Source organism: Thermostichus sp. OS-CIW-33, from assembly GCF_054059615.1.
Genome location: NZ_JBSSCH010000003.1, coordinates 1 through 56552, shown reverse-complemented (window position 1 = coordinate 56552; position 56552 = coordinate 1). Strand labels below are relative to the sequence as shown.

Annotated in this window: 51 protein-coding genes, 1 tRNA gene and 1 riboswitch; of the genes, 29 read left to right on the top strand and 23 right to left on the bottom strand. The window is 59.7% G+C overall.

Annotation, left to right across the window (positions count from 1 at the left end; translation table 11 throughout):
• The first annotated feature begins 176 nt into the window (after positions 1-176).
• Complete coding sequence (locus tag ACVWZG_RS02885; RefSeq protein ID WP_414329773.1) at positions 177-434, top strand: DUF3146 family protein; 258 nt, start codon at positions 177-179, stop codon at positions 432-434.
• A 181-nt stretch (positions 435-615) separates the two neighbouring features.
• Here the strand turns inward: ACVWZG_RS02885 and ACVWZG_RS02880 are convergent, their stop codons facing one another.
• On the bottom strand, positions 616-2616 hold the full coding sequence (locus ACVWZG_RS02880; RefSeq protein ID WP_457405139.1) for a primary-amine oxidase: 2001 nt from the start codon (positions 2614-2616) through the stop codon (positions 616-618).
• A gap of 909 nt (positions 2617-3525) precedes the next feature.
• Here ACVWZG_RS02880 and ACVWZG_RS02875 point away from each other — a divergent pair.
• Positions 3526-6225, top strand: coding sequence for a sensor histidine kinase (locus ACVWZG_RS02875; RefSeq protein WP_457405180.1), 2700 nt, complete (start codon positions 3526-3528; stop codon positions 6223-6225).
• On the opposite strand, the gene ACVWZG_RS02870 is transcribed toward ACVWZG_RS02875, so the two are convergent.
• Positions 6187-6259, bottom strand: a tRNA-Arg gene (locus ACVWZG_RS02870). The two genes, ACVWZG_RS02875 and ACVWZG_RS02870, sit on opposite strands and share 39 nt — an antisense overlap.
• A 485-nt stretch (positions 6260-6744) precedes the next feature.
• On the opposite strand from ACVWZG_RS02870, the gene ACVWZG_RS02865 reads away from it, so the two are divergent.
• Entirely contained in the window at positions 6745-7182 is a 438-nt protein-coding gene (locus ACVWZG_RS02865; protein WP_414341644.1) for a hypothetical protein, read from the top strand.
• A gap of 102 nt (positions 7183-7284) precedes the next feature.
• Here ACVWZG_RS02865 and rpsT read toward each other — a convergent pair whose 3' ends face one another.
• Positions 7285-7614, bottom strand: coding sequence for a 30S ribosomal protein S20 (rpsT, locus tag ACVWZG_RS02860; protein ID WP_414331315.1), 330 nt, complete (start codon positions 7612-7614; stop codon positions 7285-7287).
• Positions 7615-7701: 87 nt separating this feature from the next.
• Between rpsT and ACVWZG_RS02855 the strand changes: the two genes are divergently transcribed.
• Positions 7702-9066 carry a CRTAC1 family protein gene (locus ACVWZG_RS02855; RefSeq protein ID WP_457394930.1) on the top strand — a complete coding sequence of 455 codons (1365 nt, stop codon included), beginning with the start codon at positions 7702-7704 and terminating at the stop codon, positions 9064-9066.
• Here ACVWZG_RS02855 and moaA read toward each other — a convergent pair.
• Both moaA and ACVWZG_RS02845 read right to left on the bottom strand, forming a co-directional pair.
• Positions 9063-10040 carry a GTP 3',8-cyclase MoaA gene (gene moaA, locus ACVWZG_RS02850; protein WP_414522731.1) on the bottom strand — a complete coding sequence of 326 codons (978 nt, stop codon included), beginning with the start codon at positions 10038-10040 and terminating at the stop codon, positions 9063-9065. The two genes, ACVWZG_RS02855 and moaA, sit on opposite strands and share 4 nt — an antisense overlap.
• 198 nt (positions 10041-10238) lie before the next feature.
• Positions 10239-12146, bottom strand: coding sequence for a cation:proton antiporter (locus ACVWZG_RS02845; protein WP_457405140.1), 1908 nt, complete (start codon positions 12144-12146; stop codon positions 10239-10241).
• Between the two features lie 265 nt (positions 12147-12411).
• A riboswitch (Glutamine riboswitch) is annotated at positions 12412-12507 on the top strand.
• A gap of 86 nt (positions 12508-12593) precedes the next feature.
• Between ACVWZG_RS02845 and ACVWZG_RS02840 the strand changes: the two genes are divergently transcribed.
• Complete coding sequence (locus ACVWZG_RS02840; RefSeq protein WP_457405142.1) at positions 12594-13046, top strand: DUF4278 domain-containing protein; 453 nt, start codon at positions 12594-12596, stop codon at positions 13044-13046.
• Between the two features lie 248 nt (positions 13047-13294).
• Here the strand turns inward: ACVWZG_RS02840 and glnA are convergent, their stop codons facing one another.
• The gene (glnA, locus tag ACVWZG_RS02835) at positions 13295-14719 is read right to left on the bottom strand and encodes a type I glutamate--ammonia ligase (RefSeq protein WP_414342228.1); all 1425 of its coding nucleotides are present in this window, start codon (positions 14717-14719) and stop codon (positions 13295-13297) included.
• 467 nt (positions 14720-15186) lie between these two features.
• Here glnA and trxB point away from each other — a divergent pair, with 467 nt between their 5' ends.
• Positions 15187-16617 (top strand): thioredoxin-disulfide reductase, encoded by a 1431-nt coding sequence (gene trxB, locus ACVWZG_RS02830; protein ID WP_457405144.1) that lies wholly within the window; start codon positions 15187-15189, stop codon positions 16615-16617.
• A gap of 86 nt (positions 16618-16703) precedes the next feature.
• Here the strand turns inward: trxB and purL are convergent, their stop codons facing one another.
• From purL to psaM, 3 genes are all read right to left on the bottom strand, one after another.
• Complete coding sequence (gene purL / locus ACVWZG_RS02825) at positions 16704-19010, bottom strand: phosphoribosylformylglycinamidine synthase subunit PurL (protein ID WP_457405147.1); 2307 nt, start codon at positions 19008-19010, stop codon at positions 16704-16706.
• 21 nt (positions 19011-19031) lie between these two features.
• Positions 19032-21545, bottom strand: coding sequence for an ATP-dependent DNA helicase RecG (gene recG, locus ACVWZG_RS02820; protein WP_457405182.1), 2514 nt, complete (start codon positions 21543-21545; stop codon positions 19032-19034).
• A gap of 206 nt (positions 21546-21751) precedes the next feature.
• The gene (psaM, locus tag ACVWZG_RS02815) at positions 21752-21844 is read right to left on the bottom strand and encodes a photosystem I reaction center subunit XII (RefSeq protein WP_011434349.1); all 93 of its coding nucleotides are present in this window, start codon (positions 21842-21844) and stop codon (positions 21752-21754) included.
• A gap of 347 nt (positions 21845-22191) precedes the next feature.
• Between psaM and glyA the strand changes: the two genes are divergently transcribed.
• The 3 genes from glyA to ACVWZG_RS02800 all read left to right on the top strand — a co-directional run bounded on the left by glyA (position 22192) and on the right by ACVWZG_RS02800 (position 25316).
• Positions 22192-23517, top strand: coding sequence for a serine hydroxymethyltransferase (gene glyA, locus ACVWZG_RS02810; protein WP_457405185.1), 1326 nt, complete (start codon positions 22192-22194; stop codon positions 23515-23517).
• A 24-nt stretch (positions 23518-23541) separates the two neighbouring features.
• Positions 23542-24651: a glycosyltransferase family 4 protein gene (locus tag ACVWZG_RS02805; protein ID WP_457405149.1), complete on the top strand. Its 1110-nt coding sequence runs from the start codon at positions 23542-23544 to the stop codon at positions 24649-24651.
• Positions 24652-24749: 98 nt separating this feature from the next.
• Complete coding sequence (locus ACVWZG_RS02800) at positions 24750-25316, top strand: hypothetical protein (RefSeq protein ID WP_148202776.1); 567 nt, start codon at positions 24750-24752, stop codon at positions 25314-25316.
• Positions 25317-25321: 5 nt separating this feature from the next.
• On the opposite strand, the gene ACVWZG_RS02795 is transcribed toward ACVWZG_RS02800, so the two are convergent.
• On the bottom strand, positions 25322-25849 hold the full coding sequence (locus ACVWZG_RS02795; RefSeq protein WP_011434353.1) for an adenine phosphoribosyltransferase: 528 nt from the start codon (positions 25847-25849) through the stop codon (positions 25322-25324).
• 210 nt (positions 25850-26059) lie between these two features.
• Here ACVWZG_RS02795 and ACVWZG_RS02790 point away from each other — a divergent pair, with 210 nt between their 5' ends.
• The gene (locus ACVWZG_RS02790; RefSeq protein ID WP_011434354.1) at positions 26060-26497 is read left to right on the top strand and encodes a hypothetical protein; all 438 of its coding nucleotides are present in this window, start codon (positions 26060-26062) and stop codon (positions 26495-26497) included.
• 45 nt (positions 26498-26542) lie between these two features.
• Here the strand turns inward: ACVWZG_RS02790 and ACVWZG_RS02785 are convergent, their stop codons facing one another.
• From ACVWZG_RS02785 to thrC, 6 genes are all read right to left on the bottom strand, one after another.
• On the bottom strand, positions 26543-28492 hold the full coding sequence (locus tag ACVWZG_RS02785) for an NHL repeat-containing protein (protein WP_457394915.1): 1950 nt from the start codon (positions 28490-28492) through the stop codon (positions 26543-26545).
• A 322-nt stretch (positions 28493-28814) separates the two neighbouring features.
• Positions 28815-30119, bottom strand: a complete 1305-nt coding sequence (locus ACVWZG_RS02780; RefSeq protein WP_457405150.1) for a peptidase C39 family protein — start codon at positions 30117-30119, stop codon at positions 28815-28817.
• Positions 30120-30151: 32 nt separating this feature from the next.
• Positions 30152-30730 (bottom strand): DNA-3-methyladenine glycosylase, encoded by a 579-nt coding sequence (locus tag ACVWZG_RS02775; protein ID WP_414349943.1) that lies wholly within the window; start codon positions 30728-30730, stop codon positions 30152-30154.
• 26 nt (positions 30731-30756) lie between these two features.
• A complete protein-coding gene (locus tag ACVWZG_RS02770; RefSeq protein WP_011434358.1) occupies positions 30757-31032 on the bottom strand; it encodes a ubiquitin-like small modifier protein 1 in 276 nt (91 codons plus the stop codon).
• Between the two features lie 36 nt (positions 31033-31068).
• Positions 31069-31590 carry a fasciclin domain-containing protein gene (locus ACVWZG_RS02765; RefSeq protein WP_011434359.1) on the bottom strand — a complete coding sequence of 174 codons (522 nt, stop codon included), beginning with the start codon at positions 31588-31590 and terminating at the stop codon, positions 31069-31071.
• Positions 31591-31694: 104 nt separating this feature from the next.
• The gene (gene thrC, locus ACVWZG_RS02760) at positions 31695-33035 is read right to left on the bottom strand and encodes a threonine synthase (RefSeq protein ID WP_457405152.1); all 1341 of its coding nucleotides are present in this window, start codon (positions 33033-33035) and stop codon (positions 31695-31697) included.
• A 497-nt stretch (positions 33036-33532) separates the two neighbouring features.
• On the opposite strand from thrC, the gene mnmG reads away from it, so the two are divergent.
• A complete protein-coding gene (mnmG, locus tag ACVWZG_RS02755) occupies positions 33533-35464 on the top strand; it encodes a tRNA uridine-5-carboxymethylaminomethyl(34) synthesis enzyme MnmG (protein WP_011434362.1) in 1932 nt (643 codons plus the stop codon).
• On the opposite strand, the gene tsaD is transcribed toward mnmG, so the two are convergent.
• The gene (tsaD, locus tag ACVWZG_RS02750; protein ID WP_457405154.1) at positions 35428-36522 is read right to left on the bottom strand and encodes a tRNA (adenosine(37)-N6)-threonylcarbamoyltransferase complex transferase subunit TsaD; all 1095 of its coding nucleotides are present in this window, start codon (positions 36520-36522) and stop codon (positions 35428-35430) included. The genes mnmG and tsaD overlap by 37 nt on opposite strands.
• 205 nt (positions 36523-36727) lie before the next feature.
• Here tsaD and ACVWZG_RS02745 point away from each other — a divergent pair, with 205 nt between their 5' ends.
• From ACVWZG_RS02745 to ACVWZG_RS02735, 3 genes are all read left to right on the top strand, one after another.
• Entirely contained in the window at positions 36728-37273 is a 546-nt protein-coding gene (locus tag ACVWZG_RS02745) for a Photosystem I reaction center subunit III (RefSeq protein WP_414342216.1), read from the top strand.
• 52 nt (positions 37274-37325) lie between these two features.
• Positions 37326-37445 carry a photosystem I reaction center subunit IX gene (locus ACVWZG_RS02740; RefSeq protein WP_011434365.1) on the top strand — a complete coding sequence of 40 codons (120 nt, stop codon included), beginning with the start codon at positions 37326-37328 and terminating at the stop codon, positions 37443-37445.
• A 100-nt stretch (positions 37446-37545) separates the two neighbouring features.
• Positions 37546-38034 carry a photosystem I reaction center protein subunit XI gene (locus ACVWZG_RS02735; RefSeq protein ID WP_457405155.1) on the top strand — a complete coding sequence of 163 codons (489 nt, stop codon included), beginning with the start codon at positions 37546-37548 and terminating at the stop codon, positions 38032-38034.
• 6 nt (positions 38035-38040) lie between these two features.
• Here ACVWZG_RS02735 and ACVWZG_RS02730 read toward each other — a convergent pair whose 3' ends face one another.
• On the bottom strand, positions 38041-38313 hold the full coding sequence (locus tag ACVWZG_RS02730) for a CsbD family protein (RefSeq protein WP_414375348.1): 273 nt from the start codon (positions 38311-38313) through the stop codon (positions 38041-38043).
• Between the two features lie 135 nt (positions 38314-38448).
• Here ACVWZG_RS02730 and ACVWZG_RS02725 point away from each other — a divergent pair, with 135 nt between their 5' ends.
• From ACVWZG_RS02725 to ACVWZG_RS02695, 7 genes are all read left to right on the top strand, one after another.
• Positions 38449-38880, top strand: a complete 432-nt coding sequence (locus ACVWZG_RS02725; protein WP_414357607.1) for a ribonuclease III domain-containing protein — start codon at positions 38449-38451, stop codon at positions 38878-38880.
• Positions 38881-38912: 32 nt separating this feature from the next.
• Entirely contained in the window at positions 38913-40055 is a 1143-nt protein-coding gene (rlmB, locus tag ACVWZG_RS02720) for a 23S rRNA (guanosine(2251)-2'-O)-methyltransferase RlmB (protein WP_414357608.1), read from the top strand.
• Positions 40056-40071: 16 nt separating this feature from the next.
• Positions 40072-40329 carry a DUF1816 domain-containing protein gene (locus ACVWZG_RS02715; RefSeq protein ID WP_011434370.1) on the top strand — a complete coding sequence of 86 codons (258 nt, stop codon included), beginning with the start codon at positions 40072-40074 and terminating at the stop codon, positions 40327-40329.
• Positions 40329-40646, top strand: a complete 318-nt coding sequence (locus ACVWZG_RS02710; protein ID WP_011434371.1) for a 2Fe-2S iron-sulfur cluster-binding protein — start codon at positions 40329-40331, stop codon at positions 40644-40646. The genes ACVWZG_RS02715 and ACVWZG_RS02710 overlap by 1 nt, the downstream gene beginning before the upstream one ends.
• A gap of 311 nt (positions 40647-40957) precedes the next feature.
• The gene (locus ACVWZG_RS02705) at positions 40958-41152 is read left to right on the top strand and encodes a hypothetical protein (protein ID WP_414342212.1); all 195 of its coding nucleotides are present in this window, start codon (positions 40958-40960) and stop codon (positions 41150-41152) included.
• A 173-nt stretch (positions 41153-41325) separates the two neighbouring features.
• Entirely contained in the window at positions 41326-42192 is an 867-nt protein-coding gene (gene thiD, locus ACVWZG_RS02700) for a bifunctional hydroxymethylpyrimidine kinase/phosphomethylpyrimidine kinase (RefSeq protein WP_414357609.1), read from the top strand.
• Positions 42193-42218: 26 nt separating this feature from the next.
• A complete protein-coding gene (locus tag ACVWZG_RS02695; RefSeq protein ID WP_457405158.1) occupies positions 42219-42785 on the top strand; it encodes a GDYXXLXY domain-containing protein in 567 nt (188 codons plus the stop codon).
• A 226-nt stretch (positions 42786-43011) separates the two neighbouring features.
• Here ACVWZG_RS02695 and ACVWZG_RS02690 read toward each other — a convergent pair whose 3' ends face one another.
• The 3 genes from ACVWZG_RS02690 to ACVWZG_RS02680 form a co-directional block, all read right to left on the bottom strand.
• Positions 43012-43707: an alpha/beta hydrolase gene (locus ACVWZG_RS02690; RefSeq protein WP_457405160.1), complete on the bottom strand. Its 696-nt coding sequence runs from the start codon at positions 43705-43707 to the stop codon at positions 43012-43014.
• Positions 43708-43746: 39 nt separating this feature from the next.
• Positions 43747-44760 carry an oxygen-dependent coproporphyrinogen oxidase gene (hemF, locus tag ACVWZG_RS02685; RefSeq protein ID WP_414422156.1) on the bottom strand — a complete coding sequence of 338 codons (1014 nt, stop codon included), beginning with the start codon at positions 44758-44760 and terminating at the stop codon, positions 43747-43749.
• Between the two features lie 146 nt (positions 44761-44906).
• The gene (locus ACVWZG_RS02680; RefSeq protein ID WP_011434378.1) at positions 44907-45149 is read right to left on the bottom strand and encodes a Ycf34 family protein; all 243 of its coding nucleotides are present in this window, start codon (positions 45147-45149) and stop codon (positions 44907-44909) included.
• A 214-nt stretch (positions 45150-45363) separates the two neighbouring features.
• On the opposite strand from ACVWZG_RS02680, the gene ACVWZG_RS02675 reads away from it, so the two are divergent.
• From ACVWZG_RS02675 to ACVWZG_RS02660, 4 genes are all read left to right on the top strand, one after another.
• Complete coding sequence (locus ACVWZG_RS02675; protein ID WP_011434379.1) at positions 45364-45660, top strand: hypothetical protein; 297 nt, start codon at positions 45364-45366, stop codon at positions 45658-45660.
• A gap of 1054 nt (positions 45661-46714) precedes the next feature.
• Positions 46715-47284 carry a phycobiliprotein lyase gene (locus ACVWZG_RS02670; protein ID WP_011434381.1) on the top strand — a complete coding sequence of 190 codons (570 nt, stop codon included), beginning with the start codon at positions 46715-46717 and terminating at the stop codon, positions 47282-47284.
• Positions 47285-47319: 35 nt separating this feature from the next.
• A complete protein-coding gene (gene hypB / locus ACVWZG_RS02665; RefSeq protein ID WP_457405162.1) occupies positions 47320-48009 on the top strand; it encodes a hydrogenase nickel incorporation protein HypB in 690 nt (229 codons plus the stop codon).
• Positions 48010-48132: 123 nt separating this feature from the next.
• A complete protein-coding gene (locus ACVWZG_RS02660; protein WP_011434384.1) occupies positions 48133-50019 on the top strand; it encodes an AAA family ATPase in 1887 nt (628 codons plus the stop codon).
• A gap of 61 nt (positions 50020-50080) precedes the next feature.
• Here ACVWZG_RS02660 and glcD read toward each other — a convergent pair whose 3' ends face one another.
• Complete coding sequence (gene glcD, locus ACVWZG_RS02655; RefSeq protein WP_457394887.1) at positions 50081-51592, bottom strand: glycolate oxidase subunit GlcD; 1512 nt, start codon at positions 51590-51592, stop codon at positions 50081-50083.
• An 81-nt stretch (positions 51593-51673) separates the two neighbouring features.
• On the opposite strand from glcD, the gene ACVWZG_RS02650 reads away from it, so the two are divergent.
• The 4 genes from ACVWZG_RS02650 to ACVWZG_RS02635 all read left to right on the top strand — a co-directional run bounded on the left by ACVWZG_RS02650 (position 51674) and on the right by ACVWZG_RS02635 (position 54536).
• Positions 51674-52906 carry a class I SAM-dependent methyltransferase gene (locus ACVWZG_RS02650; protein ID WP_457394884.1) on the top strand — a complete coding sequence of 411 codons (1233 nt, stop codon included), beginning with the start codon at positions 51674-51676 and terminating at the stop codon, positions 52904-52906.
• A 128-nt stretch (positions 52907-53034) separates the two neighbouring features.
• Positions 53035-53235: a 50S ribosomal protein L35 gene (rpmI, locus tag ACVWZG_RS02645; protein WP_011434387.1), complete on the top strand. Its 201-nt coding sequence runs from the start codon at positions 53035-53037 to the stop codon at positions 53233-53235.
• A gap of 133 nt (positions 53236-53368) precedes the next feature.
• The gene (rplT, locus tag ACVWZG_RS02640) at positions 53369-53725 is read left to right on the top strand and encodes a 50S ribosomal protein L20 (RefSeq protein ID WP_011434388.1); all 357 of its coding nucleotides are present in this window, start codon (positions 53369-53371) and stop codon (positions 53723-53725) included.
• 79 nt (positions 53726-53804) lie between these two features.
• Positions 53805-54536 (top strand): transporter substrate-binding domain-containing protein, encoded by a 732-nt coding sequence (locus ACVWZG_RS02635; RefSeq protein WP_414399948.1) that lies wholly within the window; start codon positions 53805-53807, stop codon positions 54534-54536.
• A gap of 66 nt (positions 54537-54602) precedes the next feature.
• Here ACVWZG_RS02635 and purH read toward each other — a convergent pair whose 3' ends face one another.
• Positions 54603-56336 (bottom strand): bifunctional phosphoribosylaminoimidazolecarboxamide formyltransferase/IMP cyclohydrolase, encoded by a 1734-nt coding sequence (gene purH / locus ACVWZG_RS02630; protein ID WP_457405163.1) that lies wholly within the window; start codon positions 56334-56336, stop codon positions 54603-54605.
• Positions 56337-56552 lie beyond the last annotated feature (216 nt).

Genomic DNA, 56552 nt, shown 5'->3' with positions numbered 1-56552 from the left:
CCTACCCTGGGGGGTTTGTTGCAGCCGCTCTCAGAAGATCGTAAAGAACTGACCCTGTGTACGGGATCCCTCCCCACGGGTTGAGCTCCTGCTGCCTCACTCGCCATACTCGACCTGCTGGCGGCAGCGAGGGAGCCACGCGCTACCCTACAAGGGATCCCGTCGGGAGATGCCGGATGAGCCGACTGCCTCAGACCACTGCCCACATCCAAATTACCCGCCGCTCTTGGCAAGAGGGTGCCATTGAGGGGGAAGTCAACGCCAATGGTTGGGTTTGGCGCTTTTGCTGGCGCTTTCGGGCCGGGGAACTCAGAGTGGAGCCTTCTGTGGGGCGGGCTTTGATTTGCGAGCCCTTGAGCCGTTTTCTGGAAAAATCCGACTATCTGCTGGAACCGGGCAGCAACTACTCGTTTGTGATTCGCAGCAGCTTGTGAACTCTCAATCTGAGCAGATCTGAGCAGAGCTTTTGCCCAGCACCAAAGACCGGGGCTGAGCAATGGAAGGCACCTGCTACGGTGACCCAGAAACCAGGTCTCAAGCCCCGTGGGCGAAGAGTGCCTCCCCTCTCACTCCTGTCGCGCCCAAGCTGTTCGCACTTGAAAGAATCCTCGCCCTCTAGGCAGGGGGGTAGTCAATAAAGCTGCAGCAGCCTTTGGTCTTCGGCGGGGGAGGAGGCACATCCAGAGCTGGGTTGCACTCAAAGAAGCCCAGGGGCTTGAGCATAAAGCCGATGTAGCTAACCGGCATCACTGGCCAGTCCTCGGTGCGGGGGAAGTGATTGCAGCCAAAGCTATACCAGAGCACCAGGCGGGTGTTTTCCAGGGAGCGGTTCGCTTGCGTCCATTGCACCAGCCCTTCGCCACCGGGATGTTGGTTGGGGTAGTTCCCTGCTGGGAACTTCTCGCCGGGATGGTAGGGCGTGGCCCAGAGGTGGTGGGCCAGGTATCCTGCCCGTCGGTACAGCCAAGAGTCGGGGTGGGCCAAAAGCTGGACATTGTCCCCCGGCATCAGTTTGTAGGCCACCGGCTGTCCCAGGCGGTTGTGGCGATTGGGGTTGACAATCTTCCAATAGCGGCCCCGCAAGGGATCCACCGTTTGCTTGGCCTCCTGCTCGGTTTTGAGCAGGGTAGAGCGGGCGCGAAAGGCGTTGCCGTGAGGGTTATCCGGCCCCAGAGGCAGAGGTTCTGCATGCACTTCATAGAGGGAGTTGCACGGCCCATCCACCGCCATATCGAGGCGGACAGTGAAAAAGTGCTGGTGGTTGAGGCCAGACAATTGGGGTGCCACCAAGACGCCAAACTCCGGCTCTTCCCCCGGCAACGTGGCGCAAGTGTTGATGATGCCGGTGAGCTTGGCTTCAAACTCCAGCGTGCCGTCTTGGTAGAAATACCAGAAAAAGCCGTAGTCGTAGTTGCCAATGGTGGTGAAAAAGGAAAGCACCAGCCGCCGCGAGCGCCGCACCTGCGCCCGTTCCGTGCGCCAGTCGGTGTGCTTCCAGAGCACCCCAAAGTCCTCCTCGTGCATACAGACGGCATTTTTCAAAAGCATGGGCTCACCGCTGTTGGTGGGCAGCCAGGCATCGAAGTAGTAGATTTCCCCCAGACAGTCGCAGCCCAGCTGCAGGGAATTGGCCTGCATGCCAATGCCGTATTCCCCCACATCAAAGGCATTTTTGCGACAGTGGGGATCCCGCGGATCCCCGTAGGGCACCACCATCTCGGCTACCGAAGCCCGATAGAGAATGGGGCGAAGGCGGCCTTGATCCTCGTAGCTCACCTGGTGGAGGACGAGCCCCTCTCGCGGGTTAAAGCTGATGCGCAGATCCCACTTCTGCCAGCGGATGTGGTGGCCGTCCACCTGGAAGCTCACCCCTTGGGGCTGAGTGATTTCTAGCGGCTTCAAGTCTTGGCGAAAATCTTTGAAAAACAGCTCGTCGAAGTTACCGGACTCCGGCGGCAAGGGCCACAGACCCCGATCCTCCACCTTGACAACTTGCATGCGGTTGAGGTCAATCCAGGGGTAGAGCCCCTCGATGGGGCGGGCATAGCCGTTGTCGCAAGGGGAAGTACGTAGGAAACAAAAGCCTCGCACCAGCCGCCGCCCTTCTTCTTCCGGGATCCCGAAGTAGCCCACCGTCCAGTAGTCCACCATCACCAAATCCACATCGGCAATCCCCCGCCGCTGCAGAGCCGCCAAAAATTGGGGATCCTCCTTGAGCAGGCGGTCGCAGGCGTACACCTCATCGTCGAGCAGAGGGGGCTGCACGCCCGCAATGAGCTGCCAAGAGCGCACCTGCTGTGTTGACAGAGAGACCACCGCTTCGTAGGTGTTGCCACTGGCCGGATCCAACAGCACCACAAAAGCCTGCCGATCCCACGGCTGCCCCGGCTGCCAAGTTTCCATCCAAGGCCGATCCGGCTCGTGTAGCTGGATAGTCACAAAGCGCCACTGAGAACTGAGGGGCCGTTGCCGGCGCAGGATCTGCACCACTTGCCGCATCTCCTCGGCGCTAAGGGGATCCAAGGGGTGGCCTTGGGGCAATGAAGCCTGGCCAAGCAAAGCAGATTCGCTCGACTGGCTATGTCGATCCAAACTGGGAGAAACTTTACAAACCACAGCAATAACCTTGAATTCTTCGGTTGGAAAATGATTGAGTTGAGCTAGGAAAAAATAGGGAGAAGTCTGCTGAGAAAGGTCAAAGGGATCCCTTCGCTCGCCATGCCGCGGGCCAGCCCATCAACCCAACTCAGAGAATCCAGAAAACCTAACAGCAGGCTAAACAGACTATCCTGTTGCCATCGCCAACATCGGGCAACTTTGCAAGAGATACCCGGGGAAAGGAAAACTTAAGCCAAAGCCCAAGGAAGTGAAGACAACCTCGGCCCTGCTAATTGTCCAGATCTAGCAATCTTCTGTTTCCCCGTCCGCTAACCAAATGAAGAGGGCAACGGCACCTTGAGAAGCCGCGCCAGGGCGAACAGGAAACCGTCAACCCATCGGGAAAATCTGAATACAGGTCTTACTACAGATAAACCCAAACTCGAGAGCAGGAGAAGTTTTCTGTGATTAAACGTCAGGCTTAACGTTGCACAGGAAAGCATAAAAAAGAGAAAACGCTTCACGCAGGCTAAGGGCAGGATCACACCGAGAAAGCTCAACGCAACGTCAACTCTCGCAAGAGCGCAAAGACATCTCGAAGCCTGCCCTGACCCTACCTGCCAGGGGGATCCCACTGCTTGGGATCCGAAATGCAACTGACGATACTATAGCAGAGGCACCCCCCTTTCCCACAAGCCCGGCCCAAAGCCTCCCGGTCGCATCAGCAGGGTGTGACCCTAGGCCTTCTCCCCGTGAAGTTGAAGTCCAGCTCAAGTTGAAGGTTTGGTGTCGGAGAACACATATCTAAGAGTTACCCTGGAGCCATGCTTAAGGTTAGGAATTTCTAACAGTTCGAATAGTAGGATCTCCCAGGTTCTCTGAAAATTGTCCACAATGAGGCAGGGCTCATAGAATCTGGTGAGGGAGATGGCTTCAACTCGATACCGCCTGGTGCCGGTGCGGCCAGGAGACGGCAGCTTTTATCCAGAGCATCTCTATTTGGCCTTAGAAGCCACCCAACTGGGCTATTGGCAACTGGATCTGCGCACCTGGGAGTTGAGTGCTTCTCCCCAGTGCAAGGCCAAATACGGGCTGGATCCCGGCCAAGATTTCACCCTGGAAGTGTTTTTGCAGCACGTTCACCCGGAAGATCGCCAAAGGGTGAAAGAAGCTTTGCAGACGGCTGGGCCCAGGGCGGTAGAGGGGGATCCCAACTTTTCGGTGGAATATCGGGTTTACCAGGCCGACGGCCAGATGCGCTGGCAGCTTTCCCAGGGGATTGTGCTCTTGGGGCCGAAAGGGGATCCCGGCGAGATTGTCGGCGTGACCCTGGACATCAGCGAGCGCAAGCAATTAGAGATCACCTTGGCCGAGCGAGAGCGCCACTATCGCCAGCTCCTGGAAGCCCTGCCCGACATGCTGCTTCGTCTGGATCGCCAGGGCCGCTGTCTGGAGTTCAAGCCGCCCAGCCATTTTTCTGTCCCCCATCCCCCTGCCTACTACCTGGGCAAAACTCCTGAAGAGCTGTTTCCTGATACCGGTTGCACCGGTGGGGCGGAACCCATAGCCCAAGCCATTCGCGAGCATCTGGAGCTGGCCTTGGCAACCCGGCAAGCTCAAGAGATCGAATACCCCTGCCCAGAGGGATCCCCTCAGCCCCAATATCGCCAGGCCCGCATCGTTCCCTTTGGGGAAGATCAAGTGCTGGTGATCATCAGAAACATCACCCCTCGCAAGCAAGCTGAGCTGAAACTGCAGCGGCAATTGCAGCGAGAAAGACTGTTTAATCAGCTCATTCAGGCCATCAACACCTCTCTGGACTTACCCACCCTATTTGATGTGGCGGTGCGGGAAGTGGGGGCAGTGTTGCAGGCAGCACGAGTTACCCTTTATCAGTACCTGCCCGCTGAGGCCGTGTGGTTGGGCATTGCCAGCCATAGCCGATTTCCTAATTTGCCCAACAATCTGAACCTGCGACTGCCGGATAGCAGGGATTTTATGGTTTTCGATCATTTGAAACGGCTGCAAATTTTTCATGTCCAGGATCCGGAGCAGATTGCCGATCCCTTTGCCATTTATGAGAAGCGAGAATACCAACTGGGCCCTTGGCTGGTGATCCCGGTGGCTTGTCAGGAACAAATGTGGGGCGGGCTATCGCTGCGGCGCCTGACCTCAGATCCGGATTGGCAAACCGATGAGATCGAGTTGGCCAAGGCTATCGGGGAGCACCTGGCAGTGGCCATTCAGCAGGCAGAGCTTTATCAAAAGCTGCAGCAGGCCAATGCTGAATTGGATTACCAAGTGCGGGTGCGCAATGCAGAGCTCGAACAAGCTTACAACGACGAAGCGCTACTCCAGCTCATCACCGAAGAAATTCGCTCCACTTTGGATGAACAAAAAATCTTGGAAACGGTAGCCCGAGAACTGGCCCTCAGCTTGAACCTATCCAATTGCACCATTGCCCTTCATGACCCAGAGCGGCAGGTCAGCGTTTTGGCGGTGGACTATTTGGCCGGAGAAGGGATCCGGCGCTTCCCCCTGGAGGTTTCGTTTGCGGATTTCGCCCATGTGCTTCGTCAGCTCCAGCGCGGACAGCTCTGCCAATTGAGCAACTTCCATCACCCCTGCTGGCCCAACCACGACCGCTACACCCTGATCATCGCTCCCATTTGCGACAAAAGGGATCTGACAGCTCAACACGAGGAACTGCTTGTTTTGGGAGATATTTGTGGATCCCGTCCACCGGGGCAGATATTTACCGAGCGGGAACAACGGCTTATCCAACGGGTAGCCGGCCAATGTGCCATCGCCATTCGCCAAGCACGTCTTTATCAAACGATCCAGCGTCAGGTGCAACAGTTGCAGGAGCTCAACCAACTCAAAGATGAGTTTCTGCACATGGTCTCCCACGAAATGCGCACACCTCTCACCAACATGAAGCTGGCTATTGGGTTTCTATCTAAAGCCAACCTAACTGAGCGGGAAAGGCGCTACTTTCAAATTTTGGAGATGGAGACCAACCGCGAGCTGGAGTTAATCAACGACCTGTTGGAATTGCAAGCCCTCGAATCCGGAAACAAAGTCCTCAGACTTACCTGTTTATCTCCCCAGGAATGGATCCCCAATCTTGCCGAGCCCTTCCGGCTGCGGGCTGCGCAGCAAGGCCAACAGTTCCAGGTGGAATGGGATCCCGACCTTTGGCTCCTCTGCACGGATGAGAGCCTCTTGTCGCGGGTGGTCAGCGAGCTTTTAAACAATGCGTGTAAGTACACCCCCACTGGGGAAAGCATCTATTTGAGTGTGAGCCAGGCTAACTCCAATGGCCGTCCCGGCTGGCTGATCACGGTGCGCAATACAGGGGTGGAAATTCCTGCAGAAGCGTTGCCCCGCCTTTTTGAAAAGTTCTATCGCCTCCTCCAGTTGGATTGCCGCAACGCCGGGGGAACGGGCTTGGGTCTATCGCTGGTTCAAAAGGCAGTGGAGCTGATGGGCGGATCCCTGCGGGTGGAAAGCCACTCCCGGCAGGTGGTTGTTCAGGTGTGGTGCCCCCACCAGGGCAGCCTGCCGGAAACCCAAAACAGAGCACAGCGCCTTGCGCAGGACTCGAACCTGCAACCATCGACTTAGAAGGTCGGTGCTCTATCCTTTGAGCTAGCAAGGCCGAAGAAAAGGGTGTAGAGCCATTATATCCCCGACCCAGTTCCCAATCCCCAACCCTGCCCACCTGCCTCTGGCTTGGATTTCCGCAGTGTTGCTTGGGCAAATTGCGCGGTTTGCCTTAGGGAGCCAGGGCGGGATCCCTTCACCATGGGAATGTTGGTTTTCGCTCAGGATATGAACGTCAAAGAGATCGTCTGCCAAGCTCTTGGAACGGGACGTCTGGGCGTCTCTCAGGAAACTTGACTGTACGGATAAGGAAGACTTGCAGACGGCAGATGCTTTGAGCAGATGCTTTGATCAGTGCCTTTTTGGATGGCGCTGTGCAGCGGGAGAGCCACAACTGGGCTCCCTGTGCATCGATCCCTTAAAATGGGCGAGCCGAAAGCAGAAAAGTACTCGTTTGAGTTCGAGGATCCCATGCAACCGAGCTATTGCGTCGGAGACAAGTCCAAAATGGGTGTTGAGGTGTCGAAAATTGGGATCCCCATGCCCTTGCTCCCTGATCCTGGCTCAGCTGCGGAAAAGAAAGCTGCCTCTGGCACTCAAGCTCTGTCTCCGGCAGCCAAGCGTCTGCTGCGCCTCTATCACGGTGGTAGCTTCATCTTTCTGGGCCTGTTGTGGCTGGTGGTCGGGATCCCCAGTCTCTGGGCTTTGCGAGCGGATATAGCCCGCCTGTGGGATTACTTTACTTGGACGGGCCTGCGATATGCCTTGTTTCACCGCCCAGGATGGCCGACTTTGGGGTTGTTGCTCTGTGTCAGCTTCACGATGGGGATCCTGATTGCCCAAAGCCGCTATGAGCTGTTCGGCCTGTATCCGGTGGAGCGTCTCATGCTGGAGCAGCAATCCCGCTGGATCCTATCCTTGCCGGTGTGGCATCCGCTGCGGCGCTGGTTGGTGCGCAGGTTGGATACTCAAGATTAGGTTTTGGCTGCCACTTGGGATCCCTGCCGGCACCGAGGCAAAATCTCGTTTGCGTGCGGCTGAAATCCCGCACAAGCACCACTTCCGAAGCAGCAGGAGAAGTCAATCACGCCCACCCAAAGCCTCAGCCTGGGATTTTTCCGAGGAAGCCACAGATAGCTTCACAATCCGGGCCAGCCGAGCCTTACGACGAGCGGCTGTGTTTTTGTGCAGGACGCCGGTTTTGGCAGCTTTATCAATGCGGCTGAAAGCAGCACTCATCGCCGCCTGGATTTCCTGCAGAGTTTCTTGCTGTGGGTTGGCGGCATAGGCAGTTGAGAGGGAGATCACTTTCTTCATCAGAGCGCGCACCATGGCTTTGGTGGCTTTATTGCGCAGCCGATTACGCTCTGCGATCTGAACGCGCTTGATGGCAGATTTGATGCGTGGCATGGTTGAAGGGGAAGTTCCAGCGAAGATCCAGCATACCATCAGAGCTGGAAGCTCCACCAGTTCCTATTGTTCTCCGATGGGATCCCCATGTTCCAAGATTGCAGCTCGCAGATCCGCTTTAACCCACCTGCCCTTTTCTACGGGGTTGCCGCTTGCGATTTGGATCGGGATGGGGCCTTTGAGCTGTTTGTGTGCGGGTTCCGCGGCTCGAATCGAGTCTTGAAGTGGGATGGGCAAGCCCTGGTGGATCAAGCAGACGACACCCTGGCCGATGCAGGGCGCATGGCAATTGGGGTGGCTGCTGCCGACTTTGACGGGGACGGGCAAGAGGAACTCTACGTTTTGAATACCGATACCTTCGGGGGGCGCAAGCGCTTTGGGGATCGCCTGTTCGACTGGCAGGGATCCGCCTGGGTGGATCTGTTCTCCCTGCCGCAAAACCAAGATGCCCTCAACTTGACCGCAGGTCGCTCTGTAGCCTGTGTGGATCGTCTCGGCCAGGGGCGCTATGGATTTTTCGTGGCCAACTACGGCGGCCCCATGCGCCTGTATGAGCTGGCCTCCAACCAGATGATCGCCGATGTAGCGCCGGAAGCGGGATTGAATCGGGTGACGGGCGGGCGGGGGTTGGTGGCCGTGCCCTTGGTCTCGCAGCGGATGGACATTTTTGCCGTCAATGAGCAGGGACCTAACTTTCTGTTTCGCAACCGGGGAGATGGCACCTTTGAAGAGATTGCCGCTGAGGTGGGCCTAGCAGATCCCGACGAGCATGGGCGCGGCGTGGCAGCGGTGGATCTGGATGGGGATGGACGGCTGGATTTGCTCTATGGCAACTGGGAAGGCCCCCATCGCCTCTGGATCCAGACCCCCGACGGTTTTTTTAAGGATGTAGCCCCCCCGGAGTTGGCTAGGCCCTCCCGCATTCGCACAGTCATCGCTGCCGACTTCGACAACGACGGCTACCCAGAGCTGTTTTTCAACAACATCGGCGAGCCCAACCGTCTGTTTGCATGGCGCTCAGGCCGTTGGCAAGCCATCGACATTGGAGATGCTGCCGAGCCGCAGGGATTGGGGACAGGAGCAGCAGTGGCCGATGTGGATGGGGACGGTCGTCTGGAATTGTTGATTGCCCATGGGGAGTCTGGCGCCCAGCCTCTCAGCTTCTATCGCCCTCAGGCCAATGCCAACAACTGGCTGAGGGTTCTGCCCCTCACCCGCCAGGGAGCCCCGGCCCGCGGCGCGTTGGTAAGGCTGCTCACCTCCACCCGTACCCAGATCCAGGCCATCGACGCCGGCAGCGGCTACCTCTGTCAGATGGAGCCGGTGGCCCACTTTGGCCTGGGATCCGAAACAGGGGTCAAGGAAATCCAGATCCAGTGGCCGGATGGGAAACAGTTGCAGGTGGCCCACCCACCGGTCAACCAGCTTTTGCGGATCCCTTATCCCCGCTAGCCGCCAATCTGAGACATGGTGCGCCGGTAGGATCCCTGGCTGCCGGTGTCCCGTCCTTTGAAGTTGATGTCCGGCTTGATGTCCAGCAGTTCTCGCACCTGCTGTCTTAGCCTTTCGGCAGGGATCCCAGCTCGCAGCGGATCCCGCAGGTTGATTTGGCCGGATTCGTTGAGCAGGCAAGGGCGCAGCCAACCGTCGCTGGATAGCCGCATGCGGTTGCATCGATTACAAAAGCACTCCGACATCTGGCTGATAAAGCCCAAGGTGCCTTTTGCCCCCGGGATTCGAAACACATCCGCCGGCCCATTGCCGGCCACAAACCCAGGTTCCAGGCCAAAGCGAGCGCGAATTCGCTGTCGCAGCACCTCAGACTCCACCCAGCCGGCCTGTTGAAAGAGGGCGGCATTGCCAATGGGCATAAACTCGATGAAGCGCACATGCCATTGTCGCTCCAGAGTAAGGGCAGCCAGATCTTCCACTTCCGATTCGTTGAGCCCAGGGATCACCACCACATTCAACTTGAGGGGATCAAACCCCACTTGGTGGGCAACTTGGATCCCGGCCCAGACCTGCCGCCAGCGATCCCGCCCCGTGATCAGTCGAAAGGTCTCGGGGTTGAGGGAATCAAAGCTGATGTTGATGCGGCGCAACCCCGCTTCATAGAGGAGTTGAGCTTTTTGGCTGAGGTTGAAGCCGTTGGTGGTAAGGGCCACATCTCTCACCCCAGGCAGGCTGCATAGAGCCCGGATGAGGTGCTCCAGCCCCGGCCTGAGCAGGGGTTCGCCGCCGGTGAGGCGAAAGCAATCGATCCCCAACGGCAAAAACACCTCTCGAACCAACGTGAGGATTTCCTCATCCGTTAAACGCTCTGGGGCTTGCAGCCACGTCAACTCCGCCTCGTCAGGCATGCAGTACTGGCAGCGGAAATTGCAGCGATCGATCAAGCTGATGCGCAGATAGTTAACGGTCGGCATGGCAACCTAGGCTAGAAACAGATGGGGCACCCCTCCCCCCAGAGTGCCGAGCAACGCCGGGGACCCTTTCCGTTGCCTCTGGAAAACCTCCCAGCGTCTCCATCCGCAAAGGCAGCGGGGGAACTGTCTCCAGGCTTTCAACTTGCGGTGGCCACACCTCCAGTTTGCAGGATACTACGAAGATTGAGGTGCAAATCTCTACTCGGCAGAGCCAGGGATCCCTGCCCATTCGGGTTGAACAGGCCGCTGCCAGCGTTCCCACCAGGCCAGCACAGACTCAGGTGGGTGGCTGTCGTGGCTGCCGTTGGCATTGGCGGGGAGGGGGGGAGAGGGAGGTGGGGCTGGCGGTGTCAGCCAACTGAGGGGGGCAGGGATCAGACAACTGGGGTGGAGAGGGCGCAGATCGCGGTAGTGGCTGCTGCGAATGGCCAGGATCTCCTGCTGAATGATGTCTGGGGGTTCTCCCAACTCCAGCAACACATGGCTGCACAGCCCCAGGCTGGCCTCGAATTCGGGGTGGACGACTTCTCTGGCCCCCAACTGATAGAGCTGTTCGATGTCTTCCTTGTCGGTAGCTCGCACCACCACATCCAATTGCGGCGCCAACTCCAGAGCTCGTTTCAGGCAGAGGCGGATGCTCATGCGATCCGGCAGGGCAATGACCAGAGCGCGGGCCTGGGGCAGGCAAGCTTTCTCCAGCACCAACGGGCTGGCCGCATTTCCGTAGAGGTAAGGGACCCCACGGGAACGCAGGTGTTGGATCACCCGTTCTGATTGATCAATGACCAAGAGGGGGTGACGACGGGCTTCGAGAATGCGCACAATGTCTTGCCCCACCTGCCCATAACCGCACACCACCACGTGCCCCTGTTGAGGAGCATCGGGGGCCAAAGCGCGGGGCCGCTCGCCCGATTCCAACCAGCGGGCCAAGAAGGGGATCCCGTGTAGCCCGGAAAACAGTCGAGGAGCGCCCCTCAGCAGAAAGGGAGTGAGCAGAAGGGTAACGGCTGTGGTGCTGACAATCAACAAATAGATCTGCCGCGACACCAATCCCAAAGCCTGCCCCTCGCTGGCCAGCACAAAGGAGAATTCGCCGATTTGCGATAGGCCCAGCCCCACCACCACCGCTGCCGGCAGAGTGTAACCAAACAGCCGCGCCAAGGGAGCCACGATGCAAAACTTGCCCACCATCACCAGACCCACCAGCCCCAGGATCAGCAACAGATGGCCGAGGATAAAGCTGGGATCGATGAGCATGCCGATGGCCGCAAAAAAGAGAGCAGCAAACACATCTCGCAAAGGCTCTACATAGTCCAGGGTTTGGTCGGCGTACTCCACCTCCGAGATCATCAGACCGGCAATGAAAGCCCCAATCTCGCTGGAAATGCCCAGCCGCTCCGTCAACAGGGCAATCCCCACGCAGAGGCTGATCACCCCCAGCAAAAACACCTCTTTGCTCTCCTGCTGAGCCAAAAGCCGCAAGAAGGCCGGAACGAGCCAAATGCCACTCACCACTGCCCCCAGCCCCACCAGGCCAATTTCCGCTACCGACTTGACCAGGGATCCCGCCAGCTCCGGCAGGGGAGAGTCCAAAGCCGGCAACACCGCCAACATCAGCCCCACCGCCAAATCTTGCACAATCAGGATCCCCAGCATGGCCTGGGCTTGGGGAGTGCCCATTTGGTTGGTCTCAGTGAGACTTTTCAGCACCACGGCAGTCGAGGACAAGGAGAGCACAGCCCCCAAAAAGATCCCTTGCACCGGCGTCAACCAGCCGCTGACCACTGCCAGCACCGCCGTGATCAAAATCGTCAGGCTGATTTGCAAAATGCCGCCGCCAATGGCGATCCCCCGCACTTTGCGCAATTCTTTCAGGGAAAACTCCACCCCCAAGGTGAACAGCAAAAAGGTCACCCCAAATTGAGCCAGGGTTTCCACCTGAACCAACTCTTTGATCCACCCCAGCCCGGTGGGCCCCACTAAGATCCCGGCTAATAAGTAGCCCAGCAACACCGGCTGCCTCAGCAGCGAAGCCAAGAATCCACCTGCTGCCGCTGCCGCCAATACCGTCACAATGTCCAAAATCAGACGAAAGTCTTCCTGCACAGGGCACTCACCGAGGAATGTGAACTTTTGTAGCCAATCCTGAGGATTCTTCCACGATAATGCTTCCTCTGGCATCTCGGACAGAGCGAAGAACTCGGCTTCAAGCTCTGCACCCTGCTGCCCCCGAGGATCCCGGCTGGCCCAGCCCGGATTCAGATCCAGCCTGGATTCAGAGGAAGCTGGACGGAAACTCAGTGGAAATTTTTGTTAAAAGTTGCTGACAACACCCCAAAACCGTAGCTTATAATACAGAATGTAGATAGAAATCGTTCATCCTCTCGCGTGCTGGGCGGCTCATCATGGGTAGAGCGACATCGCAGCCAGAGGACGGAAGTAGGGAGAGATCCCGAAGGAACGCGCCTCAACTCTTCTGGTAACCGTGTGGCTTCTCTTGTCTCTCAGGAGAAGGCGAACGGATGAAAACTCAACTCATTGGAGGCGAAGATCATGGCACTCTCTTACCGTGGCGTCGATTACACCCCCTCTTCTGCAACTGCAGCGGTTTCTCCCGGCAAAGTGGGGGGTCGTTACCGGGGGCTGGACTGGCGGTTCCGCCACCTGAGCAAGCCGGTGGTTTTGCCCACCAACCTTGACCTGCTCTATCGGGGTGTTGCTCATCATCTCAAGGCGGCCGAAGGGCCGGCTCAACCCGTTCAGACGGCAGAGGCATCTGCCCCGGTGGCTGCCAATGGCCGTTCTCATGTCTTGGATGAGCTGTCTCGCCGCTTGATGATGAGCCATCAACGCTTGATTCGGATTCGCCAGCAATCCATGCTGCTCCGCGGTACAGAGCAGATTGGCCTGCATGTCAACGTGCGCAACTTCTGGAACCGCATCCAAGGAAAAGTGCATCCCACCTTTCGGCTCAACTACGACCGTAGCCGTGTCAGCATGAGCTGATCTGCCCGTAACTGTTGATGCTCTGGCATGAGCTCAGCGAGAAGGGATCCCGGCTGGGGATCCCCTTTTGGTTTCTGGGTTGAGCTTCCTCAGGTCGATGGACGGCACAGGACGCTTCAACGCTGGCACGAGGTGCTGTTGACCAAAAGTAGCTAAGTTGCCCAAGGGATCCACAATTGAGGGGTGCTATTTCCTCGGAAAAAAACGGGATCCCATCAGGGATCCCGCTGCAGAATCGGCCACACCGCTTAGGCGTCGAAGTAAAGGGCGAACTCGTAGGGGTGAGGCCGCAGATTGATGGGGTTGATCTCGTTGTCGATCTTGTACTCGATGTAGGTCTGGATCAGATCTTCGGTGAAGACGCCTCCCTCCAGCAAGAAGGCATGATCCTTCTGCAAGCTTTCCAGAGCATCCAGCAGGGATCCGGGTGTGGAAGGGATCTTGGCCAGCTCTTCCGGCTCCAGATCGTAGATATCTTTGTCCAAGGGCTCGCCGGGATGGATCTTATTCTTGATCCCGTCCAGGCCAGCCATCAGCATGGCCGAAAAGGCGATGTAGGGATTGCAGGTGGCATCCGGGCAGCGGAACTCCAGACGCTTGGCCTTGGGATTGTTGCCGGTCACCGGAATGCGAATGGCAGCGGAACGGTTGCCCTGGGAGTAAGCCAGGTTCACCGGCGCCTCAAAACCGGGCACCAAGCGCTTGTAGGAGTTGGTGGTGGGGTTGGTGAAGGCCAGGATCGCCGGGGCATGCTTGAGCAGACCACCGATGTAGTAGAGAGCCGTCTCGCTCAGGTTGGCATAGGTGCCTTCGCTATAGAACAAAGGCTGGCCATCCTTCCAGAGGGACTGGTGGGTGTGCATGCCGGTGCCGTTGTCGTTAAACAGGGGCTTGGGCATGAAGGTGACGGTTTTGCCGTGCTTGCGGGCCACGTTCCGGATCACGTATTTGTAAACCATCATGTAGTCGGCAGCCGTGATCAGATCGGCAAAGCGATAGCCCAACTCCCCTTGCCCGCCGGTAGCCACCTCGTGGTGATGCTTCTCGATGGGCACCCCCAACTTGCCCATGGTCAGCAGCATCTCGGTGCGGATGTTTTGATGGGCATCGGTGGGCGGGGCCGGGAAATAGCCCTCTTTGTAGCGAGGCTTGTAGCCCAGGTTGCCACCTTTCTCCTCGCGGCCCGAGTTCCAGCGACCTTCGATGGAATCCACGAAGTAGTAGGCCGAGTTTTGGGTTTGGTCGAAGCGAACATCCTCAAAAATGAAAAACTCCGCTTCCGGCCCGAAGTAAGCCGTATCGGCAATGCCCGTCGATTGCAGATAGGCAACGGCACGGGCGGCAAGGCTGCGGGGACAGCGGCTATAGGGCTGGCCAGTGCGCGGCTCAACAATGCTGCAAGTTATGCTGAGGGTGGGCACCTCCAGAAAGGGATCGATCCAAGCCGTTTTGGGATCCGGCACCATGTACATGTCCGACTCGTTGATCGCTTTCCAGCCCCGGATACTGGATCCGTCAAAGGGAAGCCCCTCGGTGAAGGTTTCTTCCTTGATCATCGAGGTGTGGAAGGAAACATGCTGCCAGGTGCCAAAGATATCCACAAACTTGAGATCCACTATCTGGACGTTGTTGTCCTGGATCATCTGAAGCACTTCTTGGGGCGTGGATGCCATTACTCTCTCCTGATTGGGTTGCGGTTAAGACTGGGGGAACTGTGGCTGAAACAAATGGGATCCCAGCAGGTGATCCCCACGCTTCGACCCAGACAGGCCAAAAACGCTCACTCATCCTAGAAAGGCCAACACGGGCATTTTGTAGTTTCTGATACAAAATTCATTTGAGCTCCGCTTTCTGACCAAGACCAAATTGCTGGCCATCTCAGACACCTCTTTTCCTTCTGGCTTGGGTCAACCGGGATTGGGTGTTGGGGATCCAAAACTTGGGCAATGGCCGCCACTTGGCCAACCTCTGGGCAGAAATAACCGGATGGGGCGGGCAAAACCCTGCCCCGGTTGCCTGAGGCGAGCGAAAATTAGGATCAGCAGGCCCCCAGCTCGCCCGGTTTGCCAAAGGGTGTTAAGCTAAAGCGTAGTCGTTATGAGTTTGACTTTTAGTCCTGTTGCAGAAGGAGAGACATCGGATGACAGAGCAAAGTCGGGTTGAGAATGTGGTGATTATCGGCTCCGGCCCTGCTGGGTTTACAGCAGCCATTTACGCTGGGCGTGCCAACCTGAAGCCGGTTGTGTTTGAGGGGTTCCAGGCGGGCGGGATCCCGGGCGGGCAACTGATGACCACCACCGAGGTGGAGAACTTTCCGGGCTTTCCCGAGGGCATCACCGGCCCCCAACTGATGAAGAACATGCGGGCTCAAGCGCAGCGGTGGGGGGCAGAACTTTACACCGAAGATGTCACCTTTGTGGATTTAAGCCAGCGGCCCTTTGTCGTCCGTTCTGACGAGCGGGAATTGCGCACCCACAGCCTGATCATCGCCACCGGGGCCACAGCCAAGCGCCTACACCTGCCGGGGGAGGAGACCTACTGGAACCGGGGCATGTCAGCTTGTGCTGTCTGCGATGGGGCTATGCCCATGTTCAGAGGGGTGGAATTGGTGGTGATCGGCGGCGGCGATACTGCCTGTGAGGAGGCCACCTACCTGACCAAGTTTGGATCCCACGTGCACATGCTGGTGCGCAGCGACAAAATGCGGGCCAGCAAGGCCATGCAGGATCGTGTTCTCAACAACCCCAGGATCACTGTGCACTGGAACACCGAGGCGGTGGAAGTGATGGGCGACGGCCTGCGCCTGACCGGGGTGAAAGTGCGGAACAACCAAACCGGCGAAATACGCGAGATGTCAGTGGGTGGCCTATTTTATGCCATTGGCCACAAGCCCAACACCGACTTGTTCAAAGGGCAACTGGAACTGGATGAAGTCGGCTACATCGTCACCCGCCCGGGATCCGTGGCCACCAGTGTGGAGGGGGTGTTTGCCGCCGGCGACGTGCAGGATCACGAGTTTCGTCAGGCGATTACCGCTGCCGGCACTGGCTGTATGGCGGCCATGTTGGCAGAGCGCTGGCTCTCGGAACACGGCTTGGCCCAGGAGTATCACGTCCTTCCCCAAAGCCATCCTGAACCCAGCCCTGCTGCGACTTCTGCGGCAGAGTCTGCTGGGGATCCTGCTGTTGAGGAGGCCAGCTTTGAGGAGAATGGACAGGATGACTTAGACTTCAGCAAGACTTGCCATGAGGGGAGCTATGCCCTGCGGCGACTCTACCACGAAAGCGATCGCCTGCTCATGGTCAAGTACACCGCCCCCACCTGTGCCCCTTGTCATGCCCTCAAGCCGATCTTGAACAAGATCATCGATGAGTTCTCGGACAAGTTGCACGTGGTGGAGATCGATATTGAGAAAGATCCGGAGATTGCAGAGGCAGGGGGGGTGGCGGGCACCCCGACGGTGCAATTTTTCAAAAACAAGACGCTGGTGGCCCAGTTGGTGGGCGTTAAGCCCAAGTCCCAATATCGAGAGGTGATCCAGGCCAATTTGTGTGAGGAAAAATCCCCCTAAGGATGTTGTCCTCTCCAACCTCTGGCCCCTCTCCCCAAGGGAGAAGGGAGCTGGGCGCAGAAAACGGTTTCCCAACCGAGGCTCAGCTAGTCCGAAAAGGCACCGTGGTAGGCGGCCTGCATAGCTGCCAAAGACACCACCAGTAAGGGATCCCCTTCTGCCGTCCTCAAGAGCAGGGGATCCGCAGGGGATCCCACCTCTCCCAAAAGCTGCCACTGGCCGGCAAGCTGCGCTTCTAAGTAGGCTTCCCAAGCAGAGCGCTGGGCCGGATCCACAGAAACCAGGATGCGGCTGGATCCCTCGCCAAACAGGGCCTGATCCCAACGGCCTAAGGGCGTGGGAAGGCAGAGGGTGGCTCCCCGGCTGCCGCTTAGACAGGCTTCTGCCAAGGCCACTGCCAGCCCGCCGTCGCTGCAATCGTGGGCCGAGCGCACCCACCTCTGGCGGATCCCATAGCGACAGGCAGCTTGCACCCGCTTTTCCAATTCCAGATCCACTGGCGCGGGCCGGCCCGTAACTTGCTGGTGGATGACCGCCAAATACTCGCTGCCCCCCAAGCTGGTGAGGGCCTGGGATCCCAGGAGGTAAATGAGATCCCCTTCTTGCTGCCACCCCTGGCCACAGATGCATTTCAAGTCGGGAATAAGACCCACCATGCCAATGACAGGGGTAGGGTAGATAGCCTGCGATCCCTGGGGGGTGAGGGTCTCGTTGTAGAGAGAAACGTTTCCCCCCGTTACCGGCGTACCGAGGGCACGGCAGGCATCTCCAATCCCCCGACAGGCCAGGGCCAGCTGCCAGTACACCACCGGGTTTTCGGGATTGCCAAAGTTAAGGTTATCGGTAACAGCTAGGGGATCGGCCCCCACACAGGTGAGGTTGCGGGCAGCTTCCGCCACGGCTGCCTTGGCCCCCTCGTAGGGATCCAAATACACCCAGCGGCCATTGCCATCCAGGGTGGCAGCGATGGCCTTGCGGGAAGCTCGCAGGGGCGGCACCTTGCCCACGCCAAACTTTTGGGAACGGATGCGGATAACCGCCGCATCTCCCTGGCCCGGCCAAAGGACGGTGTTGTTTTGCACCTGGTGGTCGTATTGGCGATAGATCCAGGCTTTGCTGGCCAGAGTGGGGCTGGCCAAAAGCTGCAGCAGCACCTCTTTCCATGCCAGCGTTGCCTGAGCGAGGTGGATCCCCTGGCAATCACAAGGGGGTAGAGTGGCGGGATCCCATTGCCACGCTGCCTGCACGTAGGCTGGCGGCTCTGGCAACACCGGACGGACATAGACGGGGGTGTCTTCGGCCAAAGCCCGCACCGGCACCTGCACCACGCAGGATCCCTGGTGCCAGATCTCCACCAGCGGCTCGGCAATGACTTCCCCGGCCACACTAGCTTGCAAACCCCAGCGGTGGAAGATCTCCATCACCTCCGCCTCGCGGCCTTTTTGCACCACCAGCAGCATCCGCTCCTGGGATTCCGAGAGCAGGTATTCCCAGGCAGCCATGCCGCTTTCCCGCGCCGGCACTCGGTCGAGGTCAAAGCGGATCCCCACCCCTCCCTTGGCGGCCATCTCCGCGGTGGAGCAGGTGATCCCGGCTGCCCCCATATCCTGGGCAGCCACCACAGCTCCTGTGGCAAAGGCCTCCAGACAGGCCTCGATGAGGCACTTGCCCAGGAAGGGATCCCCCACCTGCACTGCCGGCCGATCCTGCTGCGCATCCTCCTTGAGCTCGGCGCTGGCAAAGCTGGCGCCGCGGATGCCATCCCGCCCGGTGGTGGCGCCCACGTACAAGACCGGGTTCCCCACCCCCCGCGCTGCCGATTTCACCACTGCCGGCGTCTCCAGCAGCCCCAGGGCCATGACGTTGACCAAGGGATTGCCGCTGTAGCAGGGATCCACCGCCACTTCTCCCCCCACTGTGGGTACCCCGACACAGTTGCCGTAGTGGGCGATCCCTTCCACCACCCTGGCCATGAGGCGGCGGTTGCGGGGATCGGTTAGCGGCCCAAAGCGCAGCGAGTTAAGCAGGGCAATGGGACGGGCGCCCAGGGTAAAGATATCCCGCAGGATCCCTCCCACGCCGGTAGCTGCCCCCTGGAAGGGCTCCACTGCCGAAGGATGGTTGTGGGACTCGATCTTAAACGCCAGCCAATCCCCCTCCCCCAGATCCACTACGCCGGCATTTTCCCCCGGCCCCACCACTACCCGCTCGCCCGTGGTGGGAAAGTTTTTCAGCAGAGGGCGGGAGTTTTTGTAGCAGCAGTGCTCTGACCACATCACCCCAAACATGGCCAGCTCGTTGGGGTTGGGATCCCGGCCCAGCTGCTGCTGGATCTGTTGATATTCCGCCGGGGAAAGGCCGTGGGCTTTTAAGTCTTCGAGAGTATAGGGCATAGTGCTCCAATTGCCCCTAGCTTAGGTCAACAACCCAGGGCCCAAGAGACGGGCCTGACGCTCTTCCAGTATGCGGCTTAAGGGGGGCCAGCGCTTCAGGTCGGGGTCTTGGACAATAAGCTGCTCTGCCGCCTGGCGGGCCAGCTGCAGCACCTCTTGATCCTCCATGAGACTGGCCAGGGCAAAATCGGGTAGCCCCGACTGGCGGGTGCCCATCACCTCCCCTGGGCCGCGGAAGCGCAGATCCATCTCGGCAATGAAAAACCCGTCGTGGGACTGCTCCGGCACCTTGAGCCGCCGCAGGGCCTCCTCGCTTTTGGATCCTGTCATCAGGATGCAGTAGGCTTGGTCAGATCCCCGCCCTACCCGCCCCCGCAGTTGGTGCAGTTGGGAGAGCCCGAAGCGCTCTGCGTGCTCCACCAGCATCACCGAGGCATTGGGCACATCTACCCCCACCTCCACCACCGTGGTAGAGACCAGAATATCCAGCTCCCGCCGGCGAAAGGCCGCAATGACAGCTTCCTTCTCGCTACTGGTCAAGCGCCCGTGCAGCAGGCCCACCCGAAATTGGGGGAAGACCTTTTCCTGCAGACGCTGGTGTTCCTCGATGGCAGATTTGAGATCCAGCTTCTCCGACTCTTCAATCAACGGCAGCACCACGTAGGCCTGCCGCCCTTGGGCAATTTCCCGCTCGATAAGCCGCATCACCTGCAGGCGATCCCCTGGCCGGGCCACCAGGGTGTGCACGGGCTTGCGCCCCGGCGGCAGCTCGTCAATTTGGGTAACATCCAGATCCCCATGCAGGGCCAGGGTGAGGGTGCGGGGGATGGGGGTGGCGGTCATGGTGAGGACATCGGGGTGATCCCCTTTCTGTTGCAGAGCGGCCCGCTGCTCCACGCCAAAGCGGTGCTGCTCGTCGATGACCACCAAGCCCAGGTTGCGAAACTGCACTGCCGGCTGGATGAGAGCATGGGTGCCCACCACCAAGGGCAATTCCCCGGTCTGCAACTGCCGCAGGATCTCCCGGCGCTTAGCAGGGGGCGTGGATCCAGTCAACAGTTCAACGGGCACCTGCAGCTGGCTGAGCCATTCCACCAACTTGCGGTAGTGTTGCTCGGCCAAAACCTCGGTGGGAGCCATGAGGGCCGCCTGCCAACCGGATTGAATGGCTGCCAGCACAGCTGCCACCGCCACCACGGTTTTGCCGGATCCCACATCTCCCTGCAAGAGGCGGTTCATGGGCAAGGGATCCCGCAGATCCGCTAGGATCTCGTCGATGGCCCGCTGCTGGGCAGCGGTAAGCTGAAAGGGCAGGATTTGGTAGAAGCGATCCAACAGCTCCCCTCTAGCCGGCTGGTAACGAGGTATGGCCTGAGCTTGGGCACGATAGCGGTGTCGCCGCTGCAATAGGCTTAGTTGTAGGTAGAAAAACTCATCGAACACCAGCCGCCGCCGGGCCTGGGCCAGCAGCTCTCGGGTCTCAGGAAAGTGGATCTGCTGCAGGGCAACAGGCAAGTCCAAAAGCTGCAACTGCCGCTTGAGATCCGCCGGCAAGGGATCCTCCACCAAGGCCGCCGCCGGCAAAGCTAGTTGCACCGCCTTGCGCACCAGATCGGCGGGGATCCCTTCTGAGAGAGGGTAAACTGGCAAGATCTTGCCCAGCCTGTCCAGCTCCTCGCCCTCTCCCCCCAGCACCTCCAGTTGCGGGTTATCCAGCGTTAGGCCCAACCGGCCCTTTTTGACCAGGCCGCTGGCAGCCACCAGGGCCCCCTTGGGGTATTGCCGCTCCAGGGAAGCTTGCCAACTGCGCTGGGCAAACTGCCGCCCGCTGTAGAAGCGGCTGAGGGTAATTACACCACTTTTGTCGGCAATCTTTAGGTTGAAGATGGTCAGCGAGGGATTCTTAGGGCTGGTAAAGCAACTGCAACTTTTCACCGTCCCTACAAGGGTAACGGTCTCCCCCACCTTAGCTTGGCGGATGAGCACCCGCCGGGAATAGTCCAGGTAGTCGCGGGGGAAGTAGTACAGGGCATCCCGCACGGTGTGCAGGCCCAGTTGTGCCAGTTTCTCCGCTGACTTGGGACCAATGCCTTTGAGAAACTGCAGCGGCTGCTCCAGGCTGAGGCCGGCGGGGAGAGATGGGGAAATCGTGCTCCGCCCTGCCTCTGGGGGGGTTGTTGCTACGCCTACGGCAGGGAAACCAGAGCGCTGTGGCAACGAGGCTGCAAACGAGCCAGGTTGGTGGGAACTCGGTCGGGACAGCTCTTGCTGACGTCGGACTCGCTCCAGCCAGCGGCGAGTTTCGGCCACCAGGTGCTGGCGTTCGGGCAGCTCCAGCTCCGGGTACAAGGTATAGCGGGATCCCAGTTCTCGCCACCGCCGCCGGTCATCTCCACTCAGCGCCCAGTCAGAGGGGGGATCCTGTCCGAACACACTCCCCAAAAATTGGGAGAAGGTCTGCTCTCGCCCCCGCAGGTCGGTAAACCCCACCTCTGCTTCTAGGGAAAGGGCGCGCTGAAGCCGCTGTAGATCCACCTGGCTCAAGTTGCTTGGCTGCCGGGAGTGCTCCTTATCAATCCAACTTTAGCCAACAACGGCAGGACAACCGAAGGAGTGCAGCAGCGCAAGCCACACTTTCCATTCCTTGATAAAGAAAAAAGCCTGCCTTATTACTCCGCAACACTGTCGTGACGGGGCAGGCCGAAGGGATCCAGAGGCACTTTTTGGGAGATGCAGGAGCTTTAGCTGCGGGCCAGGGCGGATCCCAAAAGCAGAGCCATCACTGCCGGCACCAAGGCAATCGCCAGGATGGTGAAAACTTGTGCGTCCGTCATAACCAACTCCCTAACAGTGGAATTGCACAAAAGTCAGCCCCCTCACTCTACCGTAGCTTGAGGGGTAGCCTTGACACCGAGAAGAAAAGCTCAACATTCTTTACAAAGCAGCCCTTGCCCATCCCGCTTGACCGTGGCTCCCAGATCCTCTGCTTGGATCGATTGACATTCTCCCCACCCCTAAAGCAAGGGATTCTTTCTCAGTTTTGGGGTTTTACCCCAGGCAGAAAGGCCGGGGCCTGCGCTGCTGGTTTGCGGGTCATGCTACGATGTTGCTCCGCAACGCCGTCGCGACGGCGAAGCAGTTCTTGCCCATTCCTCCTGCGAAGTTCGGTCTTGGCGTCATCATGGTAGCTGCTCCACAAAGTCTGACCACCTCACGGGATAGCTTGGCTATCCTGGCGGAAACGGATCCCGTTGTTTACCGCCTGATCCAGCAAGAGCTCAACCGGCAGCGGGATCACCTGGAGATGATTGCCAGCGAGAACTTCACCTCTCCTGCCGTCTTGGCAGCCCAGGGCTCGGTGCTCACCAACAAGTATGCAGAAGGGCTGCCGGGCAAGCGCTACTACGGCGGCTGCGAGTTTATTGACGAGATTGAACAACTGGCCATTGACCGCGCTAAGCAATTGTTCGGGGCAGCCCACGCCAATGTGCAGCCCCACTCCGGGGCGCAGGCCAATTTCGCTGTTTTCTTGGCCCTGCTGCAGCCAGGAGACACAATTATGGGCATGGATCTGGCCCACGGCGGCCACCTTACCCACGGCTCCCCGGTAAACGTCTCCGGCAAGTGGTTCCGCGTGGTGCACTACGGGGTGCATCCGCAGACGGAGCGGATTGATTTTGACCAAGTGCGGGATCTGGCCCTGCAGCACCGGCCCAAGCTGATCATCTGCGGCTACTCTGCCTATCCGCGGACAATTGACTTTGCCGCTTTCCGCGCCATTGCCGACGAGGTGGGGGCCTATCTTCTGGCCGACATTGCCCACATTGCCGGCTTGGTGGCCACCGGACATCACCCCAACCCCGTGCCCCTCTGCGATGTGGTGACCACCACTACCCACAAGACGCTGCGAGGGCCGCGCGGGGGACTCATTCTCACCCGCGACCCAGAATTGGGCAAAAAGCTGGATAAGGCAGTGTTCCCCGGCAGCCAGGGGGGGCCGCTGGAGCATGTTATTGCTGGCAAGGCGGTGGCCTTTGGAGAAGCCCTGCAGCCCAGCTTTGCCCAGTACTCGGCCCAAGTTATTGCCAATGCCCAAGCCCTGGCGGGATCCCTGCAACGGCGAGGCATTCGACTGGTTTCCTGGGGCACCGACAATCACCTAATGTTGCTGGATCTGCGCTCGGTTTCGGCGGTGCTGGAAAAAACTGGGGCGGCGGATCCGGTAATGACGGGCAAACGGGCGGATCGGCTGATGGGGGAGATCCACATCACCGCCAATAAGAACACCATTCCCTTCGACCCACAGCCGCCCTTTGTAGCTAGCGGCCTGCGTCTGGGATCCCCAGCCTTGACCACCCGCGGCTTGGGGCCAGTAGAATTTGAGGAAATTGGGGAGATCATCGCCGATTGTCTGTTTCAGCCTGAGGAGCCTGCTGTATTGGAAGAGTGTCGCCAGCGGGTGGCTCAGCTCTGTCGTCGTTTCCCCCTCTACCCCCACTTGGGATAACCGCAATCCTCGCCACGGCTTGCTATGCCCTACTTGGTTGCCTTTCTGGCTGCTGCCTGTGTGGTTCTGTGGGCAACCCCGGTGGTGAAGGCGGTCGGGATCCGCAGTGGCCAGTTGGACTTTCCCGACGAGCGCAAGATCCACCAGCAACCGATGGTGCGCCTGGGGGGGGTTTCCATCTTTTTTGGCAACTTGGTGGCCCTGCTGTTGCTCTGGGGAGCCGGAGCTTTTGGGGGCTTGCGCACCGAGCAGGAGTACGAGATTTGGGGGGTGACGATCGGTGGGGTTTTGTTTTTTTTGATTGGCCTGGCGGACGACCTGTTTCACCTGTCGCCTTTTTCCCGCTTGTTGATGCAATTCGGCGTGGCTGCTGCCGCTTGGGGAGTAGGGGTGCGCATTGAGTTCATCAGTCTGCCCGGGAGAGGGATCTGGCCCTTTCCGGTGTGGTTGAGCCTGCTGATTACCTTGCTCTGGCTGGTGGGGATGGCCAACGCCATCAACTTCATGGACGGGCTGGATGGGCTGGCGGCAGGGGTGTCGGGAATTGCAGCAGTGGTGATGCTGATCGTAACCCTGCTGCTGGATCGACCGGCGGCGGCCATGCTGGCGGCGGCCTTGGCGGGGGCTTGCCTGGGGTTTTTGCGCTACAACTTCAACCCGGCGCAGATCTTCATGGGGGATGGGGGGGCCTATTTTTTGGGCTTTACCCTGGCTGGGATCGGGGTGATCGGGGTGGCCAAGGGGGTGACCACGCTGGCAGTGGCTCTGCCTTTCTTTATCTTGGCGGTGCCGATCCTGGATATGTCCACCGTAATCCTCAAGCGGCTGGCCAGGGGGAAGTCGCCTTTCCATCCCGACAAAGGCCACTTGCACCACCGCTTGCTCAAAGCCGGCCTATCCCAGCGGCATTCAGTGCTGCTCATCTACGCCATGACCCTCTGGGGGGGATCCCTGGCCTTGGCCTTGGCGGGCTTGCCAGCAGGGGGCACCTACCTGGGCGGGGCCTCGCTGGTGTTGGCAGGGGTGGCTTGGGGGGCTTGGCAACGGCAACGAGCTTTGCCCTCGGAGGACAGGCCCGAACAGGAATATGTTGCTCCGCAATGCTGTTGCGACCAGGAATGTAAAGAAGATTGAGCTGGGCTTGTTCTCCATCGCTCGCCTGCCTAGACTGGAGGCGCTCTATATTTGTTGTTTTTTGTTTTGTTGTTTTTTGTTTAGCTCTGTGTTGCCTCATGCGCCCCACACCTGAGTTGGCAGCTCTCCTGCGCCGCACCGCGGATCGTATCCAATCCCAACACTGGGGCTTCTGGGACTGGGAGTACTGCTGGCGGGACAGCACCCGCTGCAATTGCGGCCTGTTGGTGCGAGAAGCCCTGGGCTGGGATCGGCAGCAACTCAGCCTGCGCATCCACCGCGGCACCTGGCGCTCCATCGCCCAAACCGCCTACCGAACTGTTGCCCTGGCCTTGAGGGATCCCTGGCAACTGGAGGGGCAGTGCGAGGCCACCGGCCTGCGGCTGGGGTATGTGTTCGAGAAAATGGCAGAGCTGGGGTTCGACCAACCGGAAGACTTTGCCGCCCTGGAGGAGCTGAGCGATCCCGTAATTCTGGCCCGCCTGGCGGAAAAAGGTGTGGAGCCAGCACAGCGCGACCAGGCGATCCATGTGGCGCTTTACATGCGGGAACTGGCGGACTGGATTGACGAACAACTGCAGGCGCAGGCTCAGATCAGCCGCTTGAGCCAACCTTTGCCCAAAACACCAGGGATCCTCGTCCAACAGTCGGTGCACCTTACTTGAGGAACTCAGTTGCCTTCCTCTACCATCACCACATGGGCAGGGATCCCAGGGGGAAGAGCCTTGCAGCCGGACAAAAAGGCCAGCTCGATTAAGAAGGCAAATCCCCCCACCTCAGCGCCGCTCTGGGCCACCAATTGGGCGGTGGCAGCGGCTGTACCCCCGGTGGCAATGACATCATCCACGATCAACACCCGCTCTCCAGGCCGCAGGGCGTGGGCGTGCAGTTGGAGCTGGTCTTGGCCGTATTCCAGGCTGTAAGTCTGGCTGAGCACCGGCGGCGGCAGTTTGCCTGGCTTGCGAACCGGGACAAAGCCCAAGCCCAGGTGTTGTGCCAAAGCAGCCCCTAAAATGAACCCCCGCGACTCGATGCCGACCACATAATCTAGGGATCCCATGCCGGTGGTGCCGGCGGCCAACTGTTCAATAGCCGCCCGGAAGCCTGCCGGATCCTGCAGCAGGGGGGTCATATCCCGAAAGAGGATGCCGGGTCTGGGAAAATCGGGCACCAAGCGAATGAGGGCTCGCAGATCCATCCTGTTTTCCTCGCTGGCCAGTGGCTTGCTGTTCGCGTTAGCGGGACGGAGTCCTCAAAGGACGCTCCAAGCAACCCATCATACTCGGTTAGCTAATGGGCAGATGGGATCCCTTTTGGTCAGTCGAGCAACGGGGAAGATTTTCTATAATTGGCAAGGCTAGGGGCCGCGGCTCACCTGGTCACCCATCTGTGAACTCGGAGACTCCTCATGCGTTATTACATGGCCATCGACTCCAATCCCCTAGCCAGTTTGCCGCTGGCTCTGTTTGGGGTGAGCAGCGAGGCGGCCTATGTCGATCTGCTGCAAGACAAGCTCATTGTGCGGGCGGGCAGCCTGTTCAACGAGACGTTCTCCTTGAGCGAGTTGGGGCGAGGGGAGCGCTTTCCCTGGCCCTGGTACTACGGGGTGGGCGTGCGCACCGATTTTCAGGGGATCGTTGGCCCGGTCACCAGCACCCAAGGGGTAATTGCCATTCCACTGGTGCAGGAAAAGCCTCTTTTTATTCCGTTGCTGGGGCCGGTGGGGCTGCAAGTGCCCTGCAAAAAGCTGGTCTTCAGCCTCAAAGATCCAGACACCTTCCTGGCCAACTTCAATCAGGGTCGCCCAGAGGTGAACGCCGGCCCGAAGAGTGTGGTGATTGAGTAGATGGGGATCCCTGCGAAACCCAAAAGACGGCGGCCTGGCAAGAGCCTACAGGGATCCCACAGGAGTTGGGGTGGCGGGCCCAGAGGCAACGCGGCTTATGCGACGCAAGCCCGGCAAGCCGGCATCCACCACCACCACACTGCCATCCGGTAAGACTGCCAAGCCGGCAGGTTGATCGAACCGGGCCACCGAGGTGGGGCCATCCTGCCAGCCGGGCTGATTCTGTCCGGCCAAGGTGGAAACTTGTCCCCCAGGCTGAAGACGACGAATGCGATGGTTGTCTCGGTCTGCCACCCAGAGGTTGCCTGCCGCATCGAAGGCCAGCCCCCCCAGGGTTTGAAAACGGGCCTCTGCCAGGGGGCCATCCCGATAGCCTGGCTCTGCCCCGGAGAGGGTGGTCACTCGTCCGCCAGCAGAGAGCCGGCGCAGGCGATGTCCATCGGCAATCCAGAGGTTCCCCTCCTTATCCACCGCCAGAGCCGTGGGCTGCAGGAGCTGGGCCTGTTCTGCTGGGCCATCGACGGATCCCGGCTGGCCCGTGCCGGCAACGGTGGTCACCTCACCGGCAGGGGTGATGCGGCGGATGCGGCGATTGGCGCGGTCGGCAACGTAGAGGCTGCCATCTGAACCCAAAGCCAGCCCCGATGGCTCACGGAACTGAGCTCGGTCAAGCCCCCCATCTCGGTATCCGGCTATACAAGTGCCGGCAAAGGTGCTCACCTGTCGTTGCAGGTTGATATAGCGCAGGCAATGGTTGCCGCTGTCGGCCACCCACAATCCCCCCTTGGGATCCCAGAGCAGCCCCTGTGGGGAGTTGAACCGCGCTTGCTCGGCTGCTCCGTCTTGGTAGCCTGCTCTGCCTGTGCCGGCCCAAACTTCCAATTCCCCCTCTGGAGAAAGCCGAAAGATACGGTGCTGGGCTCTATCGGCTAAATAGAAGGCTCCTTCAGGATCCACAGCAATGCCGCTGATTTGCTGCAGGTAGATCCTGGACTCGGTGCCGGTGTTATCAGGGGCGTTGCCGACAGGATCTGCCGCGGGCGAGGTGCGGCCATCCAGCAAAGTTTCCACCACCCAGGCCGATGCTGCCGGAGCAGTGGGGGTGGGAGAGGGGCTGGGGGAAGGAGTAGCGGCAGGCCAATCGTAGACCAGTGTACCCAGCCCTTGCCCGGAAGCATCCGCAACGGCAACCCAAACCGAGCCGGAAAGAGAAGAAGGCGGCATCACCACCAGGCGGTCACCGCTGCGGGAGCGAATTTCCCCCTTCAGGATGCGCTCGGGATGGGCTGCTGCAGCAAAGAGAACCGTTTCCACCCGCTCCAGATTTTCCCCTGAGAGCAGCAACGGCTGGCCAAGGGTGGGCGCTGCCGAGCTGGTGTGCAGCAGCGGTACCCCCACCTCAGAGAGCACCAACATAGAAAGGCGGCGCTGGCGCTCTGTGTCTTGGGGAGGACGATTGACACTGCCAGAACTCCCAGAGCGGGCAGAAAGGGTCAGGGATCCCTTCCCCTGCGCCAGAGTGGTGGATCCCCGATAGGCGATGGCGCTGAGCTCCGCTTCTCCGGCGGGGGGGTTGGTAAAGGTGAAGGTGGCCGGTTGCCCTGGGCGCAGAGGGGCAGTGGCGGTTTGGCGATAAGTGCCCAGGGTAATGCTCAGGTCGATCCCTTCCACCCCCGGCCAGGTGGGAGTGCGAGCCAGCCAGCGATCCACCTCTGAGGCCGGTAGCTGGGCCACCAGATCGGATCCCTGTTCCTGGAGCAGCAGAACGATGCGGTTGCTGGGCACCGACAAGCCGGACTGGCGGGCTTGCTCGAAAGTCAGAGAAAGCGGGGAGGGAGGGAGAGGAGTTGGAGTTAAAACCGGCTGTAGGGCCGCAGGGGGAACAACGCTGGGAGACAGACTAGAAGAAGAAAGCTCGCCACAGCCCGAGAGAGCCAGCACCAAGGCACTCAGCGCAGGCCAAGGTAGCGGTGTCAGGGAAGCCCGTCGTGGCATGATGCAGCTCATCCCCTCCCACAAACTGGGAAATGGCGGAAACCCAAACCCCCACGCTTACCTTCATCAGCGTACAAACCGGCGAGAATTGCCCAGCACCCTCTCTGCCGCAGGAGCCACCTCGACCAATGCCTTGGCCCCTGAACCGCATTCCTATTCATGACCAACCATCCTCACCCGCAGGTGAGTCGCACTCCTCACTCCATCTATCCTTACTCAAATCCCCACCGAAAGACCAGATAGCAGTTTCAGCGGCCAGGAAATCATCCAGGCCATAGCGGTAGCGCTGTAAGTCGATGCTGCCCGCGTTCGCCCGGTTCGGCTATAGAGTGGGGACAGGCCACTCTCGCGGATGAATCAAGTAGACGGTACCCCCGGAGTGCTCCAGCCACAACGACTCTAGCTGTTCGCGGCGGTAGGTACGGCGAACCTCTTCGTTGGTTTTGGCCGCCGGATCGTGGACGATGGGATCCCCGTGGCTATCAAATCCCACCAGCACCGCCAAATGACCCTTGCTTTTGGGGATCGGCGCCCCTTCCAGTTCTCCCTCGCCCCAGGCATAGCTGAGGACCACCGGAACCCCTGCCGCGATCCAGGCTTCTGCTTGGGCCAAGCTCTCCAGCCGCGCCACCACGCCGGACAAACCCTGCTCGGCAGCATGGGCGACGTTGAAAACCCAGTTGCCATGGCCGTCGTAGACCCGGTCGTACACACCGGCCACCGCTGCGCGCACCAGCAGCTCACAGGGACGGGGATCCTGCTGCCAGTAGGCCAGCACCATGGCCAGGGAGGTGGGGCTACACCAGACTTCTCCCCCATCGGGGTACACCATCTGGGAGCACAAAGGCAGATCCAAGACTTTGCCCCAGCGGCTGGGATCCCCAGGGGATAGGCGGCTGGGCTTGACCGGCTCGTTGGAAATGGCAACTGCCACCTGATCCACAACGGCAGAATGGCCAGGGTCTTGGGTGAACAGGCGCACCCTGACCTGGAAGGCTTCAGCCCCGTTGAGCGTATCGTTGAGCACCAGCAGATCCGTGTACAGGTTGCCATCCTCATCCCCTTGTCCCCGCACCGAGTGGCTGGCCAGAGTCATGGGATCTGCAGCCCATACCCCGCCGTGATACCACTTTGTCCAGCGATCTGGAAGCTTCGCCCGGATCCACAGTTCCAGCCAGGTGCCGGGGGGCGTGGTGGCATTCCAGGAAACGATGGCCCCGATCAGGGGGAAGCCCGTGGGGACTGCTGGGCTAGTGGCTTCTCCCACCCAGTAGGGGCCAAGGGGATAGAAAGGGCGCCCCCGATCGCGTAAGCGGGACGGAGTCCTTAGCGCCACCTCAGGCTCTTCAAGGCTGACTTCTTGCCGCAAACCCTCTGGATCCAAGACCAATTGCCCTCGGGCGTTCAGGCGGATCCCTTGGGTTGACCAGTCCTGAAACCCCTGAGCTTCTCCCGCCCGCCAGCGCTGAAACCCGGTGCGATAGGTGAAGTGGGTCTGGGCTTGCATCGTCAAGAGTCCTGGAAAAGTTGGAACAGGCTGGGCCAACGCGGGCAACCCCAGCAAGAGCAGCACAACCCCGCTGACCAGCCCAGGCAGCCCCTGCCGATAGCCCCTGCCGATAGCCACTGCCTTCTGCGAGCATTGTCCGCCTGCCTCCACTAATAGCGCGACACCGCCGGATGTCCACCAATGTACCAGCGCCACGGGATCTCAGCCCCCTGAGTGATACCGATGCGGGTGGTCTGGACAATAGGCAACTGCGTTTGCCAAGAGGGGGATCCCTCCAGCCAAATGCCTTCCTGGCCGGCTTCCGCCCGCTCTAGCCGCCAGCCGTTGTGGGATCCGTCGATGCGCAGTGCTTGACAGAGCAGGCCCGGCCCCGCCGCCGCCCGTGCTGGCTGATTCTGTTTGTTGGCCGGGATCCAGTCTGGCAGGCGATCCAACTGAGCTGCCCGGATCAGAACCGCCGCCGGGATCCCTTCTGGCTCGGTAACGATATTTAGACAGTGGTAGAGGCCGTAGATGCGATAGATGTAGAGATGCCCTGGCGGGCCAAACATGACCTGGTTGCGTTGGGTCTTGCGGCGGTAGGCATGGCAGGCCGGATCCCCAGCCGTGTAGGCCTCCGTCTCTACGATCTGGGCCCGCACCTGCAGCCCATCGGCAAATTGCCGCACCAGAACCATGCCCAGCAAGGCAGGTGCCACCAGCGGGGCCGGCTGGCTCAACCACTCCACAGCGTCCACGGCAGGCTTGGCAGCCCTCAGCCCCCAGCAACGGCAGGGACGATGCTCACCTCATCCCCATCTTGCAGAGGGGTGTCACATCCCTTGAGGAAGCGAATGTCTTCGCTGTTCACATAAAAGTTGACGAAGCGGCGCAATTCCCCCTTCTCATCGCACAGCCGCGCCTTAATCCCCGGACAGCGTTGTTCCAAAGCATCCAACAATTCGCGGATGGTGGATCCCTCGCAATTCACCACCCCCTGATCCTGGGTGAGCGCCCGCAGCGTGTTGGGAATCAGCACCTTGACTGCCATAGCCCAATGCCTCGTCCATTAACCAACATCAAAAAACTAGGGTAGCAGCACCCCATCGATGCCGTGAATCACGCCGTTGGAAACTGGAATATCCGCCAGGTTCACGTTAGCCCCGTTGACCCGGATGCTGCCATCGGATCCCACCTGCACCTGCAGCGGCAGCCCTGCCAAGGTGGTCAGAGTGGTCGATTGGCCGGGCCGCAGGTCAAACGAGGTAATCCGCCCCGGCACCACATGATACGTGAGAATGCGGGTGAGCTGAGCCCGGCTGGCCGGCTGCAACAGCGTCTCCACCGTACCCGGCGGCAGTTGCCCAAAGGCCACATCGGAAGGGGCAAAGACCGTGAACGGCCCCGGCCCTGCCAACGCCGTATTCAGGCCCGTCGCCCGCAAAGCTGCCGCCAGCGTCGAGTAGCTGCTGGGCAAAGTTTCCAGCTCAACGGCAATGGTGTTTAGCCCTTGAGGCTGGGCCGCAGGAGCAAAGACAAGCGGGGCCACTACAGCCGCCAACGGGATCCAACGGCGAACAAGGCGTTGAACAGAAGGAAAGATAGGCATTGTGCAAAGCTCCTGAGCCAATAGGTCTACGCCAGGGATCTTAACAGTTCTTCATTAAGATTCTGTTAAGAGGCAATGGAGAGGGTCTTCCCTGCAAACCGAGTTCATACTGATGCCTCCTGCCAGTCCAGCCGCTCCAGGGTGCGGGCCCGCTCCAAAGCCTGTTCAAAGCTCTCCAGCCTGGGCGAGATCACCAGCGGATGGCCTACGTGGGCTTGAACCGCCTCCTGGGTCTTCAGACCGTTGCCAGTAATGTAGGCTACTGTAACCGCCTCCGGATCGATTTGACCGGATTCTGCCAGGTGTTTGAGCACGGCAATGGTGGTGCCGCCGGCAGTCTCGGTGAAGATGCCTTCGGTCTCGGCCAGGAGCTTAATGCCGGCGATGATCTCGGGATCCGTGGCCGTTGCGATCTGCCCACCGGTTCTGCGGGCAATGTCCAGGGCATAGATCCCGTCGGCAGGGTTGCCGATGGCGATGGACTTGGCGATGGTATTGGGCTTAACAGGGCTGACAAAATCCCGCCCCTCGCGAAACGCCTGGGCAATGGGCGCGCAGCCCTGCGCCTGTGCGCCGTGGAAGGCGACCGGCTTATCCGCCACCAGCCCCACCTTCACAAACTCCTGGAAGCCTTTATAAACCTTGGTGTACAGGGATCCCGAGGCCAGCGGGATCACTACCTGATCCGGCAGTTGCCAGCCCAGTTGCTCCACCACCTCGTAGGCCAGGGTTTTGGAGCCTTCCGAGTAGTAGGGGCGCAGGTTGATATTGACGAAGCCCCAGCCGTAGCGATCCGCCACCTCGGCGCAGAGGCGGTTCACCTGGTCGTAGTTGCCCTCCACCGCCATGACGGTGGGGTTGTAAATCAGGGATCCCAGCACTTTGCCCGCTTCTAAGTCCGCCGGGATGAAGATGGTGCAGTCCAAGCCGGCGTGGGCGGCAATAGCAGCGGTGGAGTTGGCCAGATTGCCCGTGCTGGCGCAGGAAACGGTGGTAAAACCCAGCTCCTTGGCGCGGGTCAGCGCCACCGACACCACCCGATCCTTGAAGCTGAGGGTGGGCATGTTGACGGCATCGTTCTTGATGTAAAGATTTTTTAACCCCAGCCGCCGACCCAGCCGCTCCGCCTTAACCAGCGGGGTCATGCCGGTGCCCACATCGATGGGCTTTTCAGAAGTTACTGGCAGAAAAGGCCGATAGCGCCAGATGGAATGCGGCCCAGCTTGGATGCTCTGCCGGCTGACGCTGTGCCTCAGCCAGTCGTAGTCATAAACCACTTCCAGGGGGCCGAAACACAGCTCACAAACATGCTTGGCGACCGGCTCATACTCGGCGCCACACTCCCGACAGCGCAAACGGCTGAAGCCCACCTTGGAGCTGTGCAAGGCAGAGGCCAACGGGGAATCGGCAGGGCTGAGCGGGCGTTCGGAAAGAGTTTGGGACATGGGCAGCCTCAAGGTGAAGGAAAGGGTGGGCGCTGGATTGAACTTACCTATCGTTGGGGGGAATCTTATCACCCGCAATCTGCCGCGTCAACTAAACCCGACTAAAATAGTCTGGATTAGATCCGGTTGAGGATAATGGAATCGGTGCTTGGCTCTCTCAGGCGGGCTGTCTGGTGTTTGTATGAGCCGCAACATCCCTTGGGCGACTCTGCCCTTTCCTCTGGGATCCCCTGCTATCGGCAGCCTTGGGGGAGCTGATCCCAGCGCCCTGAGGTCTCTTCAACTCTTCAATCAGGTGACTTAGGCTGGGAACTGAGCCTCTACCCAACTTTATTTCCCAGGGCAACAGAAAACTTTCCCTACTGCTCTGCCTGCCTCAGGCCGGTCGCAAATAACCCTATCCGTTGCCGCCATCGCTAAGCTGGATAAGCGAGCTGAAATAACCTGAAAATTAAAAGACCGGGGATCCCGGCTATTCATTTTGGAATTGCCACCCTATGCTCAGAGTTGGACGGGACAGCATTGATTTTCTCGATCACTACGATGTGGTGGTGGTTGGCGGGGGGCACTCCGGCTGTGAGGCAGCATTGGCGGCAGCGCGGCTGGGCTGTAACACCCTCATGCTGACGTTGAATCTGGACAAGATCGCCTGGCAACCCTGTAACCCTGCCGTCGGCGGCCCGGCCAAATCGCAGCTGGTGCACGAAATCGATGCTCTCGGCGGCGAGATGGGCAAAGTTACCGACCGCACCTATTTGCAAAAGCGGGTGCTCAACCGCTCGCGGGGGCCGGCGGTGTGGGCGCTGCGGGCGCAAACCGACAAAAGGGAATATGCGCGGGTGATGCGCTCGGTGGTGGAAAACCAGCCTAACCTGACGATTCGCGAGGGCACTGTCACCGATTTGGTGTTGGGGCGCAACGACGAGGTGGTGGGCGTGGTCACCCATTTCGGCACCATCTTCGGCTGTCGGGCGGTGATCCTGACCACCGGTACGTTTTTGGGGGGGCGCATCTGGATTGGTCGCCACTGGCAAGCTGCCGGACGGGCAGGGGAATTTGCCGTGGAAGGGCTGACCGACACCCTGCGCCAACTGGGCTTTGAAACGGGCCGGCTGAAAACCGGCACCCCTGCCCGCGTGGATCGGCGCAGCGTGGATTTTTCGGTCATGGAGCGGCAACCGGGGGATCCCGATGTGCGCTGGTTTAGCTTCGACCCCGAGGTGTGGGTGCCAAGGGAGCAGATGGATTGCTACTTGACCCGCACCACCCCAGAGACCCACCGCATCATCCGGGAAAATCTCCACGAAACCCCTGTCTATGGCGGCTGGGTGGAGGCCAAAGGGCCCCGCTACTGCCCCAGCATCGAAGACAAGATTGTCCGCTTTGCCGACAAGGAAAGCCATCAGATTTTTATTGAGCCGGAAGGGCGGGATCTGCCGGAGCTCTACATCCAGGGGTTCTCCACGGGGATGCCTGAGAAAATCCAGATCCAGATGTTGCGCTCCTTGCCTGGCCTGGAGCGGTGCGTCATGCTGCGGCCTGCCTATGCGGTGGAATACGACTATCTGCCGGCCACCCAGCTCTACCCCACTCTGATGACCAAAAAGGTGCAGGGGTTGTTTTGCGCCGGCCAGATCAACGGCACCACCGGCTACGAAGAGGCGGCAGCTCAGGGGCTCATAGCCGGGATCAACGCCGCCCGCCTGGTTCAAGGCAAGCCCCTGGTCACCCTGCCGCGGGAGTCCAGCTACATCGGCACCCTCATCGACGATCTCTGCACCAAAGAACTGCGGGAGCCCTACCGCATGCTCACCAGCCGCTCCGAATACCGCCTCATCCTGCGCTCCGACAATGCCGACCAACGGCTCACCCCCCTGGGGCGAGAATGGGGCTTGATCGATGACCGGCGCTGGGCCCTGTTCCAAGCCAAGCAAGCGCGCATTGCCGCAGAAATCGAGCGCCTGGAAACGCAGCGGGTGAAGGCCCACGACCTGGCCGGCATCCAACTAAGCCAACTGACGGGGCAGGGGATCAAGGGATCCGCCACCCTGGCCGAGATCTTGCGCCGCAACCAGATTCACTACTCCGATCTCCTGGAACTGGGGCTGGGGGATGCGGAGCTGGATCCCTTTGAGCAGGAGGCGGCAGAGATTGCCGTCAAATACAGCGGCTACATCCAGCGGCAGCAGAGCCAAATTGAGCAGGTGAGCAAGCAGTACCACCGCCCTCTGCCCCCCGATCTGGACTACCACTCCATCCCCACCCTCTCCAAAGAGTCGCGGGATAAGCTCTCGGCGGTGCGCCCGCTAACCGTGGGCCAGGCGGCCCGCATCGGCGGTGTCAACCCCGCCGACATCAACGCGCTGCTCATCTACCTTGAGGTGAGGCAACGTCAGAGGGCGGCGGATCCCGTCTGTTCTTCTCTGTGAGCTCCGCCCCCATCCATGTAGAGGGAAGGGATCCCTTCTAGGGGCATGCGCGAGGCTACCCCCAGCTCCAGCGGCGAGACCTCCCCCCGCAGCCAGTGGCAGAGCCCAGCTGCCCCAATCATGGCGGCATTGTCGGTGCAGAGGGCTAGAGGCGGGATCACCACCCGCAACCCCCTTTGCCAGGCTGCTTCTGTGAGGCGGGCCCTCAGCTCCCGATTGGCAGCTACCCCTCCCGTCAGCAGCAGTGTCGAGAGGCCCAGCGCCTCGGCGCAGGCCACTGCCTTTTCGGTGAGCACATGGGTCAGACAGGCCTGGAAGCTGGCGGCAATGTCGGCAATGGGCAACTCCTGGCCTTGCTGCTGCAACTGCTGGACTAGGCGCAACACCGCCGTTTTCAGGCCGCTGAAGCTTGTGTCGTAGGGATGCTCCACTTTGCCCTCGGGCAGGGGAAAGCGCTGCGGATCCCCCTGCTGAGCCCAGCGGTCAATCTGCGGTCCCCCCGGATAGCCCAGCCCCAGCAGCCGCGCCACTTTGTCAAACGCTTCACCGGCAGCATCGTCGCGGGTGCGACCCACCGTCTGGTACTGCCCGTAGTCCTTCATCCAGATCAAGCTGGTGTGGCCCCCCGACACCAAAAGGCAGAGGCAGGGGGGGCGCAGATCGGGCTCGGCCAAAAAGCCGCTAAAGAGATGGCCCTCCAGATGGTGCACCCCGATCAGGGGCTTGTCGTGGAGCAAAGCCAAGGTCTTGGCCCCCATCAGCCCCACCAGCAGGGATCCCACCAGGCCCGGCGCACAGGTTACGGCAATGGCATCTACCTCGGCCACCTCCAATCCTGCCTGTTGCAGAGCCCTCTCCAGCACAAAGGGCAGAGTTTCCACATGCTGCCGTGAGGCCACCTCCGGCACCACGCCCCCGTAAGCAGCATGAAGGTCGATTTGGCTGGCCACCACCGAGCTGAGCTGCCGCGGGGCAAACCCCGGCCAGGCCACATCCGCCGTCACCACAGCCACAGCCGTTTCGTCACAACTGGTTTCGATTGCAAGGGCGCAGGGCATGGGAGAGCAGGCTGGGCAAAAGGGATAGGAGAGCTTTGGGATACTTGAGATACTTGAATTAAGAATTGTGTGAGCTAAAACCTGGGATCCGTCAGGGCGAGGCGCTCAGGAGTATGATACTAACCGTTTGGTGCCTGTTTCTGCACTTAGCATCCCTTAGCATTTGGACAGATCCTAGACCCCTACCTCAAGGACACATCCTGCTATGCGAACCTTTTTAAGCCTTCTTTTGGCCCTTTGCATTGCGCTTGGCCTCGCCCAATCTGTGCAGGCAGAGCCCTTGATTGGTCTGAAACCTTGCAGCGAAGTTCCCGCCTTTCAGGCCCTGATGAACGAACGCCTGAGCAGCCTAGAGGAGAAGATCCTCAACGCCAGCCCTGCTATGGCCCCTGTTTACCAGCAAAAGCTGGCCCAAACCAGCAAGCGCTTTGAGCGCTACAGCAAGCTGCTCTGCGGCGAAGAGGGCCTGCCCCACCTGGTTACGGATGGTCGGTTGAACCATGCGGGCGAGTTTCTCATCCCCGGTCTGCTCTTCCTGTATATTGCCGGTTGGCTGGGCTGGGCGGGGCGTTCTTACCTGATCGCGGTTCGGGATGAGGATAGCCCCGAAATGAAAGAAAGCCTGATCGATGTACCGCTGGCGCTGCGGTGCTTCCTCACGGCTTTGGCTTGGCCCGCTGCTGCTTTTAAGGAAATTGCCAGCGGCGAAATTCGAGAGCCGGAAGCGGCTGTGCCCATCTCCCCCCGCTGAGGAGCTGAGCCCGGCTTTCTAACTCGATTTATTTAACTTTTGAGAGGCGTCTATGGCTGATTTCACCAAGTTTCTCACCACTGCTCCGGTGGCATTTATCCTGTTTTCCAGCTTTGTTTTTGCCCTGTTCATCGAGATCAATCGCTTCTTCCCCGACATTTTGACGTTCTGAGTGTAGGCCAGGGATCCCCAGCGCAACCTACGCCCGGTGGGATCCCTGCTTTTTTAGGCTTTTTTCCATCCTCCTTTGAACTGGACACAGAGTTGCTGAAATGGTCGAACCCAATGCCGATCCTGCTCCGTTGAATAGGTTGAACATGAATAAGGGATACGTCACCGTCCCTGAGGGAGATCCGCAAATTGGGGATCTCTGGACACCGATCAACCACGCGCCTGTTGTCCGGCTGTTGATCGACTGGCTGCCCATCAACCGACCGGGATTGAGTTCCATTTGGCGGGGCTTGGAAATCGGTATGGCCCACGGCTATTGGCTGGTAGGCCCCTTTGCCAAGCTGGGGCCGCTGCGCAACGAGCCCATCGGTCTGCTGAGCGGCTTTTTGGGAGCCTGTGGCCTGATCTTGATTCTGACGGCGGCCCTTTCTCTCTACGGCACTGTCACTTCGCAGCGCAACATAGGGCCGGTAAAGGGATCCCAATCTTGGAGCGAATTGGCTGCCGGCTTCTTGGTAGGGGGCATGGGGGGGGCGATCGTCGCCTACCTGCTTTTGCTAAATGCGGATCTCCTGATTCCTGCGTCTTAATTGAGGCTATTGGCCTTCCATCACATCATCCACAACGTCTTTGATTGCCTCTCGAGCATCTTCGACTCCAGGGTGGGCGGCTGCTTCCGCTTGCTCGGCCCTGCCTTCCAGCCTTTCACGCTGATCGCTGGCCAGCTCACCCACAATTTCCTGGATTTTGCTCTCCAGATTCTTGGCAGTGGCTCCAACTTGCTTTTCAAGGCTCATAACATCGGCCCCTTCACCGGCTTTGCCCTGTCTACTCGATAGCACCTTTTCTCTTTGGGCCTCGTGATCCAAATCACCTGCAAGGCAGCAAAGAGGGTGGGTCGGGCTGGCAGACCAGAGGAAGCTTGTCTTAGCATGGACTGAATTCTGCAATGAGCCGATAACAGCGGTTCTAGAGATTTTTCTGCCTATCTTTCGTGAGCTGCTGTGAACGATCTGCTGTCCGAACCCACTTCTGAAAGGCTCTCCTTAGCCGAGATCCGTCGCCTATCGCCCGCAGCCTTGGCCTACCTGGGAGACGCCATTTACGAACTGCACGTGCGGCGGCAACGATTATTTCCGCCAGATCGACTGGAGCGCTATCATCAGCAGGTGGTGAGGCGGGTACGCGGCTCGGCTCAGGCCAAGTTGCTGTTGGCCCTGTTGCCCCATCTCAGCCCCGAGGAGCAGGAAATTGTCCGCTGGGGTCGCAATGGCTGCGGTCGCCCACCCCGACATCTGCCTCTGGCCGACTACCAAAACGCCAGCGGCCTGGAAACGGTTCTGGGCTATCTCTACCTGGCCAATCCCGAACGGCTGCGCCATATCCTCGCCCTCACTGATGTTTTGTCCGAGACCCTGGGCGAGTGGGAAGGTTAGGATAGTCTTTCTGTCTTTCCATTTCCACGCCCATGCCTAAGCCTTCTCAGCGCAAACCTGCTTCACGGCTGTCTCGCTCGGGCAAACCGCAGCGGCGAGGGGCAGGGCAATCCGTCAGCAAGCGGGTACAGCGGCCCAAACGCCGAGACGGGGATCCCAAGCTTGCCACCCAAGAGGCTCCGGTGAAGCCGATCCGCCGCAACGCACAGCGGCAGTGGCCCCAGGGCAAGGTGGCTCCTCAACCGGCAGGCCAACGAGATCCCGGCCTTCCCATGGGTGGGACAGGGGTTCTGCCGGAAGAAGTGCAGCTTCAGGCCGACCGGGATCCGCAGACCGAGCTGGAGCAAGAGATCATCTACGGTCGCCAGACGGTACTGGCCGCCCTGAGAAGTCAAGCCACCCTCAACCGGGTTTGGATCCTGCCGAGGTTGCGCTACAGCCCCCAATTTTTGTCTCTGTTGGAAGAAGCCAAAGCGCGGGGCACTGTCATCGACGAAGTATCTCCACAGCGGCTGAACACTCTCACGGCTGGCGCTAACCACCAGGGTATTGCTGCCCAAGCCACGCCTTATCAGTACATGGATCTGGAGGATTTGGTGGAAAAAAGCCGGCAGGCCGGCCCCAATCCGGTGCTGGTGGTTCTAGACGGGATCCAGGATCCCCATAACTTGGGAGCCATTGCCCGTAGCGTAGAAGCTTTTGGCATGCAAGGGATGGTGATCCCCCAGCGGCGGGCAGCAGGAGTCACCTCGACGGTGATGAAGGTGGCGGCAGGAGCCCTCTCTACCTTGCCGGTGGCGCGGGTGGTGAATTTGAATCGGGCTTTGGAATACCTCAAAGAGCAGGGGTTTTGGGTTTATGGCACCACCAGCCGAGGGGCTGACCCCATCTATAGCGCCGATTTTCAGCGGCCCATTGCTTTGGTAGTGGGATCCGAGGGGGAAGGGATTAGCCTGCTCACACAACGCCATTGTGACCAACTGCTGTCCATTCCCTTGGCAGGCCGCACTGAAAGCTTGAATGCTTCTGTGGCCACCGGCATTGCCCTCTACGAAATCCACCGGCAGCGCTCTCCCCACCACCTCAAACGTGCCGAGATTGATACATTCCTCAACAAATCGTCAATAAAAGCAGTAGAATCTAGGGGATTGCAGAAAATATCCAATGATCGTTAGCACTTGTTAATGGGGGATGGATCCCGTGAGCAACCCTTTGGTCAGTCTGTTGGATAAGCTGCGCGGCCTGTCGGTCTGGATCGAGATCACCACCGAGGACTGCACCTACTACTACGGCCCCTTCTCCGATGAAGCTGAGGCGGAGCGGCTCAAAGGCCACTACATCGCCGACCTGCAAAAGGAAGGAGCCAAAAAGATCCAGGCTCTGGTGAAGAAAATGCGCCAGCCACAGTCTCTGACGGTGACCCGTACTCCGTCGGGAGCCCGTTCCTGATGTCTGCTACGGCTTATCAAGTAACCCTTCATCACCGCGGCCAAACCTACCGCTTCCCTGCCTCTGCGGATCAGACGGTCTTACAAGCTGCTCTTGAACACGGGATAGAGCTACCTTCCTCTTGTCAGGCGGGGGTTTGCACCACCTGTGCGGGGCGGCTGAAGTCGGGATCTGTGACTCAGACAGAGGCAATGGGGATTGGGCCAGAACTGCAGGCCCAAGGGTTTGTGCTGCTGTGTGTAGCCTATGCTACCTCCGATTTGGAGGTGGAGACCGATCAAGAGGAAGAGGTTTACCGTTTGCAGTTTGGCTCCTAACCGTGCCGGATTTCTGTTCAGGTCTACTTGAGGTCTACTTGTTAGTAGGTGTTGTAGTCATTTCGATTCAAACTAGGACACTATGCCCACAACTAAAACCTTGGTCGCGTCTTCGCGTCAGCGTTGCGGAGCAATAGCGTTGCGGAGCAATAATGCAGGGGCCCAAAAGGTTTTTCTCAGTAGCCCGGCTGTCTCAGCCTAATCTGAAAATACTACATTAGTTTATATTGTTGGATTCTTAGTGTTAGAAGTTATCGAAAGTAAGTCTGTTTCCTTGGCGAGATCAGTTCTCGACTCCTGTGAAGTTGCATTTGTTGCACCTATCTCTGCCGTTGAGCTCGCCTCTCTCTGCCCCGCAACTGGAGCAATCCCTCTGTCAGCAAGTTGACCGGGAGCTGGGCCAGCCGGCTCGGCTTCTGCGCTGGAGCTTGACGGCGGTGGAGGGGGATAGAGCCTGGGTTGAGGTGGTCGCCACCACTGATGAGGGCTACTCGGATTTAGACTAGGACAACTCACTCTTAGTCAGCTTCTTGACAGACGTCTGCAAGAGTTTTCCCAATACCCCAGTGGTCTCAGACCAATCGAGAACCAACAGTTTCATTGCTACGTTAAAGAGATGGTTCATATTGATTGATGGAAATGGCTATCGGTACCCTTGCCCATTTTTGTCGTTTGGCCAATGTCTGTCTCTGCATCTGAACCAACTCCGGCTCCACTGCTGGCCGAGCAGCACCCCCCTGTCGCCCTCACCATCGCTGGATCCGACAGTGGTGGGGGAGCAGGGATCCAAGCGGATCTGCGCACCTTTGCTTTCCAACGGGTACACGGTACCTCTGCCCTGACCTGCGTGACTGCCCAAAATACCCTTGGGGTGAGCCGGGTCGATGCGCTGCCCCCCGAAGCCGTGGCCGCCCAAATTGAGGCCGTGGTGCAGGACATTGGGGTGCAAGGGATCAAGACGGGCATGTTGCTGAATGCCGAGATCGTGCTGGAGGTAGCCCGTCAGGTGGAGCGCTGGGCGTTGCGGCCTCTGGTGGTGGATCCGGTGATGGTGTCCCGCACGGGAGCAAAGTTGCTGGCAGATGAAGCCATTCAGGCCATCCGCGAGCGGCTGATCCCCTTGGCCCAGGTGCTGACCCCCAATCGCTATGAGGCGCAAATTTTAACGGGGCTGCAGCTGCAGTCCCTGGCGGATATGCAAACGGCGGCTCAGCAGATTCGCACCCTGGGCTGTGGAGCGGTGTTGGTCAAAGGTGGGGGTATGCCGGGGGAACTGCAGGGGGTGGATGTGTGGTTCGATGGCGAGCGACTGGAAGTGCTGAAAACAGAGCGGATCCCCACCCGCCACACCCACGGCACCGGCTGTACCCTCTCGGCGGCCATTGCAGCACAGATGGCCTGGGGCAGGGATCCCTTGGCGGCCACAGTGGCGGCCAAAGCCTATGTAACAGAAGCGCTGCGACATCCTTTGGCCATCGGGTCAGGTCAGGGGCCAGTGGGGCACTTCTACCCGCTTCTGTCCGGGATTGGCAAACCTGTGCCATAAGAGAGAGGTCACTCTCTCTGGCTGCTATGGCTAGCCCGTCGAATCTTTCTCAGAAGGGATCCCTGCCCAAATGGCGGTTTTGGCTACCCCTACTGCTGCAGCTGGGTATCGTTCTGCTGATACCGGCTCGGCAAGCGCTGACCCTCGCTGTCGGAACCACGATCTACCTGCAAACGGCCCCCGTGGATCCCTATGACCTTTTGCGGGGCCGGTATGTGGCCTTGGGCTACGTCGTCGGTCGGCGCTCCACCCTAGAGCAACTGCCGGGTTGGTCACCTGAATTGGAGACCCCAGGGATCCTTTATCTGCGCTTGGCTCCCCCCGCAGGGGATCCCACTCAACCTTGGCGAGCAATCGGTGTCAGCCGGGAGATGCCCAAAGATTTGCAGCCTGAAGAGAAAGTGCTGCGAGGCTGGTTTGACGGGCAGCAGCTCAAGTTGGGAATCGAAGAATTTTTTATTCCCGAAGCAGCTGGAGATGCCTTGGAAGAAGATATTCGGCGTTACCCTGAAGCCACGCGGGCAGAAGTGAAAGTGGATCCCTGGGGCAAGGCAGCATTGGTCGGCCTCTGGGTAGGGGAGCATCGGTACTAAGTGCTCATTCTGCCCGGCTTTAACGCTTTAACAATTAATCACCATATTCTGACATCCGAACCCGAAGGAGAGCCGGAAAACTGAATGGGGCAGGGATCCCTATCACTTGCCCCTCGAAACCCTGAAGATTGCGAGAACCGGAGCTGTGCCATTGAGGAGCTTGCTAAGTGCTGCACAGCCTTGCTCAACACCTGAATTAGGGTCATCCCAATTGGGTCAAACTTCTTCAGGTTTTCACTTCCGAATCTCTCCTATCCAACAGGTTTTGCAACCACACCTGAATATCCCGCAGGCTCTCCGGGGAAACTTCATGGCCCATCTCGTACTCGCGATAGGTAAAGTTCAGTGGCAGCGGGGCAAAATAATCCCGGATCTGACGGCCAAAAGCAATCGGCAAAACAGCATCAGCAGTGCCATGAACCACCAGGATGGCCAGGTGTTTCATCCGCTCCGGCTCCACCGCCTCGGCCAGGATCTCTGGAGATAGGCGCCCACTCATTGCCACCACCCCCGCCAGCTTCTCCGGCTGGGTCAGAGCCAAGTACAGGCTCATGATCGCCCCCTGGCTAAACCCCAGCAAATACACCTGCCTGGGATCCAGGGCAATACCCGGGATCCCACTGGGCAGCGTCTGTTCTAGAAAGCGGCTCAGGAGCTGAAGGCTATTGCGCGCTTGCTGGGGATCCCCCACCAGCCCTTCCGGTGTCCAGGCCATTTCAAACCAGGCAAACCCGCCTCCACTCCAAGGAATAGGGGCTCTCAAGCTGATCACCGCCAACCGAGGATCCAGATAGGGGGCCAACTGGAACAAATCCCCCTCGTGGCTGCCGATCCCGTGCAGCATTACCAACGCAGGCGCGGGTCCTAAGCCGACCTGTCGAGGCGGCTGAACGCGGTAGGTGAGGGGGAAAGGAGAAAACACGCCACGGATCCTCAGAAGCAGAGACAAGGTATGGCCGGCCTACGCCCAATCCTGGGGCTGGCGGAGCACCTGGTAGAGCTTAGCTTCCCACGTGTCCGGCTGGGGCTCGTAGCCATATTCCCAGCGCACCAAGGGGGGCAAAGACATCAAGATCGATTCGGTGCGGCCTTGGGTCTGTAGCCCGAAGATCGTGCCCCGGTCGTAGACCAAGTTGAACTCCACGTAGCGCCCGCGACGATAGAGCTGGAATTGCCGTTCTCTCTCCCCCCATTCCATCCCCTGCCGCCGCTCCACAATCGGCACATAGGCCGGCAAGAAGGCGTCGCCACAGGTTTGCACCAACTCGAAAAGATGTTCCCAACTGCGGGATCCCACCCGCACCTGTAACGATGGTGGCTCAGAAGCCAGTTGTTCGGGATCCCCTTCCGCCTGGCCTTCAGGCCGATAGAGCAGCCCAGGGCGTTCATCCTGATAGTCGAAGAAAATGCCGCCAACGCCGCGCGCCTCGCCGCGATGAGGTAGGAAAAAGTAGCGATCGCACCAGATCTTGAAAACTGGGTAGTAGACGGGATCCAAGCGGTCACAGGCTGCCTTGAGGGTGCGGTGAAAATGGGCCGCATCCTCCTCAAACAGGTAATAGGGGGTGAGATCCATCCCGCCCCCAAACCACCAAACCGGCCCCGCCTCGAAATAGCGATAGTTCAGGTGTACCGTCGGCACATAGGGGTTGCGAGGATGCAACACCATAGAGGTGCCTGTGGCGTAGAAAGGATGCCCTGCCGCTTCTGGACGCTGTTTCAGAATCGAAGGGGGCAGATGGGATCCGAACACCTCGGAAAAATTGACTCCCCCCTGCTCAAACACGTCTCCCTGCTGAATGACCCGCGAGCGCCCGCCCCCTCCTCCAGGGCGTTCCCAACGGTCTTCCCGAAACTTGGCTTTTCCGTCTAGGGCCTCCAGACGGGCACAGATGTCATCTTGTAGGCGCTGCATGAATTGGCTCACCTGTTGACGGGCATCCACTGGCAGCGCTGTAGGGCTTGAGGCCAGCATCATAGTCTTCCAATCTCTCGAAACTCGACAAAAACCTCTCCCGCCCCCATCAAACCTCTCAGACTGGGAGAGCCGAACTGCCAAACTGAAGAGTTCTAACCTGGCCGGGCAAGAAACTCCCTGGAAATCCAGGCCGCTCTTGGATCTTACGTGGGAACCGCCTCATAGGGACGAAGTCGCGCCCATTTGTTCCGTTCCTCGCGAAAGCTCTGGCAGCCCACCACATCCCATTCCATCTCGGTGCCCCCATTGCGGATATTGACATTGATCTGGGGGCCCTGCGGCTCAAAATCCGGCGTCAGTGTGAGATGAGGTTGCTGATGCTGCGCTTCCACGGCATGGTAGGTGGTACAGCGATCCACGTAGTAGCAGTGAATACAAATACACATGGCTGCTGCCTGCAAGAAACGGTTCCCAATCTTGAGGGTAGCATCCTGCCTCCTTCCAGACGGCGGATCCCCTCTTTCTCAGCCGATTCTTGAGATATTTCTTAGCAAAGAGAGGCATCTCCTCGTCTCTCGTCTAAAATCTCGACATATTTCTCAGGATGGGGCTTGATCTGTCCTTAGGATCGAACCATCCAGGCTATCCAGAGGAACTGCCATGAACACTCACACCCGCTACCGCTTCACCTGTACCCTCTCCTTTGGAGATATCTACGGCCAGATCATCGTTTGGCTGATTGTCATCTTTGCCAGCTTGGCCGCTGCCCTCTCCCTGATGAATAGCCCCCTCTACGCTTTTCTCACCATTGCTCTGATTTTGGTGATCTCCCTGCCTTTCCTGCTCTTCGCCTTCGTGACCACCCTGCTCAATCACATCGAGTTTGCCGTTGTCCCTCCTGAGGAAGAGGAAAATCGCGCTGCTGCTGCTGCTAAGTCGCCCGTGGCCGTCAGTTAGAAACAACTGGCAGTCGGTTGGCGCTTGTCGGATGGATCCCTTGCCCCAAAGACACCTGTGCTGAGTTAAAAAAACCTTGGCTCTCTTGGTCTAGCGCTTGAGTTGGCCCCTGCAAGGCGAGCAAGCGGGTAGCCTTTTATTGGCATTTTATTGGCAATTGTTTTACCAAAGAATTGGGTCTAAAGCCCTGCCGTTCACGGCAGCTTTTGTGCTGTACTCTAGACCAGTAGTAGAGTAGTCAACCACTTAAAAAACCCGGTAGTCCGGCGACTACGCAAGCAACCTAAATAGGTTTTGCCCTTTCTCTTCAACGGTACTTAGGGCAGAAGGGAACTGCCCCGCTTGGGGAGATGGGCACCGCTGTCGTAAAGGGGCAACCCGATACGGCAAGTGCTGTCTTGGAACCAAGAGCCAGAATCCTCTGCCTTTGGGCAGGGGAGTATGGTGACATCCTCCCGGCGCTCGTCCTGTGGACAGAGCGCGGGCCACCCTTCCCGTCAGCAGGACGGAGTCCTTACCTCGCGGTCGGGCATTCCTGCCCCACGCCACTTGTCTGGGTCTACAACCCCCGACAGACCGACTGAACAGGCAGTTTCCCTTCCCCAGCCTCCCTGGCTACTGCCAGCTCGCAAAACAAGTCTAATCCCAGGGAACGGTGCATCGGCAGACAGGATGGACTCCTGCACCCAGGAACCCCTGTCCACCGGCCAAGAGCAAGATGCTATCCACTCGTTGATTTCCGGCAAGGTGTAGTTGTATACGTCCCGGCCAATCTCCAGCCACGCCAACAGCAAGGCCTCCGTCCCGCTGACGCGAGCGGCTTGTTGGGAGGCATCTGGATCAATCCGGTGCTTGTAGGTTACACCAGCATAAGTAGGTTTTGCTACAGATTTCGCTCAGGGGTATGGTGGGGATCCCTGTATCCCGGTGCTTACCCTGCCGGTAGAGCGCAGGACTGATTGCCCCCGCACCACCGTTAGCTAAATCGTTGAGTTGCTCTGCAAGCTAAGATCGGCAAACCCTGTTCCATCGATGAGGATCCGCGTCGGCCATGATGACCGTAATGGAGTTTTTCGCCCTCAGTGCTGGGGAGTGGATGTGCCAACGCACCAGCCATCACTTGGCTTTTCGCCGCTCTGAGGGTGGGAGGTCGCGGCTACAAATTGCCACCCTTGCGGCAACCGATCCAGCAGTCATCCGGGTTTGCGAGTTGTTCAGGGTGGATCCCCGACGAGCTGTGGGAGCAGCGCGGGTGCGGTGGGATGGCGAGCAGGAGTGGGACAACGAAGAGTACAAGGGAGACGTGGTGCTGGTACCTATCCCCGATGAGACCGATCCCATGCGCGGGCAGTTGCTGCGGGATCAGGGCTACGCTGAGAAAGTACCGGTGGCCGGTACCTATGTCATGGGATCCGATGGCGCCCTTACCCTTTACACCCAGTATGAGATGACTGAGTCGGAAGAGCGCATTTGGTTTGCCAGCCCCAACTTGCGCCTGCGGGCCAGCACTGTCAAGCGGTTCGGTGGCTTCAGCATGGCTTCTTTCTGCTCCGAGGTGCGTAAACTCTCCGTCGGCCCTTCTCCCACCCCTACGGTGGCCGAATCCAGCTCTTTCCGCAGCTAGAGCGTTTTCTCCTCAACCGCAACACGGGTTGTGCCATGCACCAAGTCTTGGATCTGGGGATTAACCTGCTCCACGCCAATCAACACCAGGCCGACCACAACCGGGAGCATTTTGATGCCTGGGGAGTAACCTGTCTGAACCTCATGAGCGCGCCGGGGGCGGGTAAGACGTCTTTGCTGGAGAAAACCGTGGTCGCTCTTGCCGGCTCGCTGCGCCTGGCGGTGATCGAGGGAGACATGACGACCCAACTGGACGCGGAGCGGTTGCGTCGCTACGGGATCCCGGTGATTGCCATCAACACGGGGCGGGCCTGTCATTTGGATGCGGCCATGGTGGCCGGGGGCTTGCAGCAATTGGAAGCACTGCTGGATCCCCAACAACTGGATTTGCTGCTGGTGGAAAATGTCGGCAACTTGGTCTGCCCGGCGGAGTTTGAGGTGGGGGAACACGCCAAGGTAGCACTGCTCAGCGTCACAGAAGGGGAAGACAAGCCTCTCAAGTACCCAATCATGTTTCGAGAGGCGGATTGTCTGCTGATCACCAAAGTGGATCTGGTTCCTGTGTTGGAGGTGGATTTGGATCGGATCCAGGCCAATATCCGCGAGATCAACCCTTCTGTGCCGATTTTTTGTCTTTCTGCCAAGACGGGTGACGGGCTGGAGCCCTGGCTGGGCTGGATCCGAGAGCAGATTCTCCTTGCCCAACGCCGACGGCAGCCGCAGTGAAGGGTATCATACTGAGCATCTAGCCGTGGAACTCTCCTCACCTGAGCTGGCCAGGCAGGGGATGAGTTAGCACCTCTGGCGGGTCAATTTGCAGATAACTTGTGTGGATGGAAAATCCCGGCTATGGCCAATTTAAGTGACTTTGTACAGGGCATTGAGCAGTTGATCGAGCTGGCTCAGAAGCTGGACGAGAAAAAGCAAAGTGGAGAGCTGCGAACCGAAGTCCGCATCCAGGCCCGTCCTCTGGGCAGTTCTATTCCTCCTTCCGGCTCCATCCCCCGCCGCCGCAGCCCTGCCCAAACGGGGGATCCCCCCTGGAGCAGCGAGCCCCAAGTGATGTCTGCGGTTCGCTTCCAGGAACCGTCCAAGGCCGCTGTGCCCGACCCGCCAGCAACTTCTGCCGACCGCCCAGAGTCTTGGGCTGGGCCACGCCTCAAGGATGTGGGGGGACTGAGGGAACAGCTCCAAGCGCTGCGGGAGATGGTGGAGATCCCCCTCAAGCGGCCCGATCTGCTGGCCAAGCTGGGGTTGGATCCGCCCCGCGGCGTGTTGTTGGTAGGCCCCCCCGGCACCGGCAAAACCCTGACGGCCCGCGCCCTGGCCGAGAGCCTGGGGGTGAACTACATCGCCATTGTCGGCCCGGAGCTGATCGGCAAGTACTACGGCGAGGCGGAGGCGCGCCTGCGGCAACTGTTTGAAAAGGCAGCCAAATCGGCTCCCTGTCTGGTGTTTATTGACGAAATCGATGCCCTAGTGCCCAACCGCGCCACTGTCGAGGGGGAGGTGGAAAAACGCCTGGTGGCCCAGATGCTGGGGCTGATGGACGGGTTTGTGGCCCAAAAGGGGATCGTGGTGCTGGCAGCCACCAACCGGCCCGAGGCTCTGGATCCGGCTCTGCGGCGACCGGGGCGCTTTGATCGGGAGGTGATCTTCAAGGTGCCGGACCGGGAGGGGCGGCGGGAGATCCTGGCCATCCACACCCGCGGCATGCCCTTGGCGGAGGATGTGGATCTGGACAGCCTGGCGGATCAGACGCTGGGCTTTGTGGGGGCAGATCTGCGGGGCCTGTGCCAGGCAGCAGCCTATGCGGCTTTGCGGCGGCAGGTGCCCGATTTGGGATCCCCCATCCCCGAGTCCCTGACGGTAACCGCAGCGGATTTTCAACAGGCTCTGCAACAGGTGAAGCCGGCGGTGCTGCGCTCGGTGGAGATTGAATCCCCGCAGGTGAGCTGGGATCAAATTGGCGGCCTGGAGCACGCCAAGCAGATTTTGCAAGAGGCCATCGAGGGATCCCTGCTGCACCCTGAGTTGTACGAGCAGGCTCAGGCCCAAGCGCCCAAGGGCATCCTCCTCAGCGGCCCCCCTGGCACTGGCAAAACCCTGTTGGCCAAAGCCATCGCTTCCCAGGCCAAGGCTAACTTCATTGCCGTCTCCGGCCCGGAGCTCTTGAGCAAATGGGTGGGATCCTCCGAGCAGGCGGTACGGGAACTTTTTGCCCGCGCCCGCCAATGTGCCCCCTGTGTCATCTTCATCGACGAGATCGACACCCTCGCCCCGGCGCGGGGAAGCTACTCCGGGGATAGTGGGGTCAGCGACCGCGTTCTGGGGCAGCTGCTGGCAGAGCTGGACGGGATCCGCCCCAGCCAGGGGGTGTTGGTGGTGGCCGCCACCAACCGCAAAGCCAGTTTGGATCCCGCCCTCACCCGGGCCGGCAGGTTGGAGCTGCACCTGAGCGTGGAGCTGCCGGATCGCAGCGGGCGACGGGAAATTTTGGCCGTTCACAACCGCAAGCGTCCCCTGGGGCCTGATGTGGACTTACAGGGGTGGGCCGAGCAGACCGAAGGTTGGAGTGGTGCCGACCTGGCCCTGCTCAGCAACCGCGCCGCCATTGCCGCCATCCGCCGCCACCGCGCCACTTCCGAGACGGTGGATGCCAAAACCCTGGTCATCCAACAGGAAGACTTCTGTCGAGCCTTTGCCGAGCTGCAGCAGCAACGCCAAGCCGGCTGATCCCAGCCTGAGGGCTATTCCCATCACGCCAGCGGTTCGGAGCACCTTCAAACTTTCAAAATCAAAAGACTGGGATCCCTTGCCATTCTGGTTGGCTGTGGGCGTGGGCTGACTCACCGCAGGTGCGGGGGGTGGGAAAGATCTTGCCGGGGTTGGCGATGTGCTGGGGGTCGAACACCTGCCGCACCCATTGCATGCTCTCCAGATCCGCAGGCGTAAACATTTCCGGCATGTAGCAGCGTTTGTCTGCCCCGATGCCATGTTCGCCGGAGATGCTGCCCCCCAGGCGCACGCAGAGCTTGAGGATTTCGCCCCCCAGTTTCTCCACCTGTTCCAGGGATCCCGGCACTGACTCGTCGTAGAGGATCAGGGGATGCAGATTGCCATCGCCGGCGTGAAACACATTGGCCACCGGATAGCCGTACTCGCGGCTGAGGCGCTCGATTTCCTTCAAGACAAAGGCTAGTCGGCTGCGGGGGATCACCCCATCCTGGACATAGTAGTTGGGGCTGAGCTTGCCCATGGCCGCAAACGCTGCCTTACGCCCTTTCCACACCCGCGCCCGCTCTTCTGGGTCGGATGCGACTTGCACCTGTCGCGCCCCATTTTTGAAGCACAGCGCCCTCACCTGTTGGCTGGCTTCTTCCACCTCCAGTTCCAGCCCATCCACCTCCACCAACAAAATGGCCGCCGCATCCCGCGGATAGTAGCCCAACTGCACCACATCCTCCACGGCATTGATGCTGAAGTTGTCCATAATCTCCAGGCCGGCGGGGATGATCCCGGCAGCAATGATGTCGGAGACGGTGGCTCCCGCCGCTTCTACGCTGTCAAAATCCGCCAGCAAAACCTGAACCTGAGCCGGGGCCTTGACCAAGCGCAGGGTAATCTCGGTGGCAATGCCCAGGGTGCCCTCGGATCCCACAAACAGGCCCACCCAATCGTAGCCGGGCATCTCCGGGAGCTTACCCCCCCAGCGCACCACCTCCCCATCCGGCAGCACCACCGTCAGGCCGAGAATGTGGTTGGCCGTCACCCCGTATTTGAGGCAGTGGACACCGCCGGAGTTCTCCGCCACATTGCCGCCGATGGAGCAAACCGACTGGCTAGAGGGATCCGGCGCATAAAAGTAGCCTTGGGCGGCCACGGCCTGGGTAATCCAAGTGTTAATAACCCCCGGCTGCACCACCATGCAGCGGTTGTCCAGGTCGATTTCCAGGATCTGCTTCATCAGGGTGGTGGCAATGACGACGCTATTTTCCACCGGCAGGGCTCCCCCTGAGAGGCCCGTACCGGATCCCCGCGCCACGAAGGGCACCTGGTAGCGGCTGCACAGCTTCACCACCTGCGCTACCTCTTCTGTTGTGCGGGGCAGCACCACCAGCGCCGGCCTTTGCCGGTAGCTGACCAGCCCATCGCATTCGTAAACCAGCAGCTCCTCCGGCTTGCTGATCACCCGCTGGGGATCCAGAATCTTTTTGAGCTCAGCCGTCAGCCTGATCCAGTCGAAGGTGAGGCCGGTCTGTAGAGGATGAGCAGAAGCGTTCGCGCTAGCGGTGCGGAGCACTTTCATGACAGTGGGCCCAGCAGGAGCTTTAGGAGGGATATTGTCACTATAGTCTTGCTGGTAACCGAGCCAGCCAACAGATAGTCCATGCAGCCCAACTCCCCCAGCGCCGAACAAATCCTCAACCAAGTGCGGCAGCTCTACGAGCTCTACCCCTTCCCCCCGCAGCCCATCGGCACTGTTCCCCCGCCAGGGTGGAATTGGCGCTGGAGTTGGCCCCAGGCCCATGCCTTTTGTACGGGATCCCATCCGGGTCGGCGCAAGGTGCGCATTCTGGATGCGGGCTGTGGCTCGGGAGTGGGAACAGAATACATTGCCCACCAAAACCCCAACGCAGAAATTTGGGCCTTTGATCTGAGCAGCCGCGCCCTGGAGATTGCCGAGGCCCGTTGTCGGGCTTCCCAGGCACCGCCGGTGCAGTTTCGCCAGCTCAACGTCTACGACATCGACCAGCTGCCGGGGCAGTTTGACTTCATCAACTGCGTGGGCGTGCTCCACCACCTGCCCGATCCGCTAGCGGGGCTGCAGGCTTTGGCCGGCAAATTGGCTCCCGGCGGGATCCTGCACCTGTTTGTATACGGCGAGCTGGGCCGCCACGAAATCCGCCTCATGCAAAAGGCCATCCGCCTGCTGGTAACGGGTTCTGAACACCAGACCCTTGCCTCGGCGGAGCAATTGCAGAGGGGTCTCCAGGTGGGCCGCCGCCTTTTCGAGATCTTGCCGGAAACCAACCGCATCCAGCAGCAAGAACGGGCCCGCTGGGCCATCGAGAACGTGGACGACGAATGCTTCGCCGATATGTACCTGCACCCCCAGGAAGTGGACTACACCATCGAGACTCTGTTTGAATTAATCCGGGCTTCCGGACTGCAGTTTCTGCGCTTTTCCAACCCGGAGTTTTGGCGGCTGGAACGGGTGTTGGGCCAGGACGAGGCCCTGCTGGCTCGGGCGGCTCAGCTGCCGGAACCGGAACGCTATCGCCTGATCGAGCTGCTGGATCCGGTGGTAGCCCACTACGAGCTGTTTCTCGGCAAGCCCCCCATCCGCCGCTGGGAATGGACAAGCCCGGAAAGTGTAGCATCGGCCATTGCCCACCTTAGCCCCTGTCTGGGCCTGTGGCCGGGGCGGAGCATTTTCAACTACGCCTACGAAGCCATCTCCCTGAGCGAAGAAGCCTTCGCCTTTCTCCAACAGGTGGACGGGATCCGCACCGTCCAAGAGATCCAGGCTGGCCTAGAGTGCCCCCTGAGCTTTGAGCAACTGCAACGCTTGCTGCGCTGGCAAGTGCTGCTGCTGGAGCCTCAAAACTCAGTCTCCTGAGAGTTTCTCGACCCCTTTCCCTTGCCTCAGCGGGACGAACCTTGGCATTTGCCCTCTTGTTCTTCTATGGCTTATCCTAGAAAGCTGTGACCTTTAGCTCTGGCCCCGCATATTCTGGGGTTGTCATCATGCCCAAAATCAAAACCCGCAAGGCAGCAGCCAAGCGCTTCCGCCTGACCGGCAGCGGCAAGTTTATGCGTCGCAGGGCCGGGCACAACCACTTGCTGGAGCACAAAACCAGCAAGCGCAAACGCAAATTGGCCGGTGTGGCCCTGGTGGACAAGCGGGATGTGGTCAATGTGCGCCTGATGTTGCCCAACACCCACTAGCCGGGATCCCGCTCGCGCCGGCAAGAAGATTTCAGGGGCTGGCATTGGCGACAGCAGTTCCGATCCCGTTAGCAGGACGGAGTGCTTCTACCCTTCAGTTTGAGTTTGTTCAAGTTCCTATTGAGTTACTGCCATGAGAGTCAAACGGGGCAATGTCGCCCGCAAGCGCCGCAAAAAGATCCTCAAGCTGGCCAAAGGCTTTCGGGGAGCTGGTTCAAAGCTGTTCCGCACCGCCAACCAGCAGGTGATGAAGGCTTTGCGCAGCGCCTACCGGGATCGCCGCCGCAAGAAGCGGGATTTTCGTCGCCTATGGATTACCCGCATCAACGCGGCCACCCGTGCCCAGGGCCTGCGTTACCACGAGTTCATCGATGGTCTCAAAAAAGCCAATATCCAGCTCAACCGCAAAATGTTGGCCCGCTTGGCTTTCCTGGATCCAGAGGCCTTTACCCAGGTGGTGGAGGCAGCGCGCCAGTCTCGCGCCTCCTGAGGAGGTTCCGACGGCTATCCAGAAGTCCTTCCTGGCAGCCATTCTGGCCCTCGCCTGCCTGGGGAGAGGGATCCCTACTGTGGCTCGTCCTTGGCCGGAGATTGTGGATTCTGGACGGCTGCGCGTTGCCGTAAAAGACAACTTGAGGCCGCTGGGGTTTCGCACTCCCCAAGGGGATCTGCAGGGGTTTGAGATCGAGCTGGCTTGTGAGCTGGGATCCCGGCTGTTGGGCTCGGCAGAGGCCGTGGAGTTGGTGCCGGTCTCGAATGTAGAGCGGCTGCAGGTGCTGGCTGACGGCCAGGTGGATTTGGCCATTGCTCAGATCGGCATTACCCCGGATCGGGCGCGCCAGGTGGAGTTCACTTCTGCTTACTATCAGGATGGCCCCAGCTTGGTTGTGGCTCGTTCCCACAACTGGGAAAGCTGGTCGGACTTGCGGGGCGGTCGCGTTGCAGTCTTGCGCGGTTCCAGCGCCATTCCCCTGCTGAATCGATACCTGCCAGGGGTGGAGTTGGTGCCTGTCGATTCCTACCGAGAAGGGGCGGAACTGCTCCTGAAAGGGGCGGTGCAGGGGTGGGCAGCAGATCGCTCGGTGCTGGCAGGGTGGCTAGCAGAGCATCCCCGTCGCGAAAGCGCTGCGGAGCCACAGTTTCAATTTCTGGGATCCCCCTTGGCAACGGTGGGGCTGGGCATTGCCATGCCCAAGGGGCTGCAGCACGCCGAATTGCGGCTGCGGGTGCGCCGAGAACTGGAGAATTTGCGGGCTGAGGGCTGGCTGGCAGAGCGGGCCAGAGCCTGGGGGTTGCCCTAAAGTTGAGGATACTCCCTACTCTTTGTCTCTCTTGGGAAGATTTCTCTCTTGAGCAGAAAGGCGGGCTCAGTGCAGAAAGTGACGTATGCCGGTGCAAACCATGGCAATACCGGCAGCGTTGGCAGCAGCAATGGAATCGGCATCGCGGATGCTCCCCCCCGGCTGGATGATGGCGCGGATCCCTGCTTGGGCAGCCATCTCCACGCTGTCGGCAAAGGGGAAGAAGCCATCGCTGGCCAAAACAGCTCCTGCTGCTTGGGATCCCGCCTGCTGGAGAGCGATCTCCGCTGCTCCCACCCGATTCATTTGTCCGGCTCCGACGCCGAGCGTCTGCCTCTGCTTGGCGACGACAATGGCGTTGGATTTCACATGTTTGCAGACTATCCAGGCAAATTCCAGATCCGCCCACTCCTCCGGTGTGGGCTGGCGCTGGGTGACCACTTGCCAAGAAGGGGGGCTGTCGGTTTGCGTCGGTTCCTGGTCGCGACAGCGTTGCAGAGCAACAGGTGAATCGGCGTCTTGCACCAGAAAGCCCCCGGCCAGGGTGCGGATTGTTTGGGCAGGCCCCACACACAAGTCCGGCAAGATCAAGACCCGCAAGTTCTTTTTGACTGACAGTAGCTCAGCCGCTTCTGGAGTGCAATCGGGAGCCACCACACACTCCAAAAAAGGCTCCACCAGCCGTCGGGCGGTCTCTGCGTCCAAGGGTTGGTTGAGGGCGACGATGCCCCCAAAGGCCGAAACTGGATCAGCAGCCAGGGCAGCCTCGAGGGCGGCAGCCGGCGATGGGCGAATGGCCACCCCGCAGGGGTTGTTGTGCTTAAGCACCACCGCCACCGCTTGTTCAGGTTGCAAGAACTCCCTCCGAGCAGAGCCAGAAGACACAGAGCCCTTCCCGTCAGTGGGCCGCGTCGCATCAGCATTGCGGAGTAACAAGGTTAACTCTGCCGCCAGGGCACGGGCCGCCTCCAGATCCAGCAGGTTGTTGTAGCTCAGCTCCTTCCCCTGCAACTGCTTAGCCCGGTGCCAGCCGGGGGCAGCCGGATCCGTCACATACCAAGTGGCAGCTTGATGGGGATTTTCCCCGTAGCGCAGGCGTTGCCACAGGATCCCTTGCAGTTGAAACCTGTCTTCAGCGGCAGCTGCGGAGGACTGGGAGGGACCTGCTAGCTCCAGGCGAGCCAGGTAGGTGACGATGGCGCGGTCGTAGGCCAGCACCTGCTCAAAGGCCCGACGAGCACACTGGAAGCGAAACGCCAGCCGCTCTGTTTCCCCATAGGCCCCGGAGAGCAGTTGCAAATACTGGGGGTACTGGCTGGGATCCGTCAGCACCGTAACGTAGGGATAATTTTTGGCTGCCGCCCGCGCCAAAGTGGGCCCGCCGATATCAATTTGCTCAAAAGCTTCCTCCAGAGACACTCCTGCCTGGGCCACTGTCTGTTCAAAAGGGTAGAAGTTGACCACCACCAGTTGGATGGGAGGGATCCCCAGCGCCTCTAGGTCTGCCCGGTCTTCGCTGCATTCCAGGCGGGCCAAAATGCCGCCGTGGATGCGGGGGTGCAGCGTCTTCACCCTTCCCCCCAAGATTTCCGGCGCGCCAGTGTGGGCAGAGACAGGGGTGACCGGGATCCCAGCTTCTGAGAGCGCCTTGGCGGTTCCCCCACTGCTGAGCAGTTGAAAGCCATGCTCTTGCACGAGGGACTGGGCCAGCGGGATCAGTCCGGTTTTGTCGGATACACTCAACAAAGCCAACGGTACAGAATCCTGTTCGCGACAGCGTTGCGCAGTAGCAAGGGGCATTGGAGGCGTTATCCAGTAGAGAAGGGCCCAGAGGAAAAAGCTGGCCGGGATACCCAGCCCAGCGCTCTCACAGCATACCCCGAAAGCTGGACCCTCTTGTCCAGCCACCTGGTTCAGACAAATCTTCAGCTAGAAATCGCAGGAGCCCCGCACTGTACCCGTAGGGTCAGTGTCGGGAGGAATGCGGAAGTTATGATAGAACCATGACCCAAGTCC

Bases quoted from the DNA above. Each gene is read 5' to 3' on its own strand.
- ACVWZG_RS02885 (WP_414329773.1), top strand. From the start codon at position 177: ATGAGCCGACTGCCTCAGACCACTGCCCACATCCAAATTACCCGCCGC.
- ACVWZG_RS02875 (WP_457405180.1), top strand. From the start codon at position 3,526: ATGGCTTCAACTCGATACCGCCTGGTGCCGGTGCGGCCAGGAGACGGC.
- ACVWZG_RS02865 (WP_414341644.1), top strand. From the start codon at position 6,745: ATGCCCTTGCTCCCTGATCCTGGCTCAGCTGCGGAAAAGAAAGCTGCC.
- rpsT (WP_414331315.1), bottom strand. From the start codon at position 7,614: ATGCCACGCATCAAATCTGCCATCAAGCGCGTTCAGATCGCAGAGCGT.
- ACVWZG_RS02855 (WP_457394930.1), top strand. From the start codon at position 7,702: ATGTTCCAAGATTGCAGCTCGCAGATCCGCTTTAACCCACCTGCCCTT.
- moaA (WP_414522731.1), bottom strand. From the start codon at position 10,040: ATGCCGACCGTTAACTATCTGCGCATCAGCTTGATCGATCGCTGCAAT.
- ACVWZG_RS02840 (WP_457405142.1), top strand. From the start codon at position 12,594: ATGGCACTCTCTTACCGTGGCGTCGATTACACCCCCTCTTCTGCAACT.
- glnA (WP_414342228.1), bottom strand. From the start codon at position 14,719: ATGGCATCCACGCCCCAAGAAGTGCTTCAGATGATCCAGGACAACAAC.
- trxB (WP_457405144.1), top strand. From the start codon at position 15,187: ATGACAGAGCAAAGTCGGGTTGAGAATGTGGTGATTATCGGCTCCGGC.
- purL (WP_457405147.1), bottom strand. From the start codon at position 19,010: ATGCCCTATACTCTCGAAGACTTAAAAGCCCACGGCCTTTCCCCGGCG.
- psaM (WP_011434349.1), bottom strand. From the start codon at position 21,844: ATGACGGACGCACAAGTTTTCACCATCCTGGCGATTGCCTTGGTGCCG.
- glyA (WP_457405185.1), top strand. From the start codon at position 22,192: ATGGTAGCTGCTCCACAAAGTCTGACCACCTCACGGGATAGCTTGGCT.
- ACVWZG_RS02805 (WP_457405149.1), top strand. From the start codon at position 23,542: ATGCCCTACTTGGTTGCCTTTCTGGCTGCTGCCTGTGTGGTTCTGTGG.
- ACVWZG_RS02800 (WP_148202776.1), top strand. From the start codon at position 24,750: ATGCGCCCCACACCTGAGTTGGCAGCTCTCCTGCGCCGCACCGCGGAT.
- ACVWZG_RS02795 (WP_011434353.1), bottom strand. From the start codon at position 25,849: ATGGATCTGCGAGCCCTCATTCGCTTGGTGCCCGATTTTCCCAGACCC.
- ACVWZG_RS02790 (WP_011434354.1), top strand. From the start codon at position 26,060: ATGCGTTATTACATGGCCATCGACTCCAATCCCCTAGCCAGTTTGCCG.
- ACVWZG_RS02785 (WP_457394915.1), bottom strand. From the start codon at position 28,492: ATGCCACGACGGGCTTCCCTGACACCGCTACCTTGGCCTGCGCTGAGT.
- ACVWZG_RS02770 (WP_011434358.1), bottom strand. From the start codon at position 31,032: ATGGCAGTCAAGGTGCTGATTCCCAACACGCTGCGGGCGCTCACCCAG.
- ACVWZG_RS02765 (WP_011434359.1), bottom strand. From the start codon at position 31,590: ATGCCTATCTTTCCTTCTGTTCAACGCCTTGTTCGCCGTTGGATCCCG.
- thrC (WP_457405152.1), bottom strand. From the start codon at position 33,035: ATGTCCCAAACTCTTTCCGAACGCCCGCTCAGCCCTGCCGATTCCCCG.
- mnmG (WP_011434362.1), top strand. From the start codon at position 33,533: ATGCTCAGAGTTGGACGGGACAGCATTGATTTTCTCGATCACTACGAT.
- tsaD (WP_457405154.1), bottom strand. From the start codon at position 36,522: ATGCCCTGCGCCCTTGCAATCGAAACCAGTTGTGACGAAACGGCTGTG.
- ACVWZG_RS02745 (WP_414342216.1), top strand. From the start codon at position 36,728: ATGCGAACCTTTTTAAGCCTTCTTTTGGCCCTTTGCATTGCGCTTGGC.
- ACVWZG_RS02740 (WP_011434365.1), top strand. From the start codon at position 37,326: ATGGCTGATTTCACCAAGTTTCTCACCACTGCTCCGGTGGCATTTATC.
- ACVWZG_RS02735 (WP_457405155.1), top strand. From the start codon at position 37,546: ATGGTCGAACCCAATGCCGATCCTGCTCCGTTGAATAGGTTGAACATG.
- rlmB (WP_414357608.1), top strand. From the start codon at position 38,913: ATGCCTAAGCCTTCTCAGCGCAAACCTGCTTCACGGCTGTCTCGCTCG.
- ACVWZG_RS02715 (WP_011434370.1), top strand. From the start codon at position 40,072: ATGGATCCCGTGAGCAACCCTTTGGTCAGTCTGTTGGATAAGCTGCGC.
- ACVWZG_RS02710 (WP_011434371.1), top strand. From the start codon at position 40,329: ATGTCTGCTACGGCTTATCAAGTAACCCTTCATCACCGCGGCCAAACC.
- thiD (WP_414357609.1), top strand. From the start codon at position 41,326: ATGTCTGTCTCTGCATCTGAACCAACTCCGGCTCCACTGCTGGCCGAG.
- ACVWZG_RS02695 (WP_457405158.1), top strand. From the start codon at position 42,219: ATGGCTAGCCCGTCGAATCTTTCTCAGAAGGGATCCCTGCCCAAATGG.
- hemF (WP_414422156.1), bottom strand. From the start codon at position 44,760: ATGCTGGCCTCAAGCCCTACAGCGCTGCCAGTGGATGCCCGTCAACAG.
- ACVWZG_RS02680 (WP_011434378.1), bottom strand. From the start codon at position 45,149: ATGTGTATTTGTATTCACTGCTACTACGTGGATCGCTGTACCACCTAC.
- ACVWZG_RS02675 (WP_011434379.1), top strand. From the start codon at position 45,364: ATGAACACTCACACCCGCTACCGCTTCACCTGTACCCTCTCCTTTGGA.
- ACVWZG_RS02670 (WP_011434381.1), top strand. From the start codon at position 46,715: ATGACCGTAATGGAGTTTTTCGCCCTCAGTGCTGGGGAGTGGATGTGC.
- hypB (WP_457405162.1), top strand. From the start codon at position 47,320: ATGCACCAAGTCTTGGATCTGGGGATTAACCTGCTCCACGCCAATCAA.
- ACVWZG_RS02660 (WP_011434384.1), top strand. From the start codon at position 48,133: ATGGCCAATTTAAGTGACTTTGTACAGGGCATTGAGCAGTTGATCGAG.
- glcD (WP_457394887.1), bottom strand. From the start codon at position 51,592: ATGAAAGTGCTCCGCACCGCTAGCGCGAACGCTTCTGCTCATCCTCTA.
- ACVWZG_RS02650 (WP_457394884.1), top strand. From the start codon at position 51,674: ATGCAGCCCAACTCCCCCAGCGCCGAACAAATCCTCAACCAAGTGCGG.
- rpmI (WP_011434387.1), top strand. From the start codon at position 53,035: ATGCCCAAAATCAAAACCCGCAAGGCAGCAGCCAAGCGCTTCCGCCTG.
- rplT (WP_011434388.1), top strand. From the start codon at position 53,369: ATGAGAGTCAAACGGGGCAATGTCGCCCGCAAGCGCCGCAAAAAGATC.
- purH (WP_457405163.1), bottom strand. From the start codon at position 56,336: ATGCCCCTTGCTACTGCGCAACGCTGTCGCGAACAGGATTCTGTACCG.